This is a genomic window from Micrococcus sp. KT16, from assembly GCF_003315015.1.
Classification (GTDB): Bacteria; Actinomycetota; Actinomycetes; order Actinomycetales; family Micrococcaceae; genus Micrococcus; species Micrococcus luteus.
On sequence record NZ_QNRG01000004.1, the window covers coordinates 225,833 to 268,287 of the forward strand.

The window sequence follows — 42,455 nt, forward strand, 5'->3', positions numbered from 1 at the left end:
GTCATCCTGCTGGCCTTCATCGTCCTGGGTGGCGTGAAGCGCATCGCGACGTTCGCCGTCTACGTGGTGCCCGTGATGGCCGTGCTGTACATCATCCTCGCGCTGATCGTGCTGTTCCTGAACTTCGACCAGATCCCCGAGGTCTTCGGCTCCATCTTCGCCAGCGCGTTCGGCGTGCACGCCGTCTTCGGCGCGATCCTCGGCCTCGCCATCCAGTGGGGCGTGAAGCGCGGCGTCTACTCCAACGAGGCCGGCCAGGGCACGGGCCCGCACGCCGCCGCGGCCGCCGAGGTCTCGCACCCGGCCAAGCAGGGCTTCGTGCAGGCGTTCGCCGTCTACATCGACACGCTCTTCGTCTGCTCGGCCACCGCGTTCATCATCATCTCCACGGGCGCCTACCGGGTGTACTCGGACGAGGCCGGCTCCGGCCTGCTGTTCGAGGGCATCGTCTCGCCGACGGCCTCCGAGGGCCCGGCCTTCGTCCAGACCGGCTTCGACGCCGTGTTCTCCGGCTTCGGTCCCACGTTCGTGGCCGTGGCCCTGGCGTTCTTCGCCTTCACCACGATCGTGGCGTACTACTACATGGCCGAGGTCAACCTCGTGTACCTCACGCGCAACCTGCGCAACGGCATGGTCCGCCGCGTCGTGCTGCGCTTCCTGCAGGCCCTGATCCTCGTGTCGGTGGCCTACGGCGCCGTCGCCACCACCGGTGCGGCCTGGGGCCTCGGCGACATCGGCGTGGGCTCCATGGCCTGGCTGAACATCCTCGGCATCCTCGTGCTGCAGGGCCCGGCCCTCAAGGCCCTCAAGGACTACCGCGCACAGAAGCGCCAGGGTCTCGACCCGCAGTTCGACCCGCGCCCGCTCGGCATCCGCAACGCCGAGTTCTGGGAGCACCGCGCCGACGGCCTGATCACCCAGGGCGTCGCCGGCACGGCCGAGCACCCGATCGTCGCCGACGGCGGCGCCCACCGCGCCTGACGGACCGGCGGGGCTGGGCCCTCCCCGCCCCACCACGACGACGGCCCGGACACCGCCAGCGTCCGGGCCGTCGTCGTGCGCGGCAGGTCAGAAGAGCTGGCGCAGGTTCGCCTTGGCGAGGTCGAGCAGCTTGGTGCCCTTGCCGTCGAGGACGGTGCGCATGGCGTAGAGCGCGAAGCCCTTGGCCTGCTCGAACTCGATGCTCGGCGGGATCGTCAGCTCCTGACGCTCGGTCTTGACCACCAGCAGCGCCGGCCCGTCGTGGGCGAGGAACTCGCGCATCACCGCGGGCAGGTCCGTCGTGTGGTCCGCGCGGAAGCCCTTGATGCCGACCGCCTCCGCGAGCGCCGCGAAGTCCGGGTTCTCCAGGCCCGTCCCGTAGGGGACGAACCCGGCGGCCATCATCTCGAGCTCCACGAAGTTCAGTGAGTCGTTGTCGAACACGAGCGTCTTCACGGGCAGGTCGTTCTGCACGAACGACAGCAGCTCGCCGAGCATCATGGCCAGCCCGCCGTCGCCGGCCATCGCCACCACCTGGCGGGTGGGGTCGACCGCCTGGGCGCCGACCGCCTGGGTGACCGCGTTGGCCATGGAGCCGTGGGACAGGGAGCCGATGATCCGGCGGCGCCCGTTCATCGTCAGGTACCGGGAGGCCCAGATCACGGGGGAGCCGACGTCGGGCAGGAACACCGCGTCGTCGTCGGCCAGCTCGTCGAGGAGGCGGGCCACATACTGCGGGTGCACGCGTCCGCGTCCCGGGGAGGCCAGCTGGTCGAGGTCCTTGCGGGTCTTGGCGTAGTGCTTGAGCGCCTTGTCCAGGAACGCCGACGACGAGTTCCCGCGCAGCAGCGGCAGCAGGGCCTGGGCCGTCTCCTTCACACCGCCCACGAGCGGCACGTCCACGGCCACCCGCCGGCCGATCTGCTCGCCGCGCACGTCCACCTGGATGACCGTGGCGTCCTCGGGGTAGAACTGCCGGTACGGCAGGGAGGAGCCGAGGATCAGCAGCGTCTCGGCCTCCTTGAGCGCGTGGTAGCCGGAGGCGAAGCCGAGCAGGCCGGTCAAGCCGACGTCATACGGGTTGTCGTACTCGATCCGGTCCTTGCCGCGCAGAGCGTGGACGATCGGGGCCTGCAGCCGTTCCGCCAGGGCCACGACCTCGTCGTGGGCGCCGGCCGCACCCGCGCCGGCCAGGATGGTGATCCGCTTGGACGAGTCCAGGGCCTCGGCGGCCTCGCGCAGCACGGAGTCCGCCGGGATGACGCGGGACGGCGTGTGACGGATCACCTCGGGCTTCGCGGAGAGCTCGGTGAGGGCCACGTCGCCCGGGATCACGAGCACGGCCACGCCCCGCTGCTCGACGGCGGCCCGCATCGCGGTGCGCAGCATGCGGGGCATCTGGTCCGCCGAGGAGACGTGCTCCACGTAGACGGAGCACTCGCGGAACAGGTCCTGCGGGTGGGTCTCCTGGAAGTAGCCCGAACCGATCTCCGCCGACGGGATGTGCGCGGCGATCGCGAGCACCGGGGTGCGGGAACGCTGCGCGTCGAACAGGCCGTTGATCAGGTGGAGGTTGCCCGGACCGCACGAGCCCACGCAGACCGCGAGCTCGTCCGTGAGCTGGGACTCGGCGGAGGCGGCGAAGGCCGCGGTCTCCTCGTGCCGGGTGTGCACCCACTGGATGCCGCCGTGGGAGCGCAGGGCCTCGGTCAGCCCGTTGAGGGAGTCCCCGGGCACGCCGTACATGCGGCGCACGCCCGAGGCGTGGAGGGTCTCGACGATGTTCTGGGCGACGGTGGCCACGGTGGAACCTCTCTCTGGTCGGGAGGCGCCCGGGCCGGTTCGGCAGGGGCGCGGCATTCCCTTCCACGCTAGGGGTCGAGGTCCAGGCCCGGGGAGGGTCGGCCGCCCGCAGGGGGCGTCCGGCCTGGTCAGCGCAGCAGGTCGCGCTCGACCCAGCGCAGCAGGGACTCGCCCGCCCGCTCGTGGATGTCGTCGGCGTCGCCGATGCCGCGTTCGGCGAGGATCGCCGCCGTCACCACGCCGTAGGGCTTCTCGGGGACGCCGTCGGCGGGCCGCACGTCCATGTGCTCCACGGCCAGTCCGCGCTCGTGCAGCCGGTCGGCCATGGCGTAGTCACTGCGCGAGTCGCCCGCGGTGAGCCAGCGTTCGGGCACCGGGGTGCCCGCCTGTGCCAGCAGGTCGAAGCAGCGCTCGACGCCCAGGTCCTTGCCGGAGGAGCGGTGCTCGACGTCCACCGAGATCACCGAGGGGGCCACGCGCACCTCCTCGGCGAGTCCGCGCTCGGCGAGCAGGTCCTCGACGCCCGCGGCGACGTCGTCGCGCACCCGCTCGTACTCCGTCTGGTCCGCGCCCACCGTCTTCTCGAGGGAGACCATGGCCAGCTTGGTGCGGTCGATGAACTGCAGGTCCCCGGCGCGCTCATCATTGAGGGCCCAGATCGCGTCACGGGTGTCCGCGTCGATGGCCATGTCCGGGTCGGTGCGGAGCCAGTCCGGGGCGGTGCCGTCCACGGTGACGTCGGGCAGGTCCCCGGAGGGCACCGCGGAGAACGGGAACCACACGGCGCCCTTCTCGCAGATCGCGTGGAAGGGAGCGTCGTCCGGGAGGCCCGCGTCCCGCAGCGGGGCGATCACGCTGTGCAGGAGGAAGTCCGTGGAGCGGCCCGTGTTGAAGCCGACCGGCACCCCGCGCCGCGCGAGGCGGACGAGCACGTCGATGATCCCCTCCGGCACGGTCCGGGTCTCGGTGGAGGCCACGGGGCCGTCCACGTCCAGCAGGAGTCCGATCGGGGAGGAGGTGCGCATGCCCCCACCCTAGGCCGCGGTGGCCCGTGCCCGCGATGGGCCCGGCGGCTACGCTGACCCTGAGACCCGCCCCGCCCGGGGCGCACCCCCGACGATCACCCCACGGGAGCACCCATGAGCACCGCCACCGACCTCGGCCCGTCCCGCAGCCCCTTCGGCCCCGACGCCGCGGCGCGCGTCCCCAGCTCGGGGACGGGGCTGTCCTCGACGGGCGGCCGGGTGGCCATGCTCGTGGTCGTGATCCTCGCGGTCGTGGCCGCGTTCCTGGGCTCCGGCGTCGTCGGCGGCCTGACCCCCGTGGCCGAGGCCGCGGGCGGCTGGCTCGGCCCGGACGCCACCTGGGTGTCCCCGGCGACCCCCGCGTTCGGCATCTGGTCCGTGATCTACGCGGGCCTGCTGGCGTACGCCGTGTGGCAGTTCCTCCCTGCGGCCCAGTCTGCCCGCCACGACCGCCTGCGACCGTGGATCCTGGTCTCGGTGCTGCTCAACGCCGCGTGGATCTGGACGGTGCAGGCCGGGCTGCTGGGGCTGAGCGTCGTGGTGATCGCGTTGCTGCTGGCGTGCCTGGCGCGGATCCTGGTGCTCCTCGAATCCGTCCGCGCGCACAGCTGGGGTGAGCGGATCCTCCTGGACGGGGTGCAGGGCCTGCATCTGGGCTGGGTCTCGATCGCCGCCGTGGCGAACCTGGCCGCGTGGCTGGCCTCGACCGGCGTCGTCGGCGATCCGGGGCAGTCGTCCCTCTGGGCGAAGGTGATGCTCGTGGTGGCCGTGCTGATCGGCGCGTTCACTGCCGTGTACAACGGCGGCCGCCCGGCTCCGGCGTTCGCGCTCGCGTGGGGTCTGGTGTGGATCGGCGTCGGCCGTGCGGACGGCACGGGGCTGCTCTCGGGCAGCCTCGCCCTCCTGGCGTGGGGCGGCGCCGCGATCGTCCTGCTGTGCTGGCTGGCCGCGCTGCTGCTCTCCCGCCGGTCCGCGACGGGCGAGGCCCGCGACCTCGTCCTCGACGCCCTCGACGGCGGCGGTGACCCCATCGACGGCCGCCGCTGACCCAGCCATCGTTGACGGAACGGGAACCGATGCTGTCGTGACGTGCAGCAACCCCTGTGCCTCCCCCATGCGATGATGTGGTGATCCGAAGGCCCCGCCCCACGGCGGGGCCTTCGTCATGTCGTCATCGATCCTCGAGGAGTCCCCATGCCCCCACGCCTCCGCGGGCGCGCCAGTCTGGCCGCCATCGCGCTGTCCGCCCTGCTGCTGACCGGCTGCACCCCCTCCGAGCCGGCCGAAGCCGGCACCCCCTCCGCTGGTGACGGCGGAGCCCCCTCCGCCCAGCCCGTCGTGGCCCAGCCGTCGAGCACGCTCGAGGCCGGCGATCCCGCGACCGTCGTCCGCGTGGTCGACGGCGACACCATCGTGGTGCGCAGAGACGGGCAGGAGGAGACGGTCCGGCTGCTGAACATCGACACCCCGGAGACGAAGCATCCGAACAAGGCCGTGCAGTGCCTGGGGCCGGAGGCCACGGAGGCGCTCGAGACACTCCTGCGCCCCGGTGACGACGTGGTGCTGCGCTACGACCTGGAGCGCACGGACAAGTACGGTCGCACGCTGGCCGGGGTCTTCGAAGACGAGATGCTCGTGAACGCGGAGATCGCCCGGCTGGGCCTTGGCGTGCCCGTGGTCTTCGAACCCAACCGCCGCTTCTACCCGGAGGTCTTGGCGGCCTGGAATGAGGCCGAGGGGGAGCAGGCAGGCCTGCACCAGCCGGACCTCGCGTGCTCCCTGCCGATCATCACGGACGCTGCGGTCGCGGCCGCGGAGCCCGATGAGACCCTGATCGGGGAGCTCGCCACGGTGCTCGCCGTTGTCGCCGCCGGCGAGCAGCCGTGGATGGAGGCCCACTACAGGGACGAGCTGGACCGCGTGCAGCGCGTCGTGGACGACCACCGCCGGCGCGCTGACGAGGCGGCCGAGCAGGCGCGCGAGGCGGAGCGGCAGGCCGACCAGAAGGCCGCCGCGGAGCGCAAGGCCGCGGCGGAGCAGGCTGCGGCCGAGGAGGCCCGGGCGGCTGAGGCTGCGCGGGAGGCGGAGGAGGCTCGGGCAGCTGAGGCTGCGCGGGAGGCGGAGGAACAGTCCGCGGCGGAAGCGGAGGCTGCTGAGGCCCGCGCTGCGGAGGAGGCGGCAGCTGAGGCCGTCGAGTCGCGTGCCGAGGAGACGGAGGTGAGCAACTGGGCCGACACGTCGTCCAGCGGCTCCGGCTCGAACTCGAACAAGGCACCCAACCGCTGCTACGCCCCGGGTGGCGAGACGTTCGAGTACTGCGGCGACGAGGAGTCGTCGTCGGACTCCACCGTCGAGGCGGCCACATCCGGCGACACGGGTTCGGTGGCTGGGTCGGGCGGGGTGTGCCCGGACGGTTACCCCGTGAAGGCGAACGGCAACTCGGGCATCTACCACGTGCCCGGCCAGCAGCACTACGGCAAGACCAACGCGCGCAACTGCTACGCCTCCGCCGCCGCGGCGCAGGCCGCCGGCTACCGCGCTGCCAAGCGCTGACAGCCTGCGGGGCGACCCCTGCCGCCCATGCGATGATGGGCCGATCCGAAGGCCCCGCCTCACGGCGGGGCCTTCGTCGTGTCCCCGTCCCTTCCCCTCCAGGATCCTCGTGTCCCTTGCCCGTCTGCGCGCGGCGCTCCCCACTGCTGCGCTGTCCCTGCTCCTGCTCACCGGCTGCACCGCCACCGACGACGGCGTCATCCCGGCGAGCACCGAGGGCGACATGGTCACGGTCGAATCGATCTCAGACGGCGACACGATCCGCGTGACCCTCGGCGAGGTGTCCACGCGGGTGCGCCTGCTCAACATCGACACCCCCGAGACCCACCACCCCTCGAAGCCGGTCGAGTGCATGGGCCCGGAGGCGACGGCGGCGCTGAAGTCGATGATCAGCCCCGGCGACACGGTGGTGCTGCGGTACGACCGCCGGCTCCACGACCGCTATGACCGCCTCCTCGCCGGCGTGTACGCGCACGGCGTCCTGGTCAACGCCGAGATGGCCCGCCTGGGCTACGGCGAGCCGGCGGTCTTCGACGGCAACGACCGTTTCCTGCCCGAGGTCGAGGCGGCGTGGGAGCAGGCCCGGGCGAACGGCGTCGGCAGGTTCTCCGGGGAGTGCGGCACCGCGGCCGAGCCCATCCCGGAGGCGGCCCCGGCCCCCGCCCCGGAGGCGGCCCCGGCCCCCGAAGCCGCCCCCGCGTCCGGCGACGCGGGACCGGTACGCGGAGCCGACTCCGTGTGCCCGGACTCCCACCCGATCAAGGCCAACGACAACTCGGGCATCTACCACATACCCGGTCAGCAGCACTACGGCAGGACCAACGCGCGCCACTGCTACGCCTCCGCCGCCGCGGCCCGGGCGGACGGCTACCGCGCGGCCCGGCGCTGAGGGCCCCGCGCACCACGACGGCCGCCCACCTCGCCAGGTGAGCGGCCGTCGTCGTCCGTGCGGAACGTGCGCTCGGCGCTGCGCCGGGTGCGGTCAGCGGCCCTCGTGGACGGCCCGCAGCTCGTAGCCGCGCTCCTCCAAAGTCGTCTGCTTCTCAACGCGCTTCTCCACGCCGGCCACGTCCTTCGGGGGCAGCTGCACCCGAGCCTCGGCGGGCAGGCCGGCCTCGAGCTGGAGGGCACGCTCCACCTCAGTGTCGACCTCCAGGCCGAGCAGCAGCACGATGTTGAAGATCCACAGGGCGAACAGCAGCGCCATGATCGTGCCGATCGCGCCGTACGCCGAGTAGCCGGCGAACTGCGTGAAGTACACGGACAGGGCCACCGCGGCCAGCACCATGCCCACCAGCGCCACGATGTTGCCGGGGCCGAAGAGGTGGAAACGCGGCTTCTGGACGTTCGGTGTGGTGTAGTACAGGGTCGCGATCAGCACCAGCAGGATCACGACGACGACGGGCCACTTCACCCACGCCCACACCGGCAGGAACGTGTCCGAGAGGAAGTTCACCACGCCGGTCATGCCGAGCGGCCCGGCGATCGGCTGGAGGAAGCCGTCCACGAGCGAGCGGTTCAGCGCCAGCGAGATCAGCACGACCGCGATGCCCACGATCAGGATGAGCGTGGTGAGCAGGTTGGTCAGCGTCAGCTTCACCAGGCCGCGGCCCTCCTCGTAGCCGTACACCGTGTTGGCCGAGCGGTTGAACGCCTTCACGTACGCAGAGGCGGACCACAGGGCGGTCGCGATGCCGATGATGAGGGCGACGATCCCGCCGCCTGAGCCGGCCGAGTCGCTCATGGTGGTCACCAGGTTCGTGACGAGCGGCTGGTAGTCGCTCGGGACCAGGCCGGTCAGCTGCCCCAGCAGATCGTCGATGGCCCCGCGGTTGGAGGCGAGCACGAGGGACAGGAGGGAGAACACGGCCAGCAGCGAGGGGGCCAGCGAGAGCACCAGGTAGTAGGTGAGCTTCGCGGCCAGGTCGGTGCCGCCGTCGTTGCCGAACTCCTTGAGCGCGCGCGTGAGCGCGTACTTCCAGCCGGCGCCGTCGAGCTTCACGCCCTTGAGCCTCTCGGCACGCTGGTCGGGATCGATCTTCGCGGCCTCCAGGGTCGCGTCCACAGGATGAATGGCCACGTCGGTCCTCTCGCGCTCGGGGCAGGGTGGGGATCGGGCCCCACGGTAGCGGACGGGTGCCCCATCCGTCCCGGCCGGAGCGGCGCTGGGCCGCGGACCCGGGCGATCAGCACTCGATGACGTTCACGGCCAGGCCGCCGCGTGAGGTCTCCTTGTACTTGGACTTCATGTCCGCGCCGGTGTCGCGCATGGTCGTGATGGCCTGGTCCAGGGTCACCCGGTGCGAGCCGTCCCCGAGCAGCGCCAGCCGGGCCGCGTTGATGGCCTTCACGGACGCGATCGCGTTGCGCTCGATGCACGGCACCTGGACGAGGCCGCCCACGGGGTCGCACGTCAGCCCGAGGTTGTGCTCGATCCCGATCTCGGCCGCGTTCTCCACCTGGTCCACGGTGCCGCCGAGCACGGCGCACAGCGCGCCCGCCGCCATGGAGCAGGCCGAGCCGACCTCGCCCTGGCAGCCGACCTCGGCGCCGGAGATGGAGGCGTTGCGCTTGTACAGGATGCCGATAGCCGCCGCGGTGAGCAGGAACTCGACCACCTTGTCGTCCCGCTCCTGCTGCGTGGCGTCCTCGGGGAGCACGAAGCGCATGTAGTAGAGCATGACGGCCGGGATGATGCCCGCGGCACCGTTCGTGGGCGCGGTGACGATGCGCCCGCCCGAGGCGTTCTCCTCGTTCACCGCGAGCGCGAAGAGGTTGACCCACTCCATGGCCCACATGGGGTCGGTGCGATTGGTGGTCTGCAGCAGGTGCTCCCGCAGCGCGGGGGCCCGACGGCGGACCTTCAGTCCGCCGGGCAGGATCGGCTCGGTGCGGGTCACGCCGTTGTGGACGCATTCCTCCATGACGGCCCAGATGGCCAGCAGCTGGGTGCGCAGCTCGTCGAGGTCGTGGCGGGTGGCCTCGTTGGCGAGCATGAGCTCCGCGATGCTCAGGCCCGCCTCGTGGCAGCGGGCGGCGAGCTCGGCGCCCGTGGAGAAGGGGTACGGTTCGCCGGTGTCGCCGTCGTCGGTGCGGTTGACGTCCTTGGTGGCGTCCAACTCGGCCTCGAGCTCGTCCGAGGTGACCACGAAGCCGCCGCCCACGGAGTAGTAGTCGCGGGTGTGAAGCTGTTCGCCGGCGTCGTCGTAGGCGGTCAGACGCATGCCGTTCGGATGCCCGGGCAGGGACTCGCGCATGTGCAGCGTCAGGTCGCCCTGCCGGTCGAAGGCGATCTCGTGGCGCCCGTCCAGGGGCAGCCGACCGCCCGTGACGATCTCCTCCACGAGCCCGGTGCAGGCGTCCGGGTCGATGGTCTCGGGGTCCTGGCCGGCCAGGCCGAGCAGCACCGCGGTGTCCGAGCCGTGGCCCACGCCGGTGGCCGCCAGCGAGCCGAACAGCTCGGCGTGCACGCGGGCGGCGCGCCCGAGGACGCCGCGCTGGCCCATGCTGTCCGTGAAGCGGCGGGCGGCGCGCATGGGACCCACGGTGTGGGACGAGGACGGGCCGATGCCGATCGAGAACAGGTCGAGGACGCTGAGCGCCATGCAGTGCTCCTAGGGTGCGAGCGGGACGCGCGGCGGCTGGGGGTGGGGGCCGGACGCGCGGAGCCGGGTGATCCGGTGCAGACCAGACTAGGGGCACGGGGCCCTGCAGGCCATGGGGTCGCGGGTCGAGGTCCGCGGTGCTCTCCGGCCCGTCGCCCGCCGCACGGACCGGAGCCGGGAGCGCTCAGAGGATGTTGTCCTTGGACTCCTCCACCTGCGCGGCCGCGCGGAACGCCGTCAGGTCACGCAGATACTCGTCCGCGTGGGGGAACACGGGCCCCTGCCCGGCCACGAGCATGACCCCCTCGAGGGGCTCGAACCGGGAGCGGCCCGCGTGGATGTCCTCGCCGGCGTCGACCAGGGTGCGCAGCTGCCACCATGTGGGGGCCATCAGGTTGACCTCGCCGGCCCGGAAGCGGCGCAGCAGCTCGGCGGGGGACGCCCAGCCGTGGCTGGCCGCCTCGGAGGACATCCGCTCGGGGGACTGGCCCTGCGGCAGGTGGACGGCGAAGAAGAACGTGTCGTAGCGGCGCGGGCCCCCGTGCGGGGTGATCCACCGGGACCACGGCACGAGCGCGCCGGCGTCGGGGCGCAGCCCCTCGCGGTCGAGCAGCTCCCCGAAGTCCACCTCGTGGCGCTCGACGGCGTCGCGCAGCTCGTCGGGGAACGCGGCCACCCGGGCCGGGTCCACGGGGGTGCCGGTGACGGCGTCCCGGGCCAGGAGCACTCCGGTCTCCTCGAACGTCTCGCGGACGGCGGCGGCCAGCACGCGGCCGGCGCCCTCGGCGGGGTCGAGCTCCGTGAGGGTGCCGTGGGCGTCCACGGGCTCGTGCGGCAGCCCCAGGCGCCGGCCCCAGTCGGCCAGATCCGTGCCCTCCCACAGCCGGTCCGGCAGGTCGTCCGCGGGGTCCACACGGCCGCCGGGGAAGGCCGTGGCGTGGGCGCTGAAGGCCATGGTCCCGGCGCGGCGGACGGTGAACACCGAGGTCTCGCCGCCGGCCCCGGGCCGGACCAGCACGAGGGAGGAGGCGGGCACCGCCGGGACCCGGGGCCGGTCCTCGGCGGCCGGCGGCTCGGCGGGCGGGGCGGCGGGGCTCACGGTGCCTCCTCGGTTCGGGCGATCATGGTCCGGACGCACGGGCCGACGACGGCGGCCCCGGCCGCTCCCGCGCGGGGGTCATGCGGCCCGGACGTGCGCGGACCCGTAGTCTGTAGCGTAAGTCACCGCGCTCGGGGCGGAGGCCCCGGGGCGAGACCGCGACCCAAGGAGGAGAGGCCGTGAAGATCCTGGTGCTGGCCAAGCAGGTGCCGGACACGTGGCAGGAGCGTGAGCTGAGCCTGGAGACCGGCTGGGTGGTGCGCGACGGCGCGGCCGAGCCCGTGCCGGACGAGATCAGCGAGCGCGTCATGGAGGTCGCCCTGGGCTGGCGGGACGCCGGCGCGGACATCGAGGTCGTGGCCCTGACGGTGGGCCCCGAGGACTCCTCGAAGACCCTGCGCAAGATGCTGGCCATGGGCGCGGACTCCGCCGTGCAGATCACCGACGACGCACTCGTCGGCTCGGACGCCGTGCAGACGGCTCGCGTGATCGCCGCGGCCGTCGAGAAGGAGGGCGCCGACCTCGTGCTCGCCGGCACGCTGTCCACGGACGGCGGCACCGGCGTGGTGCCGGCCATGGTCGCCGAGCTCCTGGACCGGCCCTACCTGCCGCACGCCGAGGCCCCCGAGCTGACCGACGGCGAGCTGACCGGCACCGTGGCGACCTCGGACGCGGACGTACGCGCCGCCGTCGCCCTGCCCGCCGTGGCGAGCCTGACGGAGAAGACCGCCGAGCCGCGGTTCCCGAACTTCAAGAACATCATGGCGGCCAAGAAGAAGCCGCTCACCGTGCTGTCCCTGGCCGACCTCGGCATCGCCGCGGGCCCGGCCGAGGCCGCCTACCGCTCCGTGATGGTCTCGGCGGACACGCGTCCCGAGCGCGCCGCGGGCGAGAAGATCACCGACGACGGCACCGCCGCCGAGCGGCTGGTGGAGTTCCTCGCGGGTCGGGGGCTCGTGTGAGCGCGAACGTGGAGGAGACCGAGATGACGACGCAGACCGACGCCGCGAACAGCGGTCAGACCGTGCTGGTGCACGCCGAGATCGGCGCGGACGGCGCGCTCCGCCCGGTCGTGGCCGAGCTGCTCGGCGCGGCCGCCACCGTGGGCGTGCCCGAGGCCGTCCTCGTGACCGATGCGGAGGGCAGGGACGCCGCCGTCGCCCGGCTGGGGGAGTACGGCGCCACGCGCGTCCACGTCCTCGTGGCCGACGACGCCGCCACCACCCTCGGCGACGCCGCCGTGCAGGCCCTCGCCGCCGCGGCCGCCCGCACCGCGCCCGTGGCCGTGCTGCTCTCCGGCAGTCCTGAGTCCCGCGCGGTGGCCGGCCGCCTGTCCGTCCGCGCCCGCGGCCCCGTCTGCGCGGATGCCGTGGGGCTGCGCTGGGCCGACGACGAGGTCATCGCCCGCCACTCCGTGTTCGGAGGCGACTACCTCAGCGAGTCCACCGGCGAGGGCGGCCCCCGGATCATCACCATGCGCCCCGGCGCCGTCGCGGACCGGGCCCCGGCCGTCGAGGCGCCCGAGGTCGTGGAGCTGGCCGCCGCCGAGCTGGGCCCGGTGACCGCCGGCGCCCGGGTGCTCGAGGTGAGCGCCCGCACGCAGAACTCCGCCCGTCCGCCGTTGCGCGGCGCCAAGACCGTCGTCGCCGGCGGACGCGGCGTGGGCTCCGAGGAGGGCTTCGCGATCGTCGAGCAGCTCGCCGACGAGCTCGGCGCCGCCGTGGGCGCCTCGCGTGCCGCCGTCGACTCCGGCTACACCGCGGCCGAGCGCCAGGTGGGCCAGACCGGCGTGATCGTGTCCCCGAACCTGTACATCGCCCTCGGCATCTCCGGCGCCATCCAGCACCTGGCCGGCATGAAGACCGCCAAGACCATCGTGGCGATCGACAAGAACGAGGACGCCGAGATCTTCGAGCACGCCGACTTCGGCGTGGTCGGGGACATCTTCCAGGTGGTCCCGCAGGTCATCGAGCAGCTGCGCACCCGCCGCGGCTGAACCGGTGCGGGCGCGGTCCGCTGCGGACCGCGCCCCTCGGACGAGGAGAAGCATGCCCAAGCAGCGAATGGCCGGCTACGTCCCCCTGAAGGGCGCCCCGGCCGAGACCGAGCCCGCCCCCGCCCCGGCGCAGGACACCACGACGGCGGCCCCCGCCTCGGCCGCGGCCGCCGTCCCGGTGGCGCCGACCGCGCCGACGTCGGGCCTCACGCCCCTGTCCGCGCGACGCCGCATGGCCGGGTACGTCCCGTTCGCCCGCGAGGCCGAGTGGCTCGGCGGCGCCCCCGCCCCGGCCGCGGGATCGATCCCGGCCGCCGCCCCGGCGCGGTCCGTCGCGCCCGAGCCGATCGCCGCCTCGGCGTCCCCGACGCGGGCCCCCGCACCCGCGGAGACCGAGCCCGTCGTGCCGGACGTGGCGGCCGTCGTCGCCTCCGCGACCGGTGCGCCGGCCGCGGCCGGGGTGGGCGCTCCCGTGGAGTCCGACCTCGTGCCGCTCGCGAAGCGGCGACGCATGGCCGGGTACGTGCCGTTCGCCCGGGAGGGGGAGTGGTTCACCGAGCTCGCCGCCGTGGGCGGCCCCACCGCGCCGGAGATGGTGGCGCAGGAGGTCGTCGCCGAGCCGGCCACCGCCGAGCCCGCCGCCGCGGAGCCGGCCGATGCGGAACCGGCCGTCGCCGCCCCCGTGGCCGCGGCGCCGGCTGCGGAGCCGGCTCCCACCGCGCCGGACACCCGTTCGGCCCCGCCGGCCTCCACCGCGCAGCCGCCCCGGGCCGCCCCCGGGGCCGCCACCGGCACGCCCGCTCGGGCCGCGGAGACGGACGCCGCCGAATCCGCCGCCCCGTCCCGCCTGCGCAAGGCGCTGCCGGCGGTGGCCGGCGTCGTCGTGCTGGCGCTGCTCGCAGTGCTGGCCGGACGCTGGCTGCGGAGCCTCGACCCGGTGGCGGACTTCATCGCGACCTACGACGGGCACCCGGTCCTGCCCGAGGGCACCCCCGAGGGGATGCCCTGGTGGATGGGCTGGCAGCACTTCCTGAACATGTTCCTGATGGTGCTGATCATCCGGACGGGCCTGCAGATCCGTCACGAGACGCGGCCTCCGGCCAACTTCACTCCGACGAAGGACGGCCTGTTCTCCGCGCGGGGCAACACCCCGAAGAAGTTCTCGCTCACCATCTGGACGCACCAGGCCCTCGACGCGCTGTGGCTGCTCAACGGCGTGATCTTCGTGGTGCTGCTGATCGTCACCGGCCACTGGGCGCGGATCGTGCCCACGGACCCGCACGTGTTCCAGCACGCCCTGTCCGCCGGCATCCAGTACCTGTCCCTGGACTGGCCCACGGAGAACGGCTGGGTGCACTACAACGCGCTGCAGATGCTCTCCTACGCGCTGGTGGTGTTCGTGGCCGCCCCGCTCGCCGCCCTCACGGGCTGGCGCATGTCCTCGTGGTTCCCCACGGAGGCCAAGGGACTGAACAAGGCGTTCCCCATGGAAGTGGCCCGCAAGGTGCACTTCCCGGTGATGGTCTTCTTCGTGGCGTTCATCGTGGTGCACGTGTTCCTCGTGGCCTTCACGGGCCTGCTGACGAACTTGAACCACATGTACACCTCGCGGGGCGGTGCCACCGACGCGTGGGGCCTCGTGGTGTTCCTCGTGAGCGTGGCGGTCACCGCCGCCGCGTGGTTCTTCCTGAAGCCCGCCTTCACGGCCCCCGTGGCCTCCCGGTTCGGCACCGTGGGCCGCTGAGCCGGCCGCACGACGACGGCCCCTCCTCCTCCCACCGGGACTTTCGAACGTGATCTCGGGGGAATGAGCGCTTTCGAACGTGAGATAGGCCCTTTCTCACGTTCGAAAGCGCTCGGGCGCTCGGGCGGGCGGGGCGTCAGCTCCGGGTCGCGCGGAAGGTGACCTGCACCTGGACCATCGGCTTGTCGGCCACGGGGACGCCGTCGGCGCCGACCGGCACGAGGTCCACCTCCACGAGGCGCAGGGACCGGCCGGCGTGTCGCACCCGTGTGAGGGCGACCATCTCGCCGTGGCCGGGGCGCACGAACACCACGTGCACGGCCTGGACGTCGTAGCGCACGCGGTCCGGCATGGCCGCCTGCGCGGCGATGACCGCCCGCAGCGTCATGGCCCCGCCGTGGACCGCGCCCGACGGGTTGGCCAGCTCCGGCTTCGGGGCGAAGCGGGCGCCCGCGGTCGCCGCGGCGGCGACGGCGGGGCGCGCGTCCGGATCGGCCGTCGGCAGCGACTCGGGGCGGGCGGCCAGCAGCCCCGGCATGGGCACGCGGGTCTCGGCCCCGCGGGGCAGCCGTCCGGCGGCGACGAACTCGGCCATCCGCTCCGGCGCTCCGGCCGGCACCGACTGGAACCAGCCGGTCGCCTCGACCACGCGACGCCCGTCCGCGTCCTCGAGCCACGCCCGGGCCACGCCGCCGCCGGCATCCCAGGCCAGCGGGCGGGTCCAGCACTCCAGCAGCGGGCCGTCCTCGTCCCCGGCCGTGACGGCCACGGCGTCGAAGGCGGGCAGCGGGCCGAGCACGTTGATCTGCAGCTCGGTGGTGACCACGGTCTCGATGTCCCGTGCCGCGTGGTGCACGGCCACCGCCGTGGCGTTGTCCATGATCACGGTGGCCGCCGCACCGGTGGGCCGGCCGTCCAGGTCGAGGCACCACGGGCCGACCTCGAACGCGGCCGGGTTGAGGGCACCGTCCCGCTCGGTCATCAGCGCGTGGCGGCGGATGCCGAACAGCTGTTCCGTGCGGCCGGAGGCGTGGGAGCGGGGGCCGGTGGGCGAGTCCGCGGTGGGGCTGGTGGTGGTCTGCACGGGGAGCACGCTAGCCCACGGCCCGGCGTCGACACGGCAAATCATTGGATGTCCTATTATCATGGTGACGACAGTCACACCCTGTCGCCGCCCGCGGTGTCACCCCCGCCTCACCCCGTCGTGGACCGCCCGCGCGGCCGGACCGAGCCCCAGGAGGACGAACCCATGTTCCCCATCACCGATGACCAGAAAGCCCTGGTCGACGCCGTCCGCGACTTCGCCGAGCAGCGCGTCGCCCCGCACGCCCTCGACTGGGACGCCGAGAAGCACTTCCCGGTGGACGTCCTCGCCGAGGCCGGCGAGCTCGGCCTGGGCGGCATCTACGTGGGGGAGGAGCACGGCGGCACCGGCCTGGAGCGCACGGACGCGATCCTGATCTTCGAGGAGCTCGCGAAGGCGGACCCGGCCTTCGCCGCCTACATCTCCATCCACAACATGGTGGCCTGGATGATCGACTCCTTCGGCAGCGACGAGCAGCGCGCCCGCTGGATCCCCGATCTCGTGGGCATGGCGCACCTGGCCAGCTACTGCCTGACCGAGCCCGGCGCCGGCTCGGACGCGGCCGCGCTGAAGACCCGCGCCGTCCGCGACGGCGACCACTACGTCCTCAACGGCGTCAAGCAGTTCATCTCCGGCGCCGGCGCGTCCGACTGCTACGTGGTGATGTGCCGCACCGCGGACACGGGCGCCCGGGGGATCTCCGCCGTCGTGGTCCACAAGGACACCCCCGGCCTGTCCTTCGGCCCCAACGAGAAGAAGATGGGCTGGCACACCCAGCCCACGCGCCAGGTGATCTTCGAGGACGTCCGCGTGCCCGTGGCCGACCGCCTCGGCGAGGAGGGCGACGGCTTCCGCATCGCCATGAAGGGCCTCAACGGCGGCCGCCTGAACATCGGCGCCTGCTCGATCGGCGGCGGCCTGGCCGCCCTGGACAAGGCCACCCGCTACCTCAAGGAGCGCAGCGCGTTCGGCGAGCCGCTCACCACCAAGCAGGCCCTCGTCTTCGAGCTGGCGGACATGTCCGTGAAGCTGGAGACCGCCCACACGATGCTCATGCGCGCCGCGGACGCCCTGGACCGCAACGACCCGGACACCGTGCGCCTGTGCGCCATGGCCAAGCTCGTGGCCACCGAGTCCGGCTACGAGGCCGCCGACACCGCCCTGCAGCTGCACGGCGGCTACGGCTACCTGCACGAGTACGGCGTGGAGAAGCTCGTCCGGGACCTGCGCGTCCACCGGATCCTCGAGGGCTCCAACGAGATCATGCGCATGATCGTGGGTCGCGGCCTGATCGGCTGACGCCGGGGGGCCCGCACGGTCGCCCCCACAGCACGGCGCCCCGCGGTCACCACACGTGACCACGGGGCGCCGTCCGTCGGGGCGGGCTCAGCCGAGCTGCAGCGGGTCCACCCCGGTCACGGGCTCGAAGTGCCCAGCCACGTCCTCGGCCGAGACGTCCTCGAGCCGGGCCGGACTCCACGCCGGATCCTTGTCCTTGTCCACGAGCAGCGCACGGATGCCCTCGGCCATGTCCGGCTCGCGCATCAGGTGGGTGCCGATCGTGAACTCCTGACGCAGCGCGTCGGCCACGGTCAGGTCCGCCCCGCGTGCGGCCAGCCGGCGCTGGGCCTCGTGGGCCACGGCGACGGCGGTCGGGGACTTGGTGCGGATGGCCTCGGCGGCCTGCCCCGCGGCCTCGGCATGCTCCCCGCCCGCGGCGGCGCGCTCGTCCAGGGCGGCGAGGACCTCGGCGGCCGACTCCCGGCCGTAGGCGTCCTCGATCCACTCCCGGCCGGCCACCAGCGCGGACGCGGGCCGTGCGTCCTCGGCCACCGCGAACCGGGCCAGCACCTCGTCGGCGGCGGCGAAGGCGGCGTCGTCGCGCGCGCCCGCGTCCGCGGCCGAGCCGAGGGCGCCGAGCGCCGCGGCGAGGGCCTGCTCGAGCTCGTCCAGCCGGGCGGACTCCACGAAGACGTCCGCCAGGCCCAGGGCCACCGCGTCGGACCCGGAGGCGTGCGCCGAGGTCGCGGCCAGGTGCCGGCCCGCCTGGAAGGGCGCGCGGGCGAGGTGGAAGGAGCCGCCGACGTCGGGGGTGAACCCGATCGCCGTCTCGGGCATGCCGGCGCGCGTCCGCTCGGTGGCCACGCGGTGCGAGCCGTGCGCGGACACGCCCATGCCGCCGCCCAGGACGATGCCGTCCATGAAGGCCACGTACGGCTTGGGGTAGGTGGCGATGCGCTCGTTCATCGCGTACTCGTCGCGGAAGAACTCCTCGGCCTCCGCGAACCGCCCGGCCAGGAGCGAGGAGCGCAGGGAGACGACGTCACCGCCGGCGCACAGTCCCTTCTCCCCGGCGCCGCGGATCAGCACGCCGCGCACGGCGGGGTCCGCGGCCCAGTCGGTCAGGGCCGCGTCGATCGCCCGGACCATGTCCTGCGTCAGCGCGTTCAGGGCGCGCGGACGGTTCAGCGTGATGCGGCCGAGGCCGTCGCGGACCTCGAGGAGCACCTCGTCCGCCGCCCCGTCCCGTGCGGCCGTGGGGGCCGTCGTCGCCGTGGTCTGCGCGCCGCTCATCGGTGCTGCCACCGCGCCTCGCGCTTGGCCGCGAACGCGTCCATGCCCTCCTTCTGGTCCGCCGTGGCGAACGCGGCGTGGAACACGCGGCGCTCGAAGGCGATGCCCTGGGTGAGCGTGGTCTCGAACGCGGCGTTGACGGCCTCCTTGGCCATCCAGGAGGCCGGCTTGGACTTGGACGCGATGGTCGCGGCCACCTCCAGCGCCTCCTCGAGGGCCTTCTCGTCGGCCACCACGCGGGAGACGAGCCCGATGCGCTCGGCCTCCTCCGCCCCGATCATGCGGCCGGTGAGGATCATGTCCATGGCCTTCGCCTTGCCCACGGCGCGGGTCAGGCGCTGGGAGCCGCCCATGCCGGGGATGACGCCGAGGTTGATCTCGGGCTGGCCGAACTTCGCGCCCTCGCCGGCCACGAGCACATCGGCCATCATGGCCAGCTCGCAGCCGCCGCCGAGGGCGTAGCCGGTCACGCACGCCACGATGGGGGTGCGGGCACGGGTGAGCCCGTCCCAGCCGGCGAACCAGTCGGCCGCGTACATCTCGGAGAACTCCTTGGTGGCCATCTCCTTGATGTCCGCGCCGGCGGCGAACGCCTTGGGGGAGCCGGAGAGCAGGATCGCCCCGATCTCCGGGTCGGTGTCCAGCTCCTGCACCGCCGCGACGACAGCACGCATCGTCGCCTCGTTCAGCGCGTTCAGGGCCTTCGGCCGGTTCAGGCGGATGTGGCCGACCCGGCCCTGCCGCTCCACGATGATCGGCGACTCGGCGCCGTCCGGGGTGGTCTGCTCGCTCATGCCTCGCTCCTGTCCGTGTGTGATGCTCGGATGTCCTCGATGATGCCGGAAAAGTCGCGGGCGGCGCCTTCTCCGGCGGCGTACTCGGCGTATTTGGCCTGCGCGAGGCGCCCCAGGTCGGCCGCCACGCCCTGCTCGTCCAGGGCCGCGAGCGCGAGCCCGAGGTCCTTGGCCATCAGGGCGCCGGCGAAGCCGGGCTGGAAGTCCCGGTTCGCGGGGGAGCCGGGGACGGGGCCAGGCACCGGGCAGTTGGTGGTCAGGGACCAGCACTGCCCGGAGGCCTTGCTCATCACGTCATACAGGGCCTGGTGCTGCAGGCCCAGGCGCTCGCCCAGGACGAAGGCCTCGGCGACGGCGATCTGCGTGACCCCCAGCACCATGTTGTTGCAGATCTTCGCGGCCTGGCCCAGGCCGGCGGCCCCGCAGTGCACGATCCGCGCGCCCATGACCTCGAGCAGCGGCAGCACCTCGGCGTACACCTCGTCCGAGGCGCCCACCATGAAGGCGAGGGTGCCGGCCTCGGCGCCCACCTGGCCGCCCGAGACCGGCGCGTCGGCCGCCCGCATGCCCGCCGCCTCCGCCGCCGCGGCCGCCTCGCGGGCCTCGGCGACGTCGATGGTCGAGCAGTCCAGGAACACGGTGCCGGGGCGGGCGGCGGCGAGCAGGCCGCCGTCGCCGTCCTCACCCCGGTAGACGTCCAGCACCAGGCGTCCGTGGGGGAGCATGGTCAGCACGACGTCGGCCGCCGCGGCCGCCGCGGCCGTGTCCGTGACGGTCTCGACGCCGGCCGCGCGGGCCTTCTCGAGGGCCTCGGGGACGAGGTCGAAGCCGAGCACGCGGTGGCCCGCGGCGGCGAGGTTGGCGGCCATGGGGCCGCCCATGTGGCCGAGGCCGAGGAACAGAACGGTGGTCATGGGGTCCTCCTGGTCGGGACGGGCTGCGGGGCGGTCACGAGCCGGCCGGCATCACGAAGCTGGCGCCCTCGCGCACGCCGGAGGGCCAGCGCGTGGTGACGGTCTTCGTCTTGGTGTAGAACTTCAGCCCGTCCGTGCCGTGCTGGTTCAGGTCGCCGAAGCCGGAGGCCTTCCAGCCGCCGAAGGTGTAGTAGGCGATCGGCACGGGGATCGGCACGTTCACGCCGACCATGCCGGTGTCCACGCGGGTGGAGAAGTCGCGGGCGGCGTCGCCGTCGCGGGTGAAGATGGCCACGCCGTTGCCGAACTCGTGCTCGTTCACGAGCGTGAGCGCCTCCTCGTAGTCCTTCGCGCGGACCACGGAGAGCACCGGGCCGAAGATCTCCTCGCGGTAGATGCTCATCTGCGGGGTGACGCGGTCGAACAGGGTGGCGCCCACGTAGAAGCCGTCCTCGTGGCCCTCGACGACGACGCCCCGGCCGTCCTCGACCAGTTCGGCGCCCGCCTCGACGCCGGCCGCGATGCAGCCCTCGATGCGTTCCTTCGCGTCCTTCGAGACGACGGGGCCGAAGTCCGAGGACGCCTCGAGCGACGGGCCGACCCTGAGGTCCTTCACGCGCTCGCGGAGCAGCGCGATCAGGCGGTCGGCGGTCTCCTCGCCGACCGGGACGGCCACGGAGATCGCCATGCAGCGCTCGCCGGCGGAGCCGAAGGCGGCGCCGACCAGGGCGTCGGCGGCCATCTCGAGGTCCGCGTCCGGCATGATCACGGCGTGGTTCTTGGCCCCGCCGAAGCACTGGGCGCGCTTGCCCATGCGGCCGGCGTGCGCGTAGATGGACTGCGCGATCGGGGTGGAGCCGACGAAGCCGACGGCCTTGACGCGCGGGTCCTCGATGAGCGCGTCCACGGCGGTCTTGTCGCCGTGGACCACGTTGAGGGCGCCGGCGGGCATGCCGGCCTCGAGGGCCAGCTCGGCCAGGCGCACCGGCACGGAGGGGTCACGCTCGGAGGGCTTGAGGACGAAGGCGTTGCCCGCCGCCAGGGCGATGCCGGCCTTCCACAGCGGGATCATCGCCGGGAAGTTGAAGGGCGTGATGCCCACGGCCACGCCGAGGGGCTGGCGGATGGAGTGCACGTCGATGCCGGTGCCCGCGTCGGCGGTGAACTCACCCTTGAGCAGGTGCGGGGCGCCCGCGGCGAACTCCACGACCTCGATGCCGCGCTGGATGTCGCCCTTGGCGTCCGGGACGGTCTTGCCGTGCTCCTGGGCGAGCACGGTGGCCAGCTCGTCCATGTTCTCGTTGATCAGGTCGACCCAGCGCAGCAGGATGCGGCCGCGGCGCTGCGGATTCAGCGTCGACCACGCGGCGAAGCCCTCCTCGGCGGAGGCCAGGGCGGCGTCGATCTCCTCGGCGGAGGCCAGCGGTACGCGGCCCGCCACGCTGCCCGTGGCCGGGTGGTAGACGTCGCTGTGCCGGCCGGAGGCGCCCTCGCGCCGCTCGCCGTGCACGAAGTGGGGGATCACGGGGGCGGTCTCGGTGGGCGCGATCTTCTCGGACATGGGGGCTCCTCGCGGGTCCAGGCGGATGGGCGGACGTCGTTGGGCGCCGCCCACGGCGGGCGTGACGGGCCCGGCCGTGCATGTGATCTGGGTTACTCATCCGCTAATCTAGGATGAGAACGTAGGACATGCAACTATCGAACTCGGGGGGTATCCCGAGGAGGAAGGGAGGGTCCGTCCATGGACCTGTCGAACCAGAGCGCGATCGTCACCGGCGGGGCCTCGGGCCTCGGCCACGCCACCGCCCGCCGCCTGGCGGACGCGGGCGCCGCCGTCGTGGTGGTGGACCTGCCGGACCGCGAGGGCGAGACCGTCCGCGCGGACGCTGTGGCCTCCCTCGGCCCCCGCGCGCGCTTCGTGACGGGCGACGTCACCGCCGAGGACACCGCCCGCGAGGCCGTGGCCGCCGCGCTGGAGACCGGGCCGCTGCGGGTGCTGGTCAACTGCGCCGGCGTGGCGACGCCGGGCAAGCTCGTGGGTCGCGACGGGCCGCTGTCCGCCGAGGTGCTGAGCCGGGTCCTGGCGATCAACACGGTCGGCACCGTGTCGATGATGGCCCAGGCCGCCGCCGCGATGAGGGCGCAGGAGCCGCTCGGCGAGGACCGCGGCGTCATCGTGAACACCGCGTCCGTGGCGGCCTACGACGGGCAGATCGGCCAGATCGCGTACTCCGCCTCCAAGGGCGCCGTGGTCGCGCTGACCCTGCCCGCGGCCCGCGAGCTCGCCTCCTCGCAGATCCGCGTGGTCACGATCGCCCCCGGCCTCATGGAGACGCCCATGATGGCCGGCCTGCCCGAGGCCGCCCGCGAGGCGCTGTCCACCAAGACCCCGCATCCGGCCCGCCTCGGCCGGCCCGAGGACTACGCGCTGCTGGTCGAGCAGATCGTGTCCAATCCGTTCCTGAACGGCGAGGTCATCCGGCTCGACGGCGCCGTGCGCCTCGAGCCCCGCTGAGCCGGGCGGCCGGAGAGAGCGTCAGGAGGAGGTGTGCTCCGCCGTCGCGGGCGCGCCGGCGTCGAGGCCGTCGACCTGGAAGTCGCCGGCCTCGGCGCGGAACCGGCCGAGGACGTCGATGAGGGTGTCCACGTCCGCCGGATCGAAGCCGGAACGGCCGAAGACCTCGGCGTTGAGCGTCTCCGTGGCGGCGACGGCGACGCGCCGGCCCTCGTCCGTGAGGGCGAGCACGAGCGCGCGGCGGTCCGACTCGTGGGGGGTGCGCTCCACCAGCCCGGCGGCCTCGAGCCGGTCCACCGCATTGGTCACCGAGGTGGGGTGGACCTGCAGGAGCGCGGACGCCTTGGACATCCGCATCCGCTTCTCGCGTGAGAAGTTCAGCAGCGCCAGGAGCTCGTACCGCGCGAAGGTGAGCCCATAGGGCTTGAGCGCGGCCTGCGTCCGACCCAGCAGGATCTGCTGGGCCCGCATGATCGAGGTGATGGCGGCCATCGGGCGGGCGACGTCACCCCATCCGTGACGCTCCCAGTTCCGGGCGGCCTCCCGGATGGGGTCCTGGGCGAGGGGTGGCTTCTTCATGGCGCTCCAGACTAGCGGCGCACCGGGGGTCCCCCGCCACCGCCGGACGAGGACGGGGCGGCGGCGGGGAACGGCCCGGTCAGCGCTGCAGGTCCAGGTCCTCCTCGCGGAACTCGGTCCCGTAGCCGTCCGGGGCGGCGCCCGTCTGGGCGCGCTCGACCTCGGCCTTGCGCAGCTCCACGCGGCGGATCTTGCCCGAGATGGTCTTCGGCAGCTCGAGGAACTCGATGCGCCGGATGCGCTTGTACGGGGGCAGCTGGGTGAGCGTGAACTGCAGGATCGCCCGGGCGGTCTCCGCGGTGGGTTCGTGGCCCGGGGCGAGGGTGACGAAGGCCTTCGGCACGGCCAGGCGCAGCTCGTCCGGGGTGGGGACGATCGCGCCCTCCATCACGGCCGGGTGCTTGACCAGCACCGACTCCAGCTCGAACGGGGACACCTTGTAGTCCGAGGACTTGAAGACGTCGTCCGCGCGGCCCACATAGGTCAGCACGCCGTTCTCGTCGCGGCGGGCGATGTCACCGGTGTGGAACACGCCGTCGCGGAACACCTCGTCCGTCTTCTCCTGGTTGCCGTAGTAGGACTTCAGCAGGCCCACCGGACGCGGGTCCAGGCGCAGGCAGATCTCGCCCTCCTCGGCCTCCTGGCCCGTGAGCGGGTCGAGCAGGGTGACGTCCATGCCGGGCAGCGGGCGGCCCATCGAGCCGATGACGACCTTCTGGCCGGGGGTGTTGGCGATCTGCAAGGTGGTCTCGGTCATGCCGAAGCCGTCGCGGATCGTGGTGCCCCACGCCCTGTGCACCTGGTCGATCACCTCGGCGTTGAGCGGCTCGCCCGCGGAGATGGTCTTGCTCGGCGGGGTCGTCAGCTGCGCCAGATCCGCCTTGATGAGCATGCGCCACACGGTGGGCGGGGCGCAGAAGCTCGTGACGCCGTAGCGCTCCATGTTGGCCATCAGGGCCGCGGGGTCGAACTTGCGGGCGTTGTGCACGAAGATCGTGGCCTCCGCGATCCACGGGGCGAAGAAGTTGGACCACGCGTGCTTGGCCCAGCCCGGGGAGGCCACGTTGAGGTGCACGTCGCCCGGCTCCAGACCGATCCAGTAGAGCGTCGTGAGGTGGCCGACCGGGTACGAGGTGTGGGTGTGCTCCACGAGCTTCGGCTTCGAGGTGGTGCCCGAGGTGAAGTAGAAGAGCAGCGTCTCGTCCGCGGGGGTCGGCTCGGCCGGGGCCAGCTCGGTGGCGGCGTCGGCGGCGTCGTCGTAGGAGAGCACGGTGTGGCCGGCGACCTCCGGGGCGCGGCGCGCCGGGCCCTCCGCGAAGACGCCCGGCACGTGCACCAGGTGCAGGCCCTCGCCGACGCCGGCGAACTTGGCCAGGTCCTCGGCGCCGGCCACGGCCCACGCGGCGCCGGCGCGCGTCACGCGGTCCTCGAGGTCCCCGGAGGTCATCTGCGTGGTGGTGGGCACCATGACCACCCGCAGCTTGATGCAGGCGAGCATGAACTCCCACAGCTCCACCTGGTTGTTCAGCATCAGGATGAGGCGGTCGCCGCGGCGCAGGCCCTGCGCGGAGAGCCAGTTCGCCACCCGGCTGGAGGCCGCGGAGAGCTCGGCGAAGGTGCGTTCGGTGCTGCGCCCGTCGTCCTCGGCGATGATCAGCGCCGGCACGTCCGCGCGGGCCGGGTCCTGGGCCAGGCGGTCGAACCAGTCGAAGCCGAAGTTGAAGTGCTCGAAGCGGGGCCACTCGAACTCGGCGCGGGCGCGCTCATAGTCGGTCTGGCACTCGACCAGCAAGTCGCGGGCCGCGCGGAACACCTCCGTCGGCGACGGGGCGGCGACGGCGGTGGGGTCCTGGACGGTCATGGGTCCCTCCTCGGGGTGGCTGCTGAACGGATCCTTGGCCGGGGGTCTGTGATCTGGAACACTACTGGCAGACCTGGATAGTTGGAAGTCCTACAGTCGGATTCGCGGCGAAACCGCCCGCTGTCGTCGGACCGCCCCCGAAGGAGAGCCATGACCGCCATCGCCGACCGCCCCGTCCCCGCCTCCGGCGCGCCCGCCGTCACCCCCGGCCTGCCCCACGTGGACCTGCTGCGCCTGCGGGACCGCCTCGAGCCGGCCGAGCGTGCCCGGCTCGACGCGATCGAGGACCACCTCCAGACCCGCGTGCGGCCGCACCTGACCCGGTACTGGGACGCCGAGGAGTTCGCGTTCGACCTGCTGCCGGGCCTGGCCGAGCTGGGTCTGGGGCGCCTCGTCCTGGACGGCTCGTCCTCGCTGTTCCAGCAGCTCGTGCACGCGGAGATCTCCCGTGTGGACCTCTCCCTGTCCGCCCTCGTGGGCATCCACAACGAGCTCAACCTCGGCATGATCGCCGGCCTGGGCTCGGAGCGCCAGAAGGCCACGTGGCAGGGGCGCCTCGAGTCCTTCGACGCCCTGGGCGCGTTCTGCCTCACCGAGCCGGACCACGGCTCGGACATCGCCGGCGGCCTCGCCACCACCGCCACCCGCGACGGCGACGAGTGGGTCATCCGCGGTGCCAAGCGCTGGATCGGGGCCGGCACGATCGCCGACGTCGCGCTCGTCTGGGCGCGCGACACCGCCGACGGCGAGATCAAGGGCTTCGTGGTGCCCACCGACACCCCCGGCTACGAGGCCACCAAGATCAGCGGGAAGATGGGCCTGCGGATCATGCAGAATGCGGACATCACCCTGGACGTGCGCCTGCCCGCGGACGCGATCCTGCCCGGCGCCACCACCTTCGCCGCCACCCGCGCCCTGCTGCGCGACTCGCGCATGTGGGTCGGCTGGCAGGGCGTCGGCGCGCAGATGGGCGTGCTGGACGTGCTGCGCTCCTACGCGCTGCGGCGGGAGCAGTTCGGCCGCCCGCTGGCCGCGTTCCAGCTGATCCAGGCCCAGATCGCCGAGGTCGCCGGCAACCTGGCCGCCTCCGCTGGGATGATGCTCCAGGTGGACGCCCTGCGGCAGGAGGGGCGGATGGAGATGATGCACGCGGCGATGGCCAAGGCCACCTCGACCCGGCTGGCCCGGTCCTCGGCGGCGCTCGCCCGCGACGCCCTCGGCGGCAACGGCCTGCTCACGGAGCACGAGATCGCCAAGATCATGGGGGACGTGGAGGCCATCTACTCCTACGAGGGCTCCTACGGCATGAACACCCTGATCGTGGGGCGGGCCCTCACCGGCGTCTCGGCCTTCGTGTGAGCCACGCGTCCTGCAGGTCTTGGACCAGCGGGCGGTGGGCGATGAGCAGCAGCACGCCGGCCACCGGGATGACCACCTCGAAGCCCAGCCAGAGGTAGCCGGCCGCGCCCGCCACCCCGCCCAGGAAGAACAGGGCCACGAGCAGCGCCAGCAGTCCCACGCGCCGCGGTTCCCCGACGACGGGGGCCGCGGCCCCGGGCGCGTTGCGGTACAGGATCTTGCCGAGCTCGACGCCGATGTCCGTGACCATGCCCGTCACGTGCGTGGTGCGGATCGGCCACGCCCCGATGCGGGTGATCAGCGCGTTCTGCAGGCCCATGGTGAAGCACAGCACGGCCACCACGACGAGCGGCCGGTGCGCATCGCGGACGTGCTCGGCGAGCAGGCCGAACACCAGCATGCCGACGCCCTCGAGCAGGAGGATGTTGGCGTACCGCGACCGGAGGCCGTTGACCCGGCCCCAGTTGAACACCAGCGCGCAGACGACCGCGCCCAGGATGAACATGGCCAGCGCGAGCAGGCCCGTGCCGACCAGACCCGGGGCGTGGAGGACCGCCGCGTCCGCCATGGACGCCACGATCCCCGTCATGTGGGACGTGTACGTGGCCACGGCGACGAAGCCCACGGAGTTGAGGATCCCCGCGATCGCGGTCAGCACCAGCGCCAGGTGGGTGTTGCGGCGCACGGTGCGCTCGGGGGCGCACAGGTTGAGCACCCCGCCACCCTACGACCGGACGCCGCCGTCGGCGCCGACGCGGGAGGCGCCGTCGTCGACGCCCCCCGTCACCGTGCCCGGGCTCAGTAGCTGGAGTAGCCGTCCTCCGACAGGGTGTGCTTCTCGTCTCCGGTGATGGCGGGGTTGAACACCGAGATCAGGTGCATGTCCTCGGTGCCGCCGCGCAGGTCGTGCGGCTCGTGGTCCGGCAGGACGTAGATGACGCCCGGCGTGATCTCGTGGACGGTGCCGTCCGGCTCCACCACGGAGCCGTTGCCCGCGATGCAGTAGTAGGCCTCCTGGTGGTGGCGGTACTGGAGCTTCGAGGACGATCCGGCGCGCACGATCGTGTGGGCGACGGCGAAGCCCATCTCGTCCTTCGCGGTGAGGAGGCGTTCGGAGGTGCCTCCGCCCCACTCGACCTTCTCGACGTCGTTCCGGCTGCGGGTGTACATGGGTGGATCTCTCCCTCGGTCGGCTCGGGGGCGGAGGAACACGCCCGCCCGTCCTCGCCACGGTAGGCACGGGCGCGTGGGGCGACTCAACCCCTCCCGGTCGCCCTGTGACGCGGCCTACACGTGTGGGATACTGGCGGCACGCCGCATGCCCCGCGCGGGAGAGCGTCGGCGCGCGTCCTGCCCCGGCCGGCCGCGTGAGCAGGCCGCCGAAGGAGCAAACCCTCCCCGGGAATCTCTCAGGCATCCGTACCGCGTGGGGTCAGGCGCTCTGGAAAGCGTCTCACTCCGCCGCGCCCGCGTCCGGACCGAGACCACCGACGGTGCAAGCCGCCCACCCGGGCGTCGGAAACTCTCAGGTCCATGACAGAGCGGGGAGGAGCAGACCCACGCCGTGACCACGGCAGGATCCCCCCGGAGGTACCCCGTGACCAGCCCCCAGACCACCGAGAGCACGACCGCGCTGCCCCACGAGCGCGTCGAGCCCAAGGACGCCGCCTCGGCCCCCTTCGTGGCCCGCCACATCGGCCCGCGCCCCGCGGACGTCGAGCACATGCTGCAGACCCTGGGCTACGACTCGCTCGAGGCCCTCGTGGACACCGCCGTCCCCGCCGGCATCCGCCAGCCGAAGCCCCTCGAGCTGCCCGCCCCGCTGACCGAGTCCGCGGTCCTGGAGCAGCTGCGCGAGATCGCCGGCCGCAACGTCATGAAGACCCAGATGATCGGGCAGGGCTTCTCGGACACCGTCACCCCGGGCGTCATCCTCCGCAAGGTGCTGGAGAACCCGGCCTGGTACACGGCCTACACGCCGTACCAGCCGGAGATCTCCCAGGGCCGCCTCGAGGCCCTCCTGAACTACCAGACGATGGTCCAGGACCTCACCGGCCTGGACATCGCCAACGCCTCCCTGCTGGACGAGGCCTCCGCCGCCGCCGAGGCCGTGCTCCTCATGCACCGTGCCAACCGTCGCAGGACCGACGGCGTCACCCTCCTCGACGCGGACCTCTTCCCGCAGACCCTCTCCGTGGTGCGCCTGCGCGCCGAGGCCGTGGGCATCGACGTGCGCGTGGCCGACCTCTCCGCAGGCATCCCGGAGGACGTCCGCGCCGAGGTCGAGGAGAAGGGCCTGTGCGGCGTCGTGCTGCAGCAGCCCGGCGACTCCGGCCGCATCCACGACCACGCCGCCGTCATCGCGCAGGCCAAGGAGGCCGGCGCCCTCGTGACCGTCGCCGCGGACATCCTCTCCCTCGCCCTGATCACTCCGCCCGGGGAGCAGGGTGCGGACATCGCCGTCGGCTCCACGCAGCGCTTCGGCGTGCCCCTGTTCTTCGGCGGCCCCCACGCCGCCTACATGGCCGTGAAGGAGGGCCTGCAGCGCAGCATGCCGGGCCGCCTCGTGGGCGTCTCCCACGACGACGCCGGCAAGCCCGCCTACCGCCTCGCCCTCCAGACGCGCGAACAGCACATCCGGCGCGAGAAGGCCACCTCCAACATCTGCACCGCCCAGGCGCTGCTCGCGATCGTCGCCTCGATGTACGCCGTCTACCACGGCCCCCAGGGCATCGCCCGCATCGCCCGCCACGCCCACGCCCAGGCCGTCCGCCTGGCGGAGGCGCTGCGGGCCGGTGGCGTCGAGGTCGCCGAGGAGCACTTCTTCGACACGATCACCGTCCGCGTGCCCGGCCGGGCCGAGCAGGTCCTGCAGGCCGCCGAGGAGAACGGCGTGAACCTGCGCCTGGTGGACGCGGACACCCTGCGGATTGCCGCCGATGAGACCACCGTCGACGCCGACCTCGTGGCCGTCCTGACGGCGTTCGGCCTGGACGCGGGCTCCCTGCCGGCCTCCGCGCACGAGGGCGCCGTGGCCACCCCGGCCGTGCCGGAGTCGCTGCGCCGCTCCTCCGCGTTCATGACGCACCCGGTGTTCAACACCCACCACTCGGAGACGAAGATGCTGCGCTACCTGCGCCGCCTCTCCGGCTACGACCTGGCGCTGGACCGCACCATGATCCCGCTGGGCTCGTGCACCATGAAGCTCAACGCCACCGCGGAGATGGAGGCCATCTCCTGGCCCGAGTTCTGCTCCATCCACCCGTTCGCGCCCGACCACCAGACCGAGGGCTGGCGGTTCCTGATCGCGGACCTGGAGTCCAAGCTCGCCGAGATCACCGGCTACGCGGGCGTCTCGGTGGCCCCGAACGCCGGCTCGCAGGGTGAGTTCGCGGGCCTGTGGGCCATCCGCCAGTACCACCTGGCCCGCGGCGAGGGCGAGCGGGACATCTGCCTGATCCCGGCCTCCGCCCACGGCACCAACGCGGCCTCGGCCGTGCTGGCGGGGCTGAAGGTCGTCGTCGTCGCCACCGCCGACGACGGCACGATCGACGCCGCCGACCTGGGCGCCAAGATCGCGGCCAACGAGGGCCGCATCGCGGCCATCATGATCACCTACCCCTCCACGCACGGCGTGTACGACGCCGACGTCAAGGAGGTCTGCGCCACGGTGCACGCCGCGGGCGGCCAGGTGTACATCGACGGCGCCAACCTCAACGCGCTCGTGGGCCTGGCCCAGCCGGGCGAGTTCGGCGGAGACGTCTCCCACCTGAACCTGCACAAGACGTTCTGCATCCCGCACGGCGGCGGGGGCCCGGGCGTGGGCCCCGTGGCGGTGGGCGAGCACCTGGTGCCGTACCTGCCCTCCCGCGAGGCCCTGATGACCGCGGCCCCGCACGGCTCGGCCGGCGTGCTGCCCATCTCCTGGGCCTACATCCACCTGATGGGCGCCGAGGGCCTGCGCTCCGCCACCGCGCACGCGCTGCTGGGCGCCAACTACATCTCCCGCCGCCTCGCGCCCCTCTACCCGACGCTGTACACGGGCAACGACGGCCTCGTGGCGCACGAGTGCATCCTCGACCTGCGCGAGCTCACGGCCCGCACGGGCGTGACCGCCGAGGACGTGTGCAAGCGCCTCATCGACTACGGGTTCCACGCCCCCACCCTGGCGTTCCCCGTGGCCGGCACGCTCATGGTGGAGCCCACCGAGTCCGAGGACCTCGAGGAGATCGAGCGGTTCATCGAGGCGATGGAGGCCATCCACGCCGAGATCACCGCCGTCACCCCGGAGACCGTGGCGGACTCCGTCCTGCGTCGCGCCCCGCACACCCTCAACGTCCTGATGGCCGACGAGTGGGATCGCCCCTACTCGCGCGCCCAGGCGGGCACGCCGGTGCCGAGCCTGCGTCTGGACAAGTACCTGCCGCCGGTGGGCCGCATCGACGGCGCCTACGGCGATCGCAACCTCGTGTGCTCGTGCCCGCCGCCCGAGGCGTTCGAGGGCGCCGTGGCCGACACCGCCGACGAGGACTGAGAGGATCACCCCCATGAGCGATTCGACGCGCAACTCCCCGCTGCACCCGGTCCACGAGGCCGCGGGCGCCACGTTCACGGACTTCGGCGGCTGGAACATGCCCCTGAAGTACGGCTCCGAGCTGGCCGAGCACAAGGCCGTCCGCACCTCCGCAGGCCTGTTCGACCTCTCCCACATGGGCGAGATCCGGGTCACCGGCCCGGAGGCCGGGGCCATGCTGGACCACGCCCTCTCGAGCGTGCTCTCCACGTTGAAGCCCGGCCGCGCCAAGTACGCCCTGTGCCTGACGGACGCCGGCACCATCCTCGACGACACGATCGTCTACCGGATGGACGACGGCGAGGCCGGCTCCGAGCCCGACTACCTGGTGGTGCCCAACGCCGGCAACATCGCCGCGGTCCACACCGCCCTGAACCAGCGGGCGTCGGGCTGGGACGCCGTCGTCGAGGACGAGTCCTCGACCACCGCCCTCGTGGCCGTGCAGGGCCCGCAGGCCGAGAAGATCCTCGCCCGGGCCATGCCGGAGGCCGCGGCGCAGCTGGCCGAGCTGAAGTACTACGGCCACCTGACCCTGACCGTGCCCACGGACGCCGGTGACGTCATCGCCGTCGTCGCCCGCACCGGCTACACCGGCGAGGACGGCTTCGAGCTGTTCCTGCCCGCCGCCTCCACCGCCGAGGCCGGCGACCGCGGCTCCGCCGTGTGGAACACGATGCTCTCGGCCGCGGACGAGGCGGGCGTGGAGCTGACGCTGTGCGGGCTCGCCTCGCGGGACTCGCTGCGCCTGGAGGCGGGCATGCCGCTCTACGGCAACGAGCTGGACACCGGGCACCAGCCGCACGCCTCTGGCGTCGGCTTCGCGGTGCCCGCGAGCAAGGAGGCCGACTTCGTCGGACGATCCGCGCTGGTCGGCAGGGACGACGTCGAGGAGGTCCTCGTGGGGCTGCAGGGCGCGGGTCGGCGTGCCGCCCGGCACGGTTACGCCGTGCTGGACGAGTCCGGCGAGCGGGTGGGCGAGGTGACCTCGGGCGCCCCCAGCCCGACCCTCGGACACCCCATCGCCCTGGCCCGTGTCCGCCGCGACGTGGCCGCCGAGGGCACGTCCCTGCAGGTGGACCTGCGCGGCCGCGGCGAGCCGTTCACCGTGGTGGCCACGCCGTTCTACCGCCGGGAGCGCTGAGCCCGACGCAGCCGTCCCTCGGCCCGCCGCTCGGCGGTCCCGGGGCCCTTCGCTAGACTCGGGCTCCGGGCCGTCGTCGCGGCCCCCCGTCCCGCCGTCCACCTGCAGGAAGTCCGCATGACTCACGTCGCCGCCCGTGCCCGGGTCCCCCTGAAGGGGCTGCTGGTCTTCCTCGCCGTCGCCGCCGTCCTGCTCCTGCTGGGCATCGTCACCGTCCTCCGCGGCGTGGCCGCCGACGCCGCCCGCGTGGACATCGTCACCGTGCTGGACGGCAACACCGTGGTGGTGAACCAAGGCGGCACCGAGCGGACCGTGGTCCTCGCCGGCGTCACGAGCGCGGGCCGCAACCCGGAGGGCCTCAAGGTCGGCCCCAACCTCTGCATGGGGGAGGAGTCCTACTCCTGGCTGCGTGATCGGCTCCCGCAGGGGGCGACCGCGAGCATGACCACCTCGGACGAGGGCGCGCCCGAGGGGATGGAGAGCGCGGTCATCTCGATCGGCGGCGGCACCGTCAACGTGGCCATGGCGGAGGCCGGCATGGCCGCCCCCACGGAGGTCGCCGTCGGCAAGCGCCTGGCGGAGGAGATCGCCCAGGCCAATCAGGAGGCCGTGGGTCGCGGCGTGGGGCTCTACGACATCGAGGAGCCCTGCACGTACCAGAACCGGCTCTACGAGGCCCAGTTCGCCCTGGAGCAGATCCCGGAGGACGCGGAGGCGTCCCTGACGAAGATCGACGAGCGAGCGGTGGAGTACGCGGCCGGCCTGGACCAGGTGCGCCTGGTGCAGCAGGAGATACGGGCCCTCGACCCGGAGAACGGCACGTTCGCCGACCTCGCCTACGGGCCGGCCAAGGAGTCGCTCCTGGCCGAGGCGGACCCGGTGGTGGAGCACGGGATGCAAGTCCTGAAGGACCTCAACACGCGGCGCAACGAGATCGCGGCCCGTGGCTGACCCCGCCGCGCTCAGTCCAGGGCGAGGGTGACGAGCCCGAGCTGGGCCGCCCGGATGATCAGCTGGACGCGGTCGCGGACCTCCAGCTTGGCCATGATCCGCGTGAGGTTGGCCTTGACCGTGGACTCGGAGACGAAGAGGTTCGCGGCGATCTCCGGGTTCGACTGACCCCTGGCCAGCAGCCGCAGCACGCCCAGCTCCCGCTCGGTGAGGTCGGAGCCGTCGGGGCTGCCGGGCTGCACCGAGGTGGGGCCCACCGTCGGCCGGTCCCGCTCGATCGAGGCGAGCAGCTTGGTCGCCACGGCGGGGGAGAGCACGGACTCGCCGCGATGGACGGCCTGAATGGCGCCCAGGATGGCCGGCGGCTCCGCGTCCTTGAGGAGGTAGCCGCCCGCTCCGGCGCGCAGGGCCGGCACGAGGTAGTCCTCGGACGTGAACGTGGTGATCGCCAGGACCCGGATCGCGGGGTGGGTGTCCTTGATCCGGCGTGTGGCCTCCACCCCGTTCATCAGGGGCATCTGCATGTCCATCAGGACCACGTCCGGCTCGATGGCGGCGCACGCCTCCACGGCTTCGACGCCGTTGGCGACCACACCCACGCAGGTCATGCCGGGGGCAGAGTCGACGAGCACGCGGAGCGCGCCGCTCATGAGCGGCTGGTCGTCGGCGATCAGGATGCGCAGCTCTTCGGACACGCACGTCAGCGTAACCGGTGCTGTGGCGCATGCCACCTTGTCGGCGTCGGGGCGAGGCCGGGGTGCCCGCCGGCCGTCATCTGCGCCATGCCGCGGCGCGGCCTGTGCGCGGCGTGCACCATTTGTGACGGGCGTCATACATACTGGGGCCATGAAGACTCGCGCTCTCCTCGCTTCCGCTCTCCTTCTCGCCTCCACCCTCGTCGGCGCTCCGGCCGCCGCCGCCTCGGCGGCCTCGGCCGAGGACGACGTCGTCACGACCCTGGGCCTCGGCAAAGGCACTGCGGAGTGGACGTGCCGCCACTTCGGCATCTGGTGCGACTGACCCCGGGGCGGTCCGCCCCCGATGCCTGATTCGAGCCCATCGACCCCCTCCGTCCGGAGCGGCGCGCCCTCCCGGGCGCGCCGCTCTTCGGCGTGGCGTCAGGCGCGCAGCCTGCGGTGGCGCGCGTTCTGGGCCGCGGCGCCGCTGAGCCGCCTCTATCTCGCCTTCGGGTCGGCGTTCCTGCTCGCCTCGACCGCGTCCGACATCGGTCTGTTCGGCCCGGGCCACGGCGTCATCCCGGTCCTGGACGGGATCGCCATCGCGTCGGCGACCAGCGCCTTCCTCGCCCAGTGGTGGCGCAGCACGGTGGGCTTCGCCCTGCTCCTGCCCGGGGCCGTCGCGACCGTCGTCGGCGGTTCCGAGGTGCTCTTCGCCGTCGTCGCGCCCGTGGTCCTCGGGGCCGTCGCGGCGACCGCCCGTTCCTGGGGGTTCGTCGTCACGGCCGCCGTCCTGGCGCTGACCTGGGGCGTCGCCCAGCCGTTCGCGGTGGGTCAGGCGAACGCGACGTGGTTCATCCTGCTGCTCATGTCCATGGGCCTCGGCGGCGGGCTCTTCATCCGCGAGAGCCTGACCCGGCGGGAGCGGGATCGCCGCCGGGTGTTCGAGGCGGAGGAGCGGGCCCGGCTGGCCGCCGAGGCCGAGCGTCGCTCCCTGGCCCGCGATCTGCACGACGTGGTCGCGCACAACCTCACGATCATCTCGATGCAGGCCCGGACGGCACGCTACCTCGGCACTCCGGAGGCGGCTCAGGGCGTGCTGGACGTGGTGGGCGACTCCGCGAAGGACGCGCTGCGGGACCTGCGGCGCATGCTCTCCATCCTCCAGGAGGACGGGATCGTGGACCCGAGCGGTGAGCCGGGCGCCGCGGGGGGCGCGGACGGGGCGACGTCCGCGGATCCGGTGCTGTCCGTGGCCCAACTGGCCGAGGAGCTGCGCAGTCTCGGAATGACGGTGGAGACGGACGTCCGCTGCGACCAGAACGCGATGCCGATCTCCGTGCGCTCCACCCTGCACCGGGTGCTCCAGGAGGCCACCACGAACGTCGCCAAGCACGCCGGCGAGGGCGCGCGCGTGTGCATCGAACTCCGCGACGCGGGGCCGGACGTGGTGCTCGAGGTGGAGAACACCGTCACCGAGCGGTCCGGCCCGCCGCAGTGGAACTCCTCCGGTGTGGGCCTGAACTCCATGCGGGATCGCGTGGCCACCTTCGGCGGCACGATCGAGGCCGGGCCGGGGGGCTGGGGGTGGCGGGTGCGCGCGGTGCTCCCCAGGTCCGTCTGACGAGGCCGACGCCGTCGCAGCGGCGGACCAGACCCATGTGACCTGCATCACATCAGGGCCCGAAAGTCTGCACCTTCCGCCACTGTCGGGGGCGCCGTCGTCCCTCCTAGAGTGGGTCATGCCCCATTGAGACGGTGCACAGTGCGAATCACGAGCCGGGATACATGCCTGAGGGGATGCGGGCCCCGGACGCGGTTCCGAGAAGGACGATGGCCATCCGGCCATCGTCCTTTTCGTTGTCGGGCGTGCTCAGGCCGGCTCGGCGGGCGACGGCTCCGGGGTGACCGTGCGGACGAGGGGACGGGCCGCCGTCCGGCCCAGGGCCATGAGCACGGCGGCCGGGAAGCCGATCACCGGGATGAGCATCGGCAGGATGCCCGCAGCGCCCTGCGTGAGCACCACCAGGCCGTAGAGCATGCCGATCAGCGCGTATGCCAGCACGTGGACCCACTGGTTGAGCACGTGCCGGAACGCCCAGTTCACGAGCAGGCACAGCGGCAGCCCCACCACCAGCCCGGCGACCCCGACCACCGTCAGCAGCGGTGTCAGGCTGCCGAAGGCCTGCAGGCCCGGGACCACGGCCAGGATCGCCACCACGGCGGCCATCACGAGGTTGGGCAGCAGCCAGGCCACGAGGAACCCGTTCAGTCCCATGCGCAGCTGCGGGCGGGGGCCGGAACGGGCCGCGCGGCGACGGGCACGGGCGGCGGACGCGACCGGGGCGGGGGTGGTCATGGCGGGAACTCTCCGGGAGGGGGATCGACGACGTCGGGCGGGTCCCCACTGTAGTGGGCCGGGCTGGACGGGCCCCGGGAGAGTTCCCGGTCAGGCGCGCCGGTCGCCGTCCACGTGGAAGGCCAGGTCCTCGACGCCGGGGAAGGACTCGATCTCCTGGAACGCGTCCCAGGCGTCGCTGTCCGCCTCGGCGTCCGCGGGCAGGGTCACCGTCAGGGCGCCGATCTCCCCGTCGATCACCTGCAGGCGCAGCTCGAGCTCGTGTCCTCCGGCGGATCCGGAGGCGAAGCGGCCGCGGACGGGCCAGACGCAGTCGTTCGGCACCGCGCGCCGGACGTCGTCGTCGGTCTGGACGACGAGCGGCACCCAGTCCGGGACCTCGCCGGCTTCACGGATGGCCTCGGCCACCGATGCGACGGTGCGCGCGTGCGGCAGCTGGGAGCGCAGCGCCTCAGCCCCGGGCAGGTCCCGGCCCTCGGCCAGCGCCGGGTCGAGCAGGGTCTCGAGCAGCACGCGCACCTCGACCGGCAGCTCGGCGGTGGCCTCCGGCTCGACCTCGTCGACCGGGTCCTCGTCCAGGCCGGCGGGTCCGGTGACGGCGAGTTCGACGGCGTCGCGGCGGGTCCGGCGGGCGTCCTCGTTGGCCAGCAGCATCGCCAGGGAGGCCGCTGCGGCCAGCGCGACGCGCGGGGCGGGGACGCCGACCCGCTGGAGCCCGCGCACCAGGGCACCGTCGATCCGGTCGTTCAGGCCGGTGGCACGCAGCGTGACCGCCGCGACCGCGCCGCCGACGGCCAGCCCGCCGAGCCCGCGCAGGGCACGCGCGGCGGGGGAGGGGGCCACCTCGCCGTCGGCGATCGCGGCGGTGTGGAGGGCGTTGGCGGTCTCGGCCGCGAGGACCGTGCCGCTGACGGCGGCCTCGAGCTCTGCGAGGGCCCGACGCTCGCGCCCTCGGCGGGCGTGCGGATCCAGCAGGGTGAGCCCGCCGACCGCGGCCGCCGCCGCCAGCCCGTAGAGCCGGCCGCCCGGGGCGAGGGCGCGCTGGCGCAGCGCGGGGAAGACGGCCTCGACGCCGTCGACGGGAACGGACGACGCCGAGTGGTGGACCTCGCCGGGGGCGGAAGGGGCGGGGGAGGGGAGCTTCATGCCCCCAGTGTGGCGCACCGCCCGGCTCAGGACGAGTCAGCGGCCCACGTGCGCGCTCAAGCGGAGCGCAGGCCGCCCTGCCACAGGGCGGCGAACGGCGTGCGGCCCTCCACCGCCTGCGCGATGCCGGCTCGCACGAACTCCTTGGCGCGGCGCGCGGCCTCGAGCGTGGTGGCACCCTTGGCCAACTCGGCGGTGACGGCGGCGGCGAGCGAGCAGCCCGCACCAGAGACGCCGGACTGGCCGATCTTCGGGGCGGAGAGCACCTCCACGGTGTCCCCGTCCACGAACACGTCCACGGCGTCCGGGCCGGGCAGGTGCATCCCGCCCTTGGCCAGGACGGCCGCGCCGGAGATCTCGTGGATGCGCCGAGCGGCCGCCGTCAGGTCCTCGACCGAGCGCACGGTCATGCCGGAGAGCTGCTCCGTCTCGAAGTGGTTCGGGGTGGTGAAGGTGGCCAGCGGCAGCAGCTCGGCCTTGAGCGCCTGGTCCGTGTCCAGGGCGTGGCCCGGCTCCTGGCCCTTGCAGATGAGCACGGGGTCCAGGACCACGTGGTCCCACTCGGCGCGGCGCAGGGCCGCGGCCGAGGTGCGGATGACCTCCGGGGAGCCCTGCATGCCCAGCTTCACGGTGCGCAGCCGCTCCGGGTAGTCGCCCTGGATGGCGTCGAGCTGCTGCTGGAGGATCTCGGTGGGCACGGGGAAGAAGCGGTGGTTCCAGTCGTCCTCCGGGTCGAAGGAGACGATGCAGGTCAGCGCCACGATGCCGAAGACGCCGAGTTCCTGGAACGTCTTGAGGTCGGCCTGGGCGCCGGCGCCGCCGGTGGCCTCGGACCCGGCGATGGTCAGGGCGAGCGCGGGGGCGGAGGCGGAGTGCTGGGGGGAGTGAGCGGTCTGGGGCATGCGCCCATGGTAGGACCGACCCCGGACGGGAAGCGCCCGACGGCCGGCGGTGTTCACCGGGGAACGAGGGTCCTCGGACCCGGAGCGTCCGCCCGGGCGCCCCGAGCGACCCGCGAAGGACGGGGACGGACGTGCTCGAGTTCCTCACCGGCACGGGCCTGGCCACCTCGGCCGGGCTCAACGCCTACATCCCCCTGCTCGCCCTGGGTCTGCTGGACCGGTTCACGGGGCTCGTCGACCTGCCCGCGGGGTGGACGTGGCTCTCCGCCGACGCCTCCCTCTGGATCCTCGGCGCCCTGCTCGCGCTCGAGCTCGTCGCGGACAAGATCCCCGGGGTGGACGCGGTCAACGACGTCGTCCAGACGGTCGTGGGAGCCGACACGGTCACGGTGGGGGCCGCCGCGCCCGTGCTCTCGGCGGCCGAGGACGTCTCGGCGGCCGGCCTCGTCGCGGCCGCGCTGTTCCTGCCGGTGCTGGTCGCCGTGCTGGTGGTCGCCGTCGTCGTGGGCCTGTGGCTGCTGGCCCGGCGGTTCCGCGCGCGGCGGACGCGAGGCCGTGCCGCGGCCGTGCCGGGTGGACCAGAATGGACGGCATGATCCTCATCAACCTGAAGTTCACCGTCCAGCCCGAGCGTGCCGACGAGTGGATGGACGCCGTCGCGAAGTACACCGCGGACGTGCGCTCCGAGCCCGGCAACCTGTTCTTCGAGTGGTACCGCCCGGTGGAAGGCGGCCCGAACGAGTACTTCCTGCTCGAGGGGTTCACGGACGAGGGTGCGCAGGCCCACGTCGCGTCCCCGCACTTCCAGGAGGGCCTGGACGCGATGCGCCCGCTGCTGGCGAGCACGCCCCAGATCATCTCCGAGCAGGTCGGTGCGGAGGGCTTCGGCCCGATGGGCGAGCTGCAGATCGACTGAGCCCGCCCCCGGCCGGAGGAGGCGACGGCGCCCGCGTCACGAGCGTGACGCAGGGCGCCGTCCCTGTATCCGGGGTCACACCCTGGCTACGGTGAGCGCATGAGCGCCGAGCAGAACAGCATCCAGACCCCCGGCTACCGCGCCGCCCACGTCCCCGCCGGCCAGGATCTCGGTCACCGCTGGTCCACCCGCGAGGCCGATCACGACGATCCGGCGGACCGCCGCGCCGTCCGCCAGATCGCCGAACTCGCCTTCGCGTCCACGGCCGAGGCCGACCTCGTCGAGGAGCTCGCCGGCGGCGCGGAGGGCTGGCTGCCCCAGTACTCCCTCGTGGCCATGACGGCCGCGATCCCCGGCACGGACCTGCAGTCGGACCCGATGGGCTACGGCACCCTGGTCCGGGCCCACATCGACGACGCCGAAGTGCTCGCCCTCGCCCCTCACGGCGTCCTGCCCGAGCATCAGGGCGAGGGCGCCGGCACCGCGCTCGTCAACGCCCTGCTGCAGAAGGCGCAGGCCGACGGCGAGGAGGTCGTGGTGGTCTACGGCTGGCCCGAGTACTACGCGAAGTTCGGCTTCCACCGGGCCTCCGAGCACGGCGTGCACGCGGCCTTCGCCCGGCAGCCCGAGGCGCTGCAGGTCCTCACGCTCCAGGACGGGGCCGAGGTGCCGGCCGGCGAGTTCCGCTACCCGCCCGCGTTCGGGGCGGAGAACGCGCAGGTCGCCGGCCGCTGAGGGCGGGGCGTCAGCCCAGGAGTCGGCGCACGGCGGCGAGCGTTCGTTCGGCCTCGGCCGGCTCGGCCGTGAGCCGCGCGATGACCTCCGCGAGGTCCGCGCGCAGGCCGGCCTCGGCGTCGTCGGCCGGGGCGTGGAGCCACGCCCGCAGGGCGCGGTTGTGGACGGCCACCACGGCCGCCGCCAGCCCGACGGCGACCCCGCCGCGCGCGGGCGTGTCCGGCAGGGCCGTGGCGAGCCAGCCGGAGAACAGCTCCGTGTAGCGGTGCGAGGTGAGCAGCTCGCGCGTGCGCAGCGACTGGGAGCCGCGCAGCAGGCGGGAGCGCGCCCGGGCCCGGTCCGGATCGGCGGTGTGATGCCGGAAGACCTGGAGGACCGCCTCCTCCAGGGCCTCCCGCACGCCGAGGGAGGTGCCGCGCAGGAAGTCGTCCAGGCGGGCGAGCAGCGCCGCGTGGTCGGCGAAGACCACCTCCTCCTTCCCGCCGAGGTGGCGGAAGAAGCTGGCCCGGCTCATGCCGGCCTGGCGGGCGAGCTGGTCGGCCGTGACGGCGTCGTAGCCCTCGCGGTCCAGCAGGTGGATCAGGGCGGTGAGGGTGTCCTCGGCGGGCGTCGTCATGCGGGCCATGGTGCCACGGGCGCGGAGAGGAGGTGAGACTGCGTCTGATTCTGTGAGATGGCGTGTCAGTCGGTGTAGGGTGATGACGGACACACCCATCTCTCCGACCCCGCCCGGGAGGCCACCATGACCGAGACCCTGCCCACCGTCGAGCCCGAGTACGACGTCGCCACGCCGCTGGACACCGACTTCTACCTCGCGCTCGCGGACGTCTCCGACGCCGAGAAGGACGTGTGGCGTCGGGCCCGCGCCTTCGCGCTCGAGCCGGACGTGCTGCCCCGGATCCGGGAGGCGTGGGACCGTCACGAGTACCCGCTCGACCTCGTGGCCCGCCTGGGCCAGGCCGACCTGCTGCGCGACGGCGTCCCCGTGGACGGGCTGCCCGAGATCTCCCGCGTGGCCGCGGGCCTGGCCATGATGGAGCTCTCGCGCCTGGACGGCTCGATCGCCACGATGACGGGCGTGCAGGGCGGTCTGGCCATGCGCTCGATCCAGCTGTGCGGCAGCGAGGAGCAGCGCGCCGAGCACCTGCCGGCCATGGCGCGCGGCGAGCTCTACGGCGCCTTCGCGCTCACGGAGCCGACCCACGGCTCCGACTCGGTCTCGCTGGAGACCCGCGCCGAGCGCGTCGACGGCGGCTGGCGGCTGCACGGGCACAAGAAGTGGATCGGCAACGGGGCCGCCGGCGGGGTGACCGTGGTGTGGGCGCGCAGCGCCGAGGACGAGAAGGTCCGCGGGTTCATCGTGCGCCAGGAGTCCGAGGGCTACACGGCCGAGGTCATCAAGGGCAAGGTCGCGCTGCGGGCCATCGACCAGGCCCACATCACCCTCGACGGCGTGTTCGTGCCCGACGCCGACGTCCTGCCCGAGGCCCGCTCCTTCAAGGACACCTCCCGCGTCCTCTTCGCCACGCGCGTGGGGGTCGCGTGGTCCGCCCTCGGGAAGGCCGTGGGCTGCTACGAGGCGGCGGTGCACTACGCGGGGCAGCGCGTCCAGTTCGGCCGACCGCTGGCCGCCGCCCAGAGCGTGCAGACCCGCCTGGCCGAGATGCTCTCCCAGCTCACCCAGGTGCAGCTGCTCGTGCTGCGTGCGACCCGGCTCGAGGACGAGGGACGGCTCACCGGGCCGATGGCGTCCATGGCCAAGTACTCGGCGACGCGCGCCGCGCGGTCCATCGCCGCGAACGCGCGCGACCTGCTCGGTGGCAACGGCATCCTCATCCAGAACGAGGTGGCCCGCCACTTCGCGGACATCGAGGCGATCCACACCTACGAGGGCACCGAGACCGTGCAGGGGCTGATCATCGGCCGCGAGATCACGGGGGTCGGCGCGTTCGTGTGAGATGACGCGAGCGGGGGCGGCGGCGTGAGCCAGAGATTTCTGCTGGTGCGCACGCCCCCCTGCCGCCGATTCGTCTGGCTCGGCGGCCGATTCGTCTGGCTCACGCAGGCAGAGGGAGCCGCAGGTGGGCGGCGAGGTCGCGCAGCAGGGCGTCGAGACCGCGCCGAGTGAAGACGCTGGCGGTCACGCGCAGCACGATCCACCCCTCGGCCTGCATCCGGCGGTCGCGCTCGATGTCACGGCGCCACTGCCGCGGGTCCGTCCGGTGATGATCGCCCTCGTACTGCACGCAGACGTGGGCCTCGCGCCACACCAGGTCCGGCCGGACGGTGGACCCGTCGCTCAGCATCAGCAGCGGATTCACCTCCGGCTCCGGCACACCCGCGTCGGCCAGCGCCAGTCGCAGGAGCGTCTCGGCCCGCGAATCCGCGCCGTCCCTGAGCAGCGGCAGGGCCGCCCGCAGGGTCCGCGTCCCTCGCCGCCCACGCACCCGGAGCACCTCCGCCTCCAGATCACGTGTCAAGGGCCATTGAGTTCTGCCCATAGGCGGCCAGTGTTTCTTCCCGCTGGTGGCCATCAGAACTGCCCACTGGTGGCCAGCTGGTTTGCCCG

39 protein-coding genes and 1 riboswitch (1 of these 40 cut by a window edge) are annotated in these 42,455 nt (G+C 73.2%); of the genes, 19 read left to right on the forward strand and 20 right to left on the reverse strand.

From position 1 onward, the window contains the following. Nucleotides 1–981, forward strand: the 3' portion of a protein-coding gene (locus DE149_RS05785; protein ID WP_113914130.1) for a sodium:alanine symporter family protein. Its footprint begins 582 nt before the window's first position; only the last 981 of its 1,563 coding nucleotides appear in the window; its start codon lies beyond the left edge, outside the window; the stop codon is at nt 979–981. Nucleotides 982–1,068: 87 nt separating this feature from the next. On the opposite strand, the gene poxB is transcribed toward DE149_RS05785, so the two are convergent. Continuing rightward, nucleotides 1,069–2,784 carry a ubiquinone-dependent pyruvate dehydrogenase gene (gene poxB / locus DE149_RS05790; protein ID WP_113914131.1) on the reverse strand — a complete coding sequence of 572 codons (1,716 nt, stop codon included), beginning with the start codon at nt 2,782–2,784 and terminating at the stop codon, nt 1,069–1,071. A gap of 128 nt (nt 2,785–2,912) precedes the next feature. After that, a complete protein-coding gene (locus tag DE149_RS05795; protein WP_087115037.1) occupies nt 2,913–3,809 on the reverse strand; it encodes a haloacid dehalogenase in 897 nt (298 codons plus the stop codon). A 114-nt stretch (nt 3,810–3,923) separates the two neighbouring features. Between DE149_RS05795 and DE149_RS05800 the strand changes: the two genes are divergently transcribed. The 3 genes from DE149_RS05800 to DE149_RS05810 all read left to right on the forward strand — a co-directional run bounded on the left by DE149_RS05800 (nt 3,924) and on the right by DE149_RS05810 (nt 7,251). Then, a complete protein-coding gene (locus DE149_RS05800) occupies nt 3,924–4,856 on the forward strand; it encodes a tryptophan-rich sensory protein (protein WP_113914132.1) in 933 nt (310 codons plus the stop codon). Nucleotides 4,857–5,003: 147 nt separating this feature from the next. Continuing rightward, nucleotides 5,004–6,362, forward strand: coding sequence for a thermonuclease family protein (locus DE149_RS05805; protein ID WP_113914133.1), 1,359 nt, complete (start codon nt 5,004–5,006; stop codon nt 6,360–6,362). A gap of 109 nt (nt 6,363–6,471) precedes the next feature. Beyond that, nucleotides 6,472–7,251 carry a thermonuclease family protein gene (locus DE149_RS05810; RefSeq protein ID WP_113914134.1) on the forward strand — a complete coding sequence of 260 codons (780 nt, stop codon included), beginning with the start codon at nt 6,472–6,474 and terminating at the stop codon, nt 7,249–7,251. A 93-nt stretch (nt 7,252–7,344) separates the two neighbouring features. On the opposite strand, the gene DE149_RS05815 is transcribed toward DE149_RS05810, so the two are convergent. The 3 genes from DE149_RS05815 to DE149_RS05825 form a co-directional block, all read right to left on the reverse strand. Then, nucleotides 7,345–8,442 carry a YihY/virulence factor BrkB family protein gene (locus DE149_RS05815; RefSeq protein WP_233490711.1) on the reverse strand — a complete coding sequence of 366 codons (1,098 nt, stop codon included), beginning with the start codon at nt 8,440–8,442 and terminating at the stop codon, nt 7,345–7,347. A 106-nt stretch (nt 8,443–8,548) separates the two neighbouring features. After that, nucleotides 8,549–9,967: an L-serine ammonia-lyase gene (locus DE149_RS05820; RefSeq protein WP_113914136.1), complete on the reverse strand. Its 1,419-nt coding sequence runs from the start codon at nt 9,965–9,967 to the stop codon at nt 8,549–8,551. A 184-nt stretch (nt 9,968–10,151) separates the two neighbouring features. Beyond that, entirely contained in the window at nt 10,152–11,066 is a 915-nt protein-coding gene (locus tag DE149_RS05825) for an NUDIX hydrolase (protein ID WP_113914137.1), read from the reverse strand. A 179-nt stretch (nt 11,067–11,245) separates the two neighbouring features. On the opposite strand from DE149_RS05825, the gene DE149_RS05830 reads away from it, so the two are divergent. Genes DE149_RS05830 through DE149_RS05840 form a run of 3 tightly spaced genes read left to right on the forward strand, consistent with a single transcriptional unit; the run spans nt 11,246 to nt 14,806 of the window. Then, nucleotides 11,246–12,028, forward strand: coding sequence for an electron transfer flavoprotein subunit beta/FixA family protein (locus DE149_RS05830; RefSeq protein ID WP_113914138.1), 783 nt, complete (start codon nt 11,246–11,248; stop codon nt 12,026–12,028). Continuing rightward, the gene (locus DE149_RS05835; protein ID WP_069941917.1) at nt 12,025–13,062 is read left to right on the forward strand and encodes an electron transfer flavoprotein subunit alpha/FixB family protein; all 1,038 of its coding nucleotides are present in this window, start codon (nt 12,025–12,027) and stop codon (nt 13,060–13,062) included. Before DE149_RS05830 ends, DE149_RS05835 begins: the two co-directional genes overlap by 4 nt. Before the next feature lie 52 nt (nt 13,063–13,114). Beyond that, on the forward strand, nt 13,115–14,806 hold the full coding sequence (locus tag DE149_RS05840; RefSeq protein WP_233437063.1) for a cytochrome b/b6 domain-containing protein: 1,692 nt from the start codon (nt 13,115–13,117) through the stop codon (nt 14,804–14,806). A gap of 136 nt (nt 14,807–14,942) precedes the next feature. Here DE149_RS05840 and DE149_RS05845 read toward each other — a convergent pair whose 3' ends face one another. After that, nucleotides 14,943–15,890, reverse strand: a complete 948-nt coding sequence (locus DE149_RS05845) for a PaaI family thioesterase (RefSeq protein WP_113914156.1) — start codon at nt 15,888–15,890, stop codon at nt 14,943–14,945. A 165-nt stretch (nt 15,891–16,055) separates the two neighbouring features. On the opposite strand from DE149_RS05845, the gene DE149_RS05850 reads away from it, so the two are divergent. Then, the gene (locus tag DE149_RS05850; RefSeq protein WP_113914140.1) at nt 16,056–17,189 is read left to right on the forward strand and encodes an acyl-CoA dehydrogenase family protein; all 1,134 of its coding nucleotides are present in this window, start codon (nt 16,056–16,058) and stop codon (nt 17,187–17,189) included. 87 nt (nt 17,190–17,276) lie between these two features. Here the strand turns inward: DE149_RS05850 and DE149_RS05855 are convergent, their stop codons facing one another. From DE149_RS05855 to DE149_RS05870, 4 genes are read right to left on the reverse strand one after another with little or no spacing between them, the layout of a single operon-like run. Beyond that, nucleotides 17,277–18,464: an enoyl-CoA hydratase/isomerase family protein gene (locus DE149_RS05855; protein WP_113914141.1), complete on the reverse strand. Its 1,188-nt coding sequence runs from the start codon at nt 18,462–18,464 to the stop codon at nt 17,277–17,279. Continuing rightward, the gene (locus DE149_RS05860) at nt 18,461–19,258 is read right to left on the reverse strand and encodes an enoyl-CoA hydratase (protein ID WP_113914142.1); all 798 of its coding nucleotides are present in this window, start codon (nt 19,256–19,258) and stop codon (nt 18,461–18,463) included. Before DE149_RS05860 ends, DE149_RS05855 begins: the two co-directional genes overlap by 4 nt. Continuing rightward, nucleotides 19,255–20,172: a 3-hydroxyisobutyrate dehydrogenase gene (gene mmsB, locus DE149_RS05865; RefSeq protein ID WP_113914143.1), complete on the reverse strand. Its 918-nt coding sequence runs from the start codon at nt 20,170–20,172 to the stop codon at nt 19,255–19,257. Before mmsB ends, DE149_RS05860 begins: the two co-directional genes overlap by 4 nt. A 34-nt stretch (nt 20,173–20,206) precedes the next feature. After that, nucleotides 20,207–21,733: a CoA-acylating methylmalonate-semialdehyde dehydrogenase gene (locus DE149_RS05870; protein ID WP_113914144.1), complete on the reverse strand. Its 1,527-nt coding sequence runs from the start codon at nt 21,731–21,733 to the stop codon at nt 20,207–20,209. Between the two features lie 180 nt (nt 21,734–21,913). Between DE149_RS05870 and DE149_RS05875 the strand changes: the two genes are divergently transcribed. After that, entirely contained in the window at nt 21,914–22,687 is a 774-nt protein-coding gene (locus DE149_RS05875) for an SDR family NAD(P)-dependent oxidoreductase (RefSeq protein WP_113914145.1), read from the forward strand. Nucleotides 22,688–22,708: 21 nt separating this feature from the next. Here DE149_RS05875 and DE149_RS05880 read toward each other — a convergent pair whose 3' ends face one another. Next, entirely contained in the window at nt 22,709–23,266 is a 558-nt protein-coding gene (locus DE149_RS05880; RefSeq protein ID WP_002856685.1) for a MarR family winged helix-turn-helix transcriptional regulator, read from the reverse strand. Between the two features lie 79 nt (nt 23,267–23,345). Beyond that, a complete protein-coding gene (locus DE149_RS05885; RefSeq protein WP_113914146.1) occupies nt 23,346–25,127 on the reverse strand; it encodes an AMP-binding protein in 1,782 nt (593 codons plus the stop codon). A gap of 150 nt (nt 25,128–25,277) precedes the next feature. On the opposite strand from DE149_RS05885, the gene DE149_RS05890 reads away from it, so the two are divergent. Beyond that, a complete protein-coding gene (locus DE149_RS05890) occupies nt 25,278–26,486 on the forward strand; it encodes an acyl-CoA dehydrogenase family protein (protein ID WP_113914147.1) in 1,209 nt (402 codons plus the stop codon). On the opposite strand, the gene DE149_RS05895 is transcribed toward DE149_RS05890, so the two are convergent. Further along, the gene (locus DE149_RS05895; RefSeq protein ID WP_113914148.1) at nt 26,461–27,201 is read right to left on the reverse strand and encodes a YoaK family protein; all 741 of its coding nucleotides are present in this window, start codon (nt 27,199–27,201) and stop codon (nt 26,461–26,463) included. The genes DE149_RS05890 and DE149_RS05895 overlap by 26 nt on opposite strands. Before the next feature lie 83 nt (nt 27,202–27,284). Next, on the reverse strand, nt 27,285–27,656 hold the full coding sequence (locus DE149_RS05900) for an ectoine synthase (RefSeq protein WP_113914149.1): 372 nt from the start codon (nt 27,654–27,656) through the stop codon (nt 27,285–27,287). 148 nt (nt 27,657–27,804) lie between these two features. Continuing rightward, a riboswitch (glycine riboswitch) is annotated at nt 27,805–27,921 on the forward strand. 162 nt (nt 27,922–28,083) lie between these two features. Between DE149_RS05900 and gcvP the strand changes: the two genes are divergently transcribed. From gcvP to DE149_RS05915, 3 genes are all read left to right on the forward strand, one after another. Next, nucleotides 28,084–31,020: an aminomethyl-transferring glycine dehydrogenase gene (gcvP, locus tag DE149_RS05905; protein WP_113914150.1), complete on the forward strand. Its 2,937-nt coding sequence runs from the start codon at nt 28,084–28,086 to the stop codon at nt 31,018–31,020. 13 nt (nt 31,021–31,033) lie between these two features. Continuing rightward, nucleotides 31,034–32,200, forward strand: a complete 1,167-nt coding sequence (gcvT, locus tag DE149_RS05910) for a glycine cleavage system aminomethyltransferase GcvT (RefSeq protein WP_113914151.1) — start codon at nt 31,034–31,036, stop codon at nt 32,198–32,200. Nucleotides 32,201–32,317: 117 nt separating this feature from the next. Then, nucleotides 32,318–33,151, forward strand: coding sequence for a thermonuclease family protein (locus tag DE149_RS05915; RefSeq protein WP_020624816.1), 834 nt, complete (start codon nt 32,318–32,320; stop codon nt 33,149–33,151). Between the two features lie 11 nt (nt 33,152–33,162). On the opposite strand, the gene DE149_RS05920 is transcribed toward DE149_RS05915, so the two are convergent. Next, complete coding sequence (locus DE149_RS05920) at nt 33,163–33,846, reverse strand: response regulator transcription factor (RefSeq protein WP_113914152.1); 684 nt, start codon at nt 33,844–33,846, stop codon at nt 33,163–33,165. A gap of 151 nt (nt 33,847–33,997) precedes the next feature. Between DE149_RS05920 and DE149_RS11690 the strand changes: the two genes are divergently transcribed. Together DE149_RS11690 and DE149_RS05925 are read left to right on the forward strand one after the other, a co-directional pair. Next, nucleotides 33,998–34,171: a hypothetical protein gene (locus DE149_RS11690; protein WP_002856694.1), complete on the forward strand. Its 174-nt coding sequence runs from the start codon at nt 33,998–34,000 to the stop codon at nt 34,169–34,171. 21 nt (nt 34,172–34,192) lie between these two features. Continuing rightward, nucleotides 34,193–35,452, forward strand: a complete 1,260-nt coding sequence (locus DE149_RS05925) for a histidine kinase (RefSeq protein WP_113914153.1) — start codon at nt 34,193–34,195, stop codon at nt 35,450–35,452. A gap of 249 nt (nt 35,453–35,701) precedes the next feature. Here the strand turns inward: DE149_RS05925 and DE149_RS05930 are convergent, their stop codons facing one another. The 3 genes from DE149_RS05930 to DE149_RS05940 all read right to left on the reverse strand — a co-directional run bounded on the left by DE149_RS05930 (nt 35,702) and on the right by DE149_RS05940 (nt 38,235). Next, nucleotides 35,702–36,187, reverse strand: a complete 486-nt coding sequence (locus DE149_RS05930) for a hypothetical protein (protein WP_020624818.1) — start codon at nt 36,185–36,187, stop codon at nt 35,702–35,704. 90 nt (nt 36,188–36,277) lie between these two features. Then, nucleotides 36,278–37,333 (reverse strand): hypothetical protein, encoded by a 1,056-nt coding sequence (locus DE149_RS05935; protein WP_020624819.1) that lies wholly within the window; start codon nt 37,331–37,333, stop codon nt 36,278–36,280. Between the two features lie 56 nt (nt 37,334–37,389). Next, complete coding sequence (locus DE149_RS05940) at nt 37,390–38,235, reverse strand: hydroxymethylpyrimidine/phosphomethylpyrimidine kinase (protein WP_020624820.1); 846 nt, start codon at nt 38,233–38,235, stop codon at nt 37,390–37,392. A 131-nt stretch (nt 38,236–38,366) separates the two neighbouring features. On the opposite strand from DE149_RS05940, the gene DE149_RS05945 reads away from it, so the two are divergent. The 3 genes from DE149_RS05945 (at nt 38,367) to DE149_RS05955 (ending at nt 39,886) form a co-directional block, all read left to right on the forward strand. Continuing rightward, nucleotides 38,367–38,831: a DUF4126 domain-containing protein gene (locus tag DE149_RS05945; RefSeq protein ID WP_044659066.1), complete on the forward strand. Its 465-nt coding sequence runs from the start codon at nt 38,367–38,369 to the stop codon at nt 38,829–38,831. Continuing rightward, nucleotides 38,828–39,151, forward strand: a complete 324-nt coding sequence (locus DE149_RS05950) for a putative quinol monooxygenase (protein WP_010079505.1) — start codon at nt 38,828–38,830, stop codon at nt 39,149–39,151. The genes DE149_RS05945 and DE149_RS05950 overlap by 4 nt, the downstream gene beginning before the upstream one ends. 99 nt (nt 39,152–39,250) lie before the next feature. Next, entirely contained in the window at nt 39,251–39,886 is a 636-nt protein-coding gene (locus DE149_RS05955; protein WP_044659065.1) for a GNAT family N-acetyltransferase, read from the forward strand. Between the two features lie 10 nt (nt 39,887–39,896). Here DE149_RS05955 and DE149_RS05960 read toward each other — a convergent pair whose 3' ends face one another. Next, nucleotides 39,897–40,502, reverse strand: a complete 606-nt coding sequence (locus DE149_RS05960; protein WP_036384906.1) for a TetR/AcrR family transcriptional regulator — start codon at nt 40,500–40,502, stop codon at nt 39,897–39,899. 126 nt (nt 40,503–40,628) lie between these two features. On the opposite strand from DE149_RS05960, the gene DE149_RS05965 reads away from it, so the two are divergent. Beyond that, nucleotides 40,629–41,843 (forward strand): acyl-CoA dehydrogenase family protein, encoded by a 1,215-nt coding sequence (locus DE149_RS05965; protein WP_020624825.1) that lies wholly within the window; start codon nt 40,629–40,631, stop codon nt 41,841–41,843. Nucleotides 41,844–41,943: 100 nt separating this feature from the next. Here DE149_RS05965 and DE149_RS05970 read toward each other — a convergent pair whose 3' ends face one another. Then, the gene (locus tag DE149_RS05970) at nt 41,944–42,366 is read right to left on the reverse strand and encodes a hypothetical protein (protein ID WP_233490713.1); all 423 of its coding nucleotides are present in this window, start codon (nt 42,364–42,366) and stop codon (nt 41,944–41,946) included. Nucleotides 42,367–42,455 lie beyond the last annotated feature (89 nt).

What these genes read in the sequence shown, in the direction of transcription:
- DE149_RS05860 (WP_113914142.1), bottom strand. Translation starts at nt 19,258, where the DNA reads ATGAGCGAGCAGACCACCCCGGACGGCGCCGAGTCGCCGATCATCGTG.
- mmsB (WP_113914143.1), bottom strand. Translation starts at nt 20,172, where the DNA reads ATGACCACCGTTCTGTTCCTCGGCCTCGGCCACATGGGCGGCCCCATG.
- DE149_RS05870 (WP_113914144.1), bottom strand. Translation starts at nt 21,733, where the DNA reads ATGTCCGAGAAGATCGCGCCCACCGAGACCGCCCCCGTGATCCCCCAC.
- DE149_RS05800 (WP_113914132.1), top strand. Translation starts at nt 3,924, where the DNA reads ATGAGCACCGCCACCGACCTCGGCCCGTCCCGCAGCCCCTTCGGCCCC.
- DE149_RS05875 (WP_113914145.1), top strand. Translation starts at nt 21,914, where the DNA reads ATGGACCTGTCGAACCAGAGCGCGATCGTCACCGGCGGGGCCTCGGGC.
- DE149_RS05885 (WP_113914146.1), bottom strand. Translation starts at nt 25,127, where the DNA reads ATGACCGTCCAGGACCCCACCGCCGTCGCCGCCCCGTCGCCGACGGAG.
- DE149_RS05855 (WP_113914141.1), bottom strand. Translation starts at nt 18,464, where the DNA reads ATGAGCGGCGCGCAGACCACGGCGACGACGGCCCCCACGGCCGCACGG.
- DE149_RS05960 (WP_036384906.1), bottom strand. Translation starts at nt 40,502, where the DNA reads ATGACGACGCCCGCCGAGGACACCCTCACCGCCCTGATCCACCTGCTG.
- gcvT (WP_113914151.1), top strand. Translation starts at nt 31,034, where the DNA reads ATGAGCGATTCGACGCGCAACTCCCCGCTGCACCCGGTCCACGAGGCC.
- DE149_RS05915 (WP_020624816.1), top strand. Translation starts at nt 32,318, where the DNA reads ATGACTCACGTCGCCGCCCGTGCCCGGGTCCCCCTGAAGGGGCTGCTG.
- DE149_RS05795 (WP_087115037.1), bottom strand. Translation starts at nt 3,809, where the DNA reads ATGCGCACCTCCTCCCCGATCGGACTCCTGCTGGACGTGGACGGCCCC.
- DE149_RS05840 (WP_233437063.1), top strand. Translation starts at nt 13,115, where the DNA reads ATGCCCAAGCAGCGAATGGCCGGCTACGTCCCCCTGAAGGGCGCCCCG.
- DE149_RS11690 (WP_002856694.1), top strand. Translation starts at nt 33,998, where the DNA reads ATGAAGACTCGCGCTCTCCTCGCTTCCGCTCTCCTTCTCGCCTCCACC.
- DE149_RS05900 (WP_113914149.1), bottom strand. Translation starts at nt 27,656, where the DNA reads ATGTACACCCGCAGCCGGAACGACGTCGAGAAGGTCGAGTGGGGCGGA.
- DE149_RS05940 (WP_020624820.1), bottom strand. Translation starts at nt 38,235, where the DNA reads ATGCCCCAGACCGCTCACTCCCCCCAGCACTCCGCCTCCGCCCCCGCG.
- DE149_RS05965 (WP_020624825.1), top strand. Translation starts at nt 40,629, where the DNA reads ATGACCGAGACCCTGCCCACCGTCGAGCCCGAGTACGACGTCGCCACG.
- DE149_RS05950 (WP_010079505.1), top strand. Translation starts at nt 38,828, where the DNA reads ATGATCCTCATCAACCTGAAGTTCACCGTCCAGCCCGAGCGTGCCGAC.
- DE149_RS05935 (WP_020624819.1), bottom strand. Translation starts at nt 37,333, where the DNA reads ATGAAGCTCCCCTCCCCCGCCCCTTCCGCCCCCGGCGAGGTCCACCAC.
- DE149_RS05850 (WP_113914140.1), top strand. Translation starts at nt 16,056, where the DNA reads ATGTTCCCCATCACCGATGACCAGAAAGCCCTGGTCGACGCCGTCCGC.
- DE149_RS05925 (WP_113914153.1), top strand. Translation starts at nt 34,193, where the DNA reads ATGCCTGATTCGAGCCCATCGACCCCCTCCGTCCGGAGCGGCGCGCCC.
- DE149_RS05890 (WP_113914147.1), top strand. Translation starts at nt 25,278, where the DNA reads ATGACCGCCATCGCCGACCGCCCCGTCCCCGCCTCCGGCGCGCCCGCC.
- DE149_RS05955 (WP_044659065.1), top strand. Translation starts at nt 39,251, where the DNA reads ATGAGCGCCGAGCAGAACAGCATCCAGACCCCCGGCTACCGCGCCGCC.
- DE149_RS05820 (WP_113914136.1), bottom strand. Translation starts at nt 9,967, where the DNA reads ATGGCGCTCAGCGTCCTCGACCTGTTCTCGATCGGCATCGGCCCGTCC.
- DE149_RS05930 (WP_020624818.1), bottom strand. Translation starts at nt 36,187, where the DNA reads ATGACCACCCCCGCCCCGGTCGCGTCCGCCGCCCGTGCCCGTCGCCGC.
- DE149_RS05805 (WP_113914133.1), top strand. Translation starts at nt 5,004, where the DNA reads ATGCCCCCACGCCTCCGCGGGCGCGCCAGTCTGGCCGCCATCGCGCTG.
- DE149_RS05880 (WP_002856685.1), bottom strand. Translation starts at nt 23,266, where the DNA reads ATGAAGAAGCCACCCCTCGCCCAGGACCCCATCCGGGAGGCCGCCCGG.